At 60.0% G+C, this 57671-nt stretch carries 49 protein-coding genes, 1 tRNA gene and 2 pseudogenes (2 of these 52 only partly in view); 22 read left to right on the top strand and 30 right to left on the bottom strand.

Features of this window, described 5'->3' with window-relative positions:
• The 8 genes from trpB to aroA form a co-directional block, all read right to left on the bottom strand.
• Window positions 1-887, bottom strand: partial view of a tryptophan synthase subunit beta gene (gene trpB, locus QEZ49_RS16710; protein WP_068460669.1) — the 5' portion only. Its footprint begins 385 nt before the window's first position; 887 of the gene's 1272 nt are visible here — the first part of the coding sequence; it begins with the start codon at window positions 885-887; its stop codon lies off the left edge, out of view.
• Window positions 888-945: 58 nt separating this feature from the next.
• Window positions 946-1620 (bottom strand): phosphoribosylanthranilate isomerase, encoded by a 675-nt coding sequence (locus tag QEZ49_RS16705; RefSeq protein WP_280388476.1) that lies wholly within the window; start codon window positions 1618-1620, stop codon window positions 946-948.
• Window positions 1621-2097: 477 nt separating this feature from the next.
• Window positions 2098-2463, bottom strand: a complete 366-nt coding sequence (locus QEZ49_RS16700; RefSeq protein WP_280388475.1) for a hypothetical protein — start codon at window positions 2461-2463, stop codon at window positions 2098-2100.
• Window positions 2464-2595: 132 nt separating this feature from the next.
• Window positions 2596-2889 carry an integration host factor subunit beta gene (ihfB, locus tag QEZ49_RS16695; protein ID WP_280388474.1) on the bottom strand — a complete coding sequence of 98 codons (294 nt, stop codon included), beginning with the start codon at window positions 2887-2889 and terminating at the stop codon, window positions 2596-2598.
• A gap of 27 nt (window positions 2890-2916) precedes the next feature.
• Window positions 2917-3879, bottom strand: a complete 963-nt coding sequence (gene sppA, locus QEZ49_RS16690) for a signal peptide peptidase SppA (RefSeq protein ID WP_280388473.1) — start codon at window positions 3877-3879, stop codon at window positions 2917-2919.
• 201 nt (window positions 3880-4080) lie between these two features.
• On the bottom strand, window positions 4081-5814 hold the full coding sequence (rpsA, locus tag QEZ49_RS16685) for a 30S ribosomal protein S1 (RefSeq protein WP_280388472.1): 1734 nt from the start codon (window positions 5812-5814) through the stop codon (window positions 4081-4083).
• A 181-nt stretch (window positions 5815-5995) separates the two neighbouring features.
• Complete coding sequence (gene cmk, locus QEZ49_RS16680; protein WP_280388471.1) at window positions 5996-6631, bottom strand: (d)CMP kinase; 636 nt, start codon at window positions 6629-6631, stop codon at window positions 5996-5998.
• Window positions 6631-7980 (bottom strand): 3-phosphoshikimate 1-carboxyvinyltransferase, encoded by a 1350-nt coding sequence (gene aroA, locus QEZ49_RS16675; protein WP_280388470.1) that lies wholly within the window; start codon window positions 7978-7980, stop codon window positions 6631-6633. Before aroA ends, cmk begins: the two co-directional genes overlap by 1 nt.
• 170 nt (window positions 7981-8150) lie before the next feature.
• On the opposite strand from aroA, the gene QEZ49_RS16670 reads away from it, so the two are divergent.
• The 4 genes from QEZ49_RS16670 (at window position 8151) to QEZ49_RS16655 (ending at window position 12541) form a co-directional block, all read left to right on the top strand.
• Complete coding sequence (locus tag QEZ49_RS16670) at window positions 8151-8516, top strand: TIGR02300 family protein (protein WP_280388469.1); 366 nt, start codon at window positions 8151-8153, stop codon at window positions 8514-8516.
• Window positions 8517-8664: 148 nt separating this feature from the next.
• Window positions 8665-8740, top strand: a tRNA-Ala gene (locus QEZ49_RS16665).
• A gap of 365 nt (window positions 8741-9105) precedes the next feature.
• Window positions 9106-10671, top strand: a complete 1566-nt coding sequence (locus QEZ49_RS16660; protein ID WP_280388468.1) for a TerC family protein — start codon at window positions 9106-9108, stop codon at window positions 10669-10671.
• Window positions 10672-10867: 196 nt separating this feature from the next.
• On the top strand, window positions 10868-12541 hold the full coding sequence (locus QEZ49_RS16655; protein ID WP_280388467.1) for an outer membrane beta-barrel protein: 1674 nt from the start codon (window positions 10868-10870) through the stop codon (window positions 12539-12541).
• A 65-nt stretch (window positions 12542-12606) separates the two neighbouring features.
• Here the strand turns inward: QEZ49_RS16655 and QEZ49_RS16650 are convergent, their stop codons facing one another.
• Complete coding sequence (locus QEZ49_RS16650; protein ID WP_280388466.1) at window positions 12607-13449, bottom strand: transporter; 843 nt, start codon at window positions 13447-13449, stop codon at window positions 12607-12609.
• Between the two features lie 182 nt (window positions 13450-13631).
• On the opposite strand from QEZ49_RS16650, the gene mntR reads away from it, so the two are divergent.
• Window positions 13632-14069: a manganese-binding transcriptional regulator MntR gene (gene mntR, locus QEZ49_RS16645; RefSeq protein ID WP_280388465.1), complete on the top strand. Its 438-nt coding sequence runs from the start codon at window positions 13632-13634 to the stop codon at window positions 14067-14069.
• A 147-nt stretch (window positions 14070-14216) separates the two neighbouring features.
• On the opposite strand, the gene QEZ49_RS16640 is transcribed toward mntR, so the two are convergent.
• The 5 genes from QEZ49_RS16640 to QEZ49_RS16620 form a co-directional block, all read right to left on the bottom strand.
• Complete coding sequence (locus QEZ49_RS16640; RefSeq protein ID WP_280388464.1) at window positions 14217-14483, bottom strand: glycosyl hydrolase family 5; 267 nt, start codon at window positions 14481-14483, stop codon at window positions 14217-14219.
• Between the two features lie 220 nt (window positions 14484-14703).
• Entirely contained in the window at window positions 14704-15036 is a 333-nt protein-coding gene (locus QEZ49_RS16635) for an outer membrane beta-barrel protein (RefSeq protein WP_280388582.1), read from the bottom strand.
• Window positions 14973-15461 (bottom strand): outer membrane beta-barrel protein, encoded by a 489-nt coding sequence (locus QEZ49_RS16630; RefSeq protein WP_280388463.1) that lies wholly within the window; start codon window positions 15459-15461, stop codon window positions 14973-14975. The genes QEZ49_RS16635 and QEZ49_RS16630 overlap by 64 nt, the downstream gene beginning before the upstream one ends.
• Window positions 15462-15602: 141 nt before the next feature.
• Complete coding sequence (locus tag QEZ49_RS16625; protein WP_280388462.1) at window positions 15603-16376, bottom strand: N-acetylmuramoyl-L-alanine amidase; 774 nt, start codon at window positions 16374-16376, stop codon at window positions 15603-15605.
• Window positions 16366-17109: a TerB family tellurite resistance protein gene (locus QEZ49_RS16620; RefSeq protein WP_280388461.1), complete on the bottom strand. Its 744-nt coding sequence runs from the start codon at window positions 17107-17109 to the stop codon at window positions 16366-16368. The genes QEZ49_RS16625 and QEZ49_RS16620 overlap by 11 nt, the downstream gene beginning before the upstream one ends.
• Window positions 17110-17291: 182 nt before the next feature.
• Between QEZ49_RS16620 and QEZ49_RS16615 the strand changes: the two are divergent.
• Window positions 17292-20942 (top strand): annotated as a pseudogene (locus QEZ49_RS16615) (hydantoinase B/oxoprolinase family protein).
• A 100-nt stretch (window positions 20943-21042) separates the two neighbouring features.
• On the opposite strand, the gene QEZ49_RS16610 reads toward QEZ49_RS16615, so the two are convergent.
• The 5 genes from QEZ49_RS16610 to egtB form a co-directional block, all read right to left on the bottom strand.
• Window positions 21043-21477, bottom strand: a complete 435-nt coding sequence (locus tag QEZ49_RS16610) for a DUF2852 domain-containing protein (RefSeq protein WP_280388460.1) — start codon at window positions 21475-21477, stop codon at window positions 21043-21045.
• Window positions 21478-22166: 689 nt separating this feature from the next.
• Complete coding sequence (locus QEZ49_RS16605; protein WP_280388459.1) at window positions 22167-22466, bottom strand: hypothetical protein; 300 nt, start codon at window positions 22464-22466, stop codon at window positions 22167-22169.
• Between the two features lie 173 nt (window positions 22467-22639).
• Window positions 22640-23281 carry a TetR/AcrR family transcriptional regulator gene (locus tag QEZ49_RS16600; protein WP_280388458.1) on the bottom strand — a complete coding sequence of 214 codons (642 nt, stop codon included), beginning with the start codon at window positions 23279-23281 and terminating at the stop codon, window positions 22640-22642.
• Between the two features lie 40 nt (window positions 23282-23321).
• Window positions 23322-24446, bottom strand: coding sequence for an L-histidine N(alpha)-methyltransferase (egtD, locus tag QEZ49_RS16595; protein ID WP_280388457.1), 1125 nt, complete (start codon window positions 24444-24446; stop codon window positions 23322-23324).
• Entirely contained in the window at window positions 24443-25759 is a 1317-nt protein-coding gene (gene egtB / locus QEZ49_RS16590) for an ergothioneine biosynthesis protein EgtB (RefSeq protein ID WP_280388456.1), read from the bottom strand. Before egtB ends, egtD begins: the two co-directional genes overlap by 4 nt.
• A 264-nt stretch (window positions 25760-26023) precedes the next feature.
• On the opposite strand from egtB, the gene QEZ49_RS16585 reads away from it, so the two are divergent.
• Together QEZ49_RS16585 and QEZ49_RS16580 are read left to right on the top strand one after the other, a co-directional pair.
• Window positions 26024-26218 carry a hypothetical protein gene (locus QEZ49_RS16585; RefSeq protein ID WP_280388455.1) on the top strand — a complete coding sequence of 65 codons (195 nt, stop codon included), beginning with the start codon at window positions 26024-26026 and terminating at the stop codon, window positions 26216-26218.
• Between the two features lie 36 nt (window positions 26219-26254).
• Window positions 26255-26902: a hypothetical protein gene (locus tag QEZ49_RS16580; protein WP_280388454.1), complete on the top strand. Its 648-nt coding sequence runs from the start codon at window positions 26255-26257 to the stop codon at window positions 26900-26902.
• Window positions 26903-27322: 420 nt separating this feature from the next.
• On the opposite strand, the gene QEZ49_RS16575 is transcribed toward QEZ49_RS16580, so the two are convergent.
• Both QEZ49_RS16575 and QEZ49_RS16570 read right to left on the bottom strand, forming a co-directional pair.
• The gene (locus QEZ49_RS16575) at window positions 27323-28000 is read right to left on the bottom strand and encodes an extensin family protein (RefSeq protein WP_280388453.1); all 678 of its coding nucleotides are present in this window, start codon (window positions 27998-28000) and stop codon (window positions 27323-27325) included.
• Window positions 28001-28454: 454 nt separating this feature from the next.
• Complete coding sequence (locus tag QEZ49_RS16570) at window positions 28455-29213, bottom strand: alpha/beta hydrolase (protein ID WP_280388452.1); 759 nt, start codon at window positions 29211-29213, stop codon at window positions 28455-28457.
• A 121-nt stretch (window positions 29214-29334) separates the two neighbouring features.
• On the opposite strand from QEZ49_RS16570, the gene QEZ49_RS16565 reads away from it, so the two are divergent.
• Window positions 29335-29586, top strand: a complete 252-nt coding sequence (locus QEZ49_RS16565; RefSeq protein WP_068460711.1) for a zinc-finger domain-containing protein — start codon at window positions 29335-29337, stop codon at window positions 29584-29586.
• 76 nt (window positions 29587-29662) lie between these two features.
• Entirely contained in the window at window positions 29663-30862 is a 1200-nt protein-coding gene (locus tag QEZ49_RS16560) for an FAD-dependent monooxygenase (RefSeq protein WP_280388451.1), read from the top strand.
• On the opposite strand, the gene QEZ49_RS16555 is transcribed toward QEZ49_RS16560, so the two are convergent.
• Entirely contained in the window at window positions 30859-31590 is a 732-nt protein-coding gene (locus tag QEZ49_RS16555) for a type 1 glutamine amidotransferase (RefSeq protein WP_280388450.1), read from the bottom strand. The genes QEZ49_RS16560 and QEZ49_RS16555 overlap by 4 nt on opposite strands.
• A 184-nt stretch (window positions 31591-31774) precedes the next feature.
• Window positions 31775-32386, bottom strand: coding sequence for a response regulator transcription factor (locus tag QEZ49_RS16550; protein ID WP_280388449.1), 612 nt, complete (start codon window positions 32384-32386; stop codon window positions 31775-31777).
• Between the two features lie 313 nt (window positions 32387-32699).
• Here QEZ49_RS16550 and QEZ49_RS16545 point away from each other — a divergent pair, with 313 nt between their 5' ends.
• Window positions 32700-33959: a TIGR03862 family flavoprotein gene (locus QEZ49_RS16545; protein ID WP_280388448.1), complete on the top strand. Its 1260-nt coding sequence runs from the start codon at window positions 32700-32702 to the stop codon at window positions 33957-33959.
• A gap of 83 nt (window positions 33960-34042) precedes the next feature.
• On the opposite strand, the gene QEZ49_RS16540 is transcribed toward QEZ49_RS16545, so the two are convergent.
• The 3 genes from QEZ49_RS16540 to QEZ49_RS16530 are packed head-to-tail and all read right to left on the bottom strand — an operon-like array spanning window position 34043 to window position 36884.
• The gene (locus QEZ49_RS16540) at window positions 34043-35881 is read right to left on the bottom strand and encodes an ATP-binding cassette domain-containing protein (RefSeq protein ID WP_280388447.1); all 1839 of its coding nucleotides are present in this window, start codon (window positions 35879-35881) and stop codon (window positions 34043-34045) included.
• A gap of 4 nt (window positions 35882-35885) precedes the next feature.
• Window positions 35886-36536, bottom strand: a complete 651-nt coding sequence (locus tag QEZ49_RS16535; RefSeq protein WP_348534824.1) for a YcgN family cysteine cluster protein — start codon at window positions 36534-36536, stop codon at window positions 35886-35888.
• A 30-nt stretch (window positions 36537-36566) separates the two neighbouring features.
• Window positions 36567-36884, bottom strand: a complete 318-nt coding sequence (locus QEZ49_RS16530; RefSeq protein WP_280388446.1) for a hypothetical protein — start codon at window positions 36882-36884, stop codon at window positions 36567-36569.
• A 143-nt stretch (window positions 36885-37027) separates the two neighbouring features.
• On the opposite strand from QEZ49_RS16530, the gene QEZ49_RS16525 reads away from it, so the two are divergent.
• The 7 genes from QEZ49_RS16525 to QEZ49_RS16495 all read left to right on the top strand — a co-directional run bounded on the left by QEZ49_RS16525 (window position 37028) and on the right by QEZ49_RS16495 (window position 49530).
• A complete protein-coding gene (locus QEZ49_RS16525) occupies window positions 37028-37381 on the top strand; it encodes a hypothetical protein (RefSeq protein ID WP_280388593.1) in 354 nt (117 codons plus the stop codon).
• Between the two features lie 135 nt (window positions 37382-37516).
• The gene (locus QEZ49_RS16520; protein WP_280388445.1) at window positions 37517-38947 is read left to right on the top strand and encodes a site-specific integrase; all 1431 of its coding nucleotides are present in this window, start codon (window positions 37517-37519) and stop codon (window positions 38945-38947) included.
• Complete coding sequence (locus QEZ49_RS16515; protein ID WP_280388444.1) at window positions 38944-40737, top strand: hypothetical protein; 1794 nt, start codon at window positions 38944-38946, stop codon at window positions 40735-40737. Before QEZ49_RS16520 ends, QEZ49_RS16515 begins: the two co-directional genes overlap by 4 nt.
• Entirely contained in the window at window positions 40734-42890 is a 2157-nt protein-coding gene (locus QEZ49_RS16510) for an integrase (protein ID WP_280388443.1), read from the top strand. The genes QEZ49_RS16515 and QEZ49_RS16510 overlap by 4 nt, the downstream gene beginning before the upstream one ends.
• A gap of 214 nt (window positions 42891-43104) precedes the next feature.
• Entirely contained in the window at window positions 43105-45390 is a 2286-nt protein-coding gene (locus QEZ49_RS16505; RefSeq protein WP_280388442.1) for an AAA family ATPase, read from the top strand.
• Window positions 45387-47294 carry a UvrD-helicase domain-containing protein gene (locus QEZ49_RS16500; RefSeq protein WP_280388441.1) on the top strand — a complete coding sequence of 636 codons (1908 nt, stop codon included), beginning with the start codon at window positions 45387-45389 and terminating at the stop codon, window positions 47292-47294. The genes QEZ49_RS16505 and QEZ49_RS16500 overlap by 4 nt, the downstream gene beginning before the upstream one ends.
• Before the next feature lie 205 nt (window positions 47295-47499).
• Window positions 47500-49530, top strand: a complete 2031-nt coding sequence (locus tag QEZ49_RS16495; protein WP_280388440.1) for an ATP-binding protein — start codon at window positions 47500-47502, stop codon at window positions 49528-49530.
• Between the two features lie 101 nt (window positions 49531-49631).
• Here the strand turns inward: QEZ49_RS16495 and QEZ49_RS16490 are convergent, their stop codons facing one another.
• Window positions 49632-50189, bottom strand: coding sequence for a recombinase family protein (locus QEZ49_RS16490; protein WP_280388439.1), 558 nt, complete (start codon window positions 50187-50189; stop codon window positions 49632-49634).
• A 622-nt stretch (window positions 50190-50811) separates the two neighbouring features.
• Here QEZ49_RS16490 and QEZ49_RS16485 point away from each other — a divergent pair.
• Window positions 50812-51159: pseudogene (locus QEZ49_RS16485) on the top strand (CreA family protein); the annotation flags it as partial.
• A gap of 140 nt (window positions 51160-51299) precedes the next feature.
• Window positions 51300-51944, top strand: a complete 645-nt coding sequence (locus QEZ49_RS16480; protein WP_280388438.1) for a phosphatase PAP2 family protein — start codon at window positions 51300-51302, stop codon at window positions 51942-51944.
• A gap of 57 nt (window positions 51945-52001) precedes the next feature.
• Here QEZ49_RS16480 and rmuC read toward each other — a convergent pair whose 3' ends face one another.
• The gene (gene rmuC, locus QEZ49_RS16475) at window positions 52002-53258 is read right to left on the bottom strand and encodes a DNA recombination protein RmuC (RefSeq protein ID WP_280388437.1); all 1257 of its coding nucleotides are present in this window, start codon (window positions 53256-53258) and stop codon (window positions 52002-52004) included.
• A gap of 338 nt (window positions 53259-53596) precedes the next feature.
• Window positions 53597-54520: an AEC family transporter gene (locus QEZ49_RS16470; protein ID WP_280388436.1), complete on the bottom strand. Its 924-nt coding sequence runs from the start codon at window positions 54518-54520 to the stop codon at window positions 53597-53599.
• 271 nt (window positions 54521-54791) lie between these two features.
• On the opposite strand from QEZ49_RS16470, the gene QEZ49_RS16465 reads away from it, so the two are divergent.
• Together QEZ49_RS16465 and QEZ49_RS16460 are read left to right on the top strand one after the other, a co-directional pair.
• Window positions 54792-55940, top strand: a complete 1149-nt coding sequence (locus QEZ49_RS16465; protein WP_280388435.1) for a cupin domain-containing protein — start codon at window positions 54792-54794, stop codon at window positions 55938-55940.
• Between the two features lie 174 nt (window positions 55941-56114).
• On the top strand, window positions 56115-57575 hold the full coding sequence (locus tag QEZ49_RS16460; RefSeq protein ID WP_280388434.1) for an OprD family outer membrane porin: 1461 nt from the start codon (window positions 56115-56117) through the stop codon (window positions 57573-57575).
• A 58-nt stretch (window positions 57576-57633) separates the two neighbouring features.
• Here QEZ49_RS16460 and QEZ49_RS16455 read toward each other — a convergent pair whose 3' ends face one another.
• Window positions 57634-57671, bottom strand: the end of a protein-coding gene (locus QEZ49_RS16455; protein WP_280388433.1) for a cytochrome c peroxidase. The gene runs 1183 nt beyond the window's last position; 38 of the gene's 1221 nt are visible here — the last part of the coding sequence; the start codon falls outside the window, past its right edge; the stop codon is at window positions 57634-57636.

The raw sequence follows: 57671 nt of genomic DNA, 5'->3' as shown, positions 1-57671 counted from the left end.
TGGCCGTTCTCGACCTCGATGCCGTGGCCGCCCGCTTCCACGCCATAAATCTTGACGCTGTCGTCATCGAGGAACGGATGGAACAGGCCGATCGCGTTGGAGCCGCCGCCGATGCACGCCACCAGCGTGTCGGGCAGGCGGCCCTCGGCCGCTTGCATCTGCTCGCGCACTTCCTTGCCGATGATCGACTGAAAATCGCGCACCAGTTCCGGGTATGGATGCGGACCAGCCGCGGTGCCGATGATGTAGTAGGTGTTGTCGACGTTGGTCACCCAGTCACGCAGCGCTTCATTCATCGCGTCTTTCAGCGTACCGGCGCCGCTGGTGACCGGATTGATCTTCGCCTTCAGCATGTGCATGCGCGCGACGTTCGGCTTCTGCCGCTCAACGTCCGTTGCGCCCATGAAGATCTCGCACGGCAAACCGAAGCGCGCGCACACGGTGGCGACGGCAACGCCATGCTGCCCTGCGCCGGTCTCGGCGATGATGCGCGTCTTGCCCATGCGCTTCGCCAGCAGGATCTGGCCGAGGCAGTTATTGATCTTGTGGCTGCCGGTGTGGTTCAGCTCATCACGCTTGAAATAGATCTTCGCGCCGCCATCACCGCCGTTTGCAGCCGCGACACCGCGCAGATGCTCGGTCAGGCGCTCAGCGTAATAGAGCGGACTCGGGCGGCCGGAATAGTGCGTGTTGAGATGCGATAGCTCGGCATGGAACGCCGGATCGGCCTTGGCGTCGTTGTAAGCCTTCTCCAGATCGAGGATCAGCGGCATCAGGGTTTCAGCAACGAACCGGCCGCCAAAAATGCCGAAGTGGCCGCGCTCGTCGGGGCCGCCGCGATATGTGTTGAGCTTGGCGTCCTGCGCCTGATCTGTCGCCGTCGACATTCTCAATCCTTTGTGGTCATCCCATCGGCCGCCAATCGTCCCGGCAGCCTCCGGACCTTCAGGGGGTCTGATTAGCCGTCTTTGCCGCGCTAATAAAGCGGCGGATGCGTTCAGCGTCTTTCACGCCGGGGCTGCTTTCGACGCCCGAGGAAACATCGACTGCCCGCACGCCGGTCAAACGCACCGCTTCAGCGACGTTTTCAGGCGTTAATCCACCCGCCAGAATGCAATCTGCCAGCAGATCATTGGCATCGCGTTCGACGGCGGCCAGTGCCTGCCAGTCGAAGGCCACCCCATTGCCGCCGGGCAACGCGCCGGGTTCATCGGCGCGCGGCTTGGCATCGAACAGCAGGCGATCAACGAAACCATCATAGGCCAGCGCACCATGCACATCGTCCGGCCCGGCGACACTCACCGCCTTCATCACCGGGATGCCGAATTGCCGGCGCACATCGTTGGCGCGCTTCGGGGTTTCCTTGCCGTGCAGCTGAATGAGATGCGGCGCCACTTCGCGCGCGATGGCTTCAAGCAGCGCATCATCGGCATCGACGACCAGCGCGATCACCTGCAGGCGTGCGCGCGCCATGTCGGCAAGCATGCGTGCCGTCGCCAGATCGACATTGCGCGGGCTACGCTCGAAAAACACCAGCCCGACATAGTCAGCGCCGGCATCGAGCGTCGACTGCATCGCTTCGGCAGTGTTGATGCCGCAGATTTTGACTTCAGTCGTCATCGCTCAACTGTCACCGGACCAACTTTTTGCGGCAATGCCGCTGCGCCTGCGCATTAAATCGAACCAAGGCGCCCGCGCACTTCCATGCTGATTTATGTCGAGGCCACTTTTGTACATGGTGGCACACAGGCGCAAGCGGACAAGGCGGCAATTCCTACAAGGCCATCGCTGCCTGCATGCGCTGAAATCTCGGTGCCACCGGGCCACTGGAGCGGCGAGATTGCTGGACCAATTGCTGCGCTAACCAGTTCGATGCTGGAAGATTGGCGCCACTTGCGCAACCACGCTGGCTTCCCTCGGCCGTGCTTTCCGTGCGGCTACGATATCGTAGGTCGCAAACTCATCGCTGCACGGTGAGCGACCGCCCGTCACACATATTTGCGACGCCTGCGTGCAATTGGATCAAGCAACAGCGTTGTCGTCACGCGTTCCATCGCGCTGCCGACGCTGCCCGATCATCGATTTTCAAGCAGCTAACTAGTTTCCGGCAGCAGCCAGACGCGGGCGCGAACTCGACGCCTTGGTGGCCTGCGTTGCGGCATCGCGCTCACGCGACAGGCGATCGGCCTCAGCGTGCCAACGCGCAGCGTCGCGTCCCTTCACGCGGGCATCACGGCGCCACCGTGACTGACTGAGCCACGTCGCAGTTCCGCCGAGCACAACACCCAGCAGCAGCGAGATGAATAGAAACGCGTAGAACGGCATCGACAATGCCAGCACCGGCGTCTCAGGATTGAACGGATCCAGCACAAGCTGGACCTGATGACGATTGACCACGGCCAGCGTGACCAGAAACACGCCGACAGGAAATGCAATGAGCAGCCAGACAATCCGTCTCAGCACGTGCACAGCCTCGCAAAAGCGATGAACCTCAAAGCCGCTTCAACTCAGGCAGACGCCAAAGGCAGCAGGCATTGTCGGTCCAGATTACAAAAAGCTAGGGCGCGAACGTGATGGAAACAAGCCAGCCGCGCTCTAGTGGCTTTCCTTGCCGTTGTTCAGCCTATCGCGCAGCTCTTTACCGGTCTTGAAGAACGGCACGAATTTTTCGGCCACGTTCACCGATTTGCCGGTGCGCGGATTGCGGCCCTGACGCGCTGCGCGATGCTTCACGGTGAAGGCGCCAAAACCGCGCAGTTCCACACGGTCGCCACGCGACAGCGCCTCGACGATTTCATCGAACACAACCTTTACGATGCGCTCGACGTCCCGGTGGTAAAGATGAGGATTGGTGCTGGCAATCTTATGGATCAATTCCGACTTTATCATCGTACGCCCCGCCGCAAACATATGAATTTATTGCTTTTCTGAAGGGTGCCAAACCGAGATCAGCCCGTCAAGACCAAGTGCGGCCATGGAGCGGTCCTGGGCCAGCATTTGGCCTAAAGAGGTGTGGTTGAAAAAGCTCGCTGCGGCCACGCCAAGCGAGCTGAACAGCCCCAGCCCGGATGCGGTTTGCGTTTTCCAATCAACAACTTTCACGTCTTCCGCGAGATTATGGTTAGCCCGCAGCCAGGCCACAGCCTCATCCTCGCCGCCGATGGAATCCGCAAGCTTGAGTTGTACCGCCTCGCGACCGGTAAACACGCGACCTTGGGTAAGCCCCGGAATGTCCTGAGGTTTAATGCCCCGGCGCTGCTCGACGAGACCCAGGAACCAGTGGAAGCCCTCGTCGATCATGGAGCGGGTCACCTTCTCGCCCTCGGCATTCAGCGGCTCGAAGGGTGAAGGCACGGCTTTCAGGTCACCGCTTTTGATCTCGTTGTACTTCACGCCGATCTTGTCGAGCATCTGGCTGACTTCCGGCCACTGGATCAGCACGCCGACCGAGCCGGTGATGGTGTTGGCGCGGGTGACGATATGGTCCGCCCCAAGCCCGACGATATAACCCGCCGAAGCGGCCACGGTGCCGAACTGCGCCACCACGGGCTTTTTCTTGGCCACCTCGCGCAGCGCCTCGAACAGCGCTTCGCCGCCGGTGGTCGTACCGCCAGGGCTGTTCACATAGACCAGCAGCGCCGCCGCGTTATCGGAATCGGCGATGCGCTTCAGCAGCTTCAACTGATCGCGATCCTCGGTGATCGTGCCCGAGATATCGACCCGCGCGATCTGCTTGGGCCCGAACTGCCCCAGCTGATCGTTCCGCGCCACGAATGCAAACAGCGCCGCTACCAGCCCCACCACTGCCAACGTCCGCCACAGGGTGAGACGGCGGCGCATCCGGCGCCGGTCCAGCACTGTGTCGATCTCTGCCGTCATAGGGGTCTCCGCATACGTTCTGGCTGTTCGCCCGGGACGTTATGCAAGGATCACGGCGCGGACAAGCTATCCGCGCGATAAGCCTTGCCAAAATACGAGTGCGGCGGGAGCCTGAGCCCCCGCCGCATCGAAATTAAGAGTTGTAGCGGGCCATTGAAAGGCACCCATCGGGCGCCTCTCCTGGTCCGGAGACCTGAAGGATTACTCCTTGGTCTCTTCCTCGTCGCCCTCTTCAGACTCTTCACGCTTGCGGATCGCAGCCTTGAAGATGTCGCCCAGCGAAGCGCCCGAGTCGGACGAACCATACTGAGCCACAGCCTGCTTCTCTTCGGCGATTTCGAGCGCCTTGATCGACAGAGACAGACGGCGTGCAGCCTTGTCTGCGCTGGTGACGAAGGCGTCGATCTTGTCGCCAACGTTGAAGCGCTCAGGGCGCTGCTCGGAGCGGTCACGCGACAGGTCAGAGCGCTTGATGAACGCGGTCAGTTCGCCATCGGCGGTCTTCACCTCGATGCCGTTCTCCTGCACAGCGACAACTTCACAGGTGACGGTGTCGCCCTTCTTGTACTTGGAGACCTCGTCAACAGGATCGCCGCCGAGCTGCTTGATGCCAAGCGAGATGCGCTCCTTCTGGCTGTCCACGTCAAGCACGATGGCCTTAACGGTGTCGCCCTTCTTGTAGTCCTTGATGACTTCGTCGCCGGGCTTGGCCCAGTCGAGGTCGGACAGATGGACCATGCCGTCAACGCCACCGTCGAGGCCGATGAACAGGCCGAACTCGGTGATGTTGCGGATCGGGCCTTCAACTTCCGAACCCTTCGGATGGGCGGCCAGGAAGGTCTCCCACGGATTGTCCTGGGTCTGCTTCAGGCCAAGCGAGATACGGCGCTTGTTGGCGTCGACCTCAAGCACCTGCACGTCCACCTGCTGGCTCGTCGAAACGATCTTGCCTGGGTGGATGTTCTTCTTGGTCCAGCTCATTTCCGAGACGTGGATCAGGCCTTCAACGCCCGGCTCCAGTTCAACGAACGCACCGTAATCGGCGATGTTCGTCACCGTACCGTTGACGCGTGCGCCAACCGGATACTTGGCTTCGATGGCCAGCCACGGATCAGCCTGCAGCTGCTTCATGCCCAGCGAGATACGCTGCGTTTCCGGGTTGATGCGGATGATCTGCACCTTCACCGTGTCGCCAACGTTGAGGATCTCGGACGGGTGGTTCACACGGCGCCATGCCATGTCGGTGACGTGCAGCAGGCCGTCGATGCCGCCGAGGTCGATGAACGCACCGTAATCGGTGATGTTCTTGACCAGACCGTCGATGACCTGGCCCTCTTCCAGACGGGCGACGATGTCGGCGCGCTGTTCGGCACGCGTCTCTTCCAGCACCGAGCGGCGCGAGACGACGATGTTGCCACGGCGGCGGTCCATCTTCAGGATCTGGAAGGACTGCGGCTGATGCATCAGCGGGCCGATGTCGCGCACAGGGCGGATATCAACCTGCGAGCCCGGAAGGAACGCAACGGCGCCGTCAAGGTCGACCGTGAAGCCACCCTTGACCTTGTTGAAGATGACGCCTGTAACCTTCTCATTCTTCTCGAACTGCTTCTCAAGGCGGGTCCAGCTTTCCTCGCGGCGAGCCTTGTCGCGCGACAGGACAGCTTCACCGAGCGCATTCTCGACGCGCTCCAGGTAAACCTCGACCTCATCGCCGATCTTGAGCTCGCCCTTGCCCCCAACCGAGAACTCGCGCAGCGCCACGCGGCCTTCCGTCTTCAGACCAACGTCGATGACAGCGAGATCCTTCTCGATGCCAACGATGCGTCCCTTGACGACGCTGCCTTCAAACAGATCTTCTTTCGCGAGGCTTTCAGCCAACAGCGCCGCGAACTCGTCGTGCGTTGGGTTGAGGTCTTTGGAAACGGCTTCGGACATACGTTTAGGGCTCCTGATAAATTCTGTTGAGACGCAGCCAATGCATCTCGCGGATGACGAAACGGCCAAAGAACTCCCCCGCGCAGTGCGCGAGCGGACAGTTCTCCTGCCGGTGCTGTTTTTGATTTCCGGTCCGCTGTGATGGGCCAGTGCCCTGCCAGCTTAGAATTGGATGCCTGTTTCAGGCACCCTGCTGGCCGATCTTCCTCTTGATCAATCCGACAGCGGCGTCGAATGCCGCCTCTATATCTAAGTCTGAAGTATCGAGCAAGTCGGCGTCGTGCGCCGGACGCATTGGCGCATTATCCCGCGACGAATCCCGCTCATCCCGGCGCAGAATATCCGCCAGGATATGTTCAAAACTGACATTTTCGCCGCGCGCCAGGCATTCGCGGTGCCGCCGTCCCGCCCGCACCTCGGCCGTGGCGGTTACATAAATCTTAACGTCCGCATCCGGGCAGACCACCGTGCCAATGTCCCGCCCATCCAGCACAGCTCCACCCACCTGGGCCGCAAAATTGCGCTGATAAGAGAGCAACGCGGCGCGAACCTGAGGGATACGCGCCACGATCGACGCCAGATCACCGGCTGCGGGCGTCCTCAGATCAGGGTCGGAAAGCCCTGCAAGATCCAGTCCCCGGGCTGCCGCCAGTGCCGCCCAAGGGTCAGCGGGCCGGAATGAAGCGGCCACCACATCCCGCGCCACCGCCCGGTATAGAAGCCCGGTATCGAGGCATGGCAGCCCCCAATAGGCAGCGATACGGCGCGCCAGCGTTCCCTTGCCCGACGCAGCCGGGCCATCGATAGCGATGATCATCAGCCCTCCGCCCCTTCGCCCGAAAAGCGCGCACCCAATCCACGCATCAGCGGCATAAAGGCGGGGAAGCTAGTAGCGACCATCGTTGTGTCATCGACCGTCACAGGCTCGCGGCTGGCCAATCCCATGGTGAGGAATGCCATCGCCATCCGGTGATCGAGATGCGTTTTGACAGTGCCGCCGCCCTTCACACCATCACCGCCGGAAACGATCAGCGTATCGCCTTCAGCCACGGCATCGACGCCATTGACCACCAGGCCGGCGACGGTCGCGGCCAGTCGGTCACTTTCCTTGACCTTCAGTTCGCCCAGCCCTTCCATCACAGTCCGGCCATTCGCGAACGCCGCCACAACGGCCAAAATCGGATATTCGTCGATCATGCTTGGCGCCCGCTCGCCCGGCACGTTGATGCCCTTCAGCGGCGCGTGGCGCACGCGCATGTCGGCAACATCCTCGCCGCATTCATCGCGGTGATTGCTGAAGGTGATGTCGGCCCCCATTTCGCGCAGCGTCTCGTAAAAGCCGATGCGCGTGGGGTTCATCAGCAGCCCCTCGATCGTGATGTCAGAGCCCGGAACAATCGCAGCGGCAGCGGCCAGAAACGCAGCAGAACTGGGGTCAACCGGCACGCTGAGATCGCGCGCGGTGAGATCAGGTTCGCCCTGCACCGTGATGTAGCTCTTGCCATCCTTTTCGGTGATTTCCGGCGCGGCGCCGAAATAACGCAGCATGCGCTCGGTGTGGTCGCGCGTCGGCTCGCTCTCCACCACGGTCGTGGTTCCGGCAGCGTGCAGACCGGCCAGCAACACAGCGCTCTTCACCTGCGCTGATGGTACCGGCAGCACATATTCGATCGGCACCAGTTCGGCCGACCCGCGCGCCGTCAGCGGCAGCCGATCACGGCCGCCGTCAACTTCAAGGCCCATCTGCGCCAGCGGCGTCAGCACCCGCCCCATCGGCCGGCTGCTGAGCGAAGGGTCGCCCACCATCTCCACGGTGACGGCATTGCCGGCGATAATACCCAGCATCAGCCGCGCACCGGTACCCGAGTTGCCGAAATCCAGCGGACCTTCAGGCTGGCTCAGCCCGCCGATGCCGCGCCCCGTCACGTGCCACTCATCGCCCACCTGCTCAATCGGCGCGCCCAACGCCTGCAGCGCTTTGGCAGTGTTGATCACATCCTCCGATTCCAGCAGACCGCGGATGCGCGTGACGCCACGGGCCAGCGCGCCGAACATAAGCGCGCGGTGGGAAATCGACTTGTCGCCCGGCACTTTTACCAAGCCCTTGAACGGGCCAGCGGCATGCGCGGTAAGTGGACGCGGCGAGAAAGAGGCGTGGGATGTCACAGCGGGCGGCGCTCCGGAAAGGGTGAAAAAGCACATCGGCTCGCCGCGATAGAGCCGCCCGCCGGCCTTTGTGTCAACGCTATCCGCCCGTCCGGCTCGGATTGCTTTTGACAACCGGGTAGGGGTGTGGCATGCCGCGAAAAAATCCCCCCAGACAAAGGTTGGCTCCAATGGCGACCAATAAAGAACGCGGGACCAAGCGCACCTGCCAGAACGGCGACTGTAGCGCCCGCTTTTACGACCTCAATCGCAGCCCGATTGTCTGCCCGATCTGCAGCTCCAAGTATACGATTGCCCATGCGACAGGTCCGATCTCCAGCGTGGTGGCCGAAGAAAAGCGCAAGGTGAAGAAGCCCGAGTTTGAGGCCGATGCCGAGAATGAGGCCGAGGACGATCTGGTGGATGTCGATGCAGACGACGCCGATGAGGCGGTCGATGACGCCGCTGACGAGACCTTCCTCGAAGAAGAAGAGGAAGACGGTGGCGACGTTACCGGCATCATCGGCAGCGCAGTCGACGGAGAAGAGGAGTCCTGAGGGCTCCTCTGCGACGAAATCTCACTGAATTCGCCGCAAATTCACGCGATACTCACACGGCGCCAAATAGTCTCTTGCAAGTTTCTGACAGAGGCCCTAGAGAAGCGCCCTCGAACGGGAAACACTCTTTCCCGTTCTCCCATGGTAAGGGGCCATAGCTCAGCTGGGAGAGCGCTTGCATGGCATGCAAGAGGTCAGCGGTTCGATCCCGCTTGGCTCCACCAATTTTTCTCTTATAGCTCACGCGCCTGAAGGCGCTCCGCTTGGGCGGCGCATGCGCCGGGTCGCGTTGGTCCCTGAGCCCTGCGGGCTAAAGGCCGGCTTTAAGAGATCCCTCCACACGAATTTTGCGCGCAACTCGAACGCGCTCCGCTTAGACGGGCTCGCGCCGGATCGCCTTGCGATCTGAGCCCTGCGGCCTGTAACTCGATAAGCCCTACGCCCGGACAAATAAGCGCGGGCTATCGCTACATCGATGCCGCCCATCCACAGAGTGCCGCTCAAAGAATTTCTCGACATTGCGCTTCGCAGCGTTCAGGAATCACTTCCCCGTTGAGATCAGAAGGCGGCGGCACCCCAAGGCCGTCGAATGGATGTGTTTTTCGAATGGATGCTCGACCCTGCCGCCTGGGCAGGCCTTGCTACGCTCGTATTGCTCGAAATCATCCTTGGAATAGATAACCTCGTCTTCATTGCCATCCTCGCCGACAAGCTGCCGCCTGAGCAGCGCGAGCGTGCACGCGTTATCGGCCTATCCCTGGCTCTGGTGATGCGCCTTATCCTGCTCGGATCGGTCGCGTGGATCGTCACGCTCACCTATCCGCTGTTCACGGTGCTCGGCGCGGAAATTTCCTGGCGCGATATCATTCTGATACTCGGCGGCACGTTCCTCCTGTTCAAGGGCACGATGGAACTGCACGAGCGGCTTGAGGGCGGACACGCCGAAAAGGTCAGCGCCGGCCAGTACGCCATCTTCTGGCACGTCATCGCGCAGATCGTCGTGCTCGACGCGGTGTTCTCGATCGACAGCGTCATTACCGCCGTCGGCATGGTCGACGAGATCGCCGTGATGGTGATCGCCGTCACGATCGCCATCGGCGTGATGATGCTGGCCAGCGGTCCGCTGACGCGCTTCGTCAACCGTCATCCCACCGTGGTGATCCTCTGCCTCGGCTTCCTGCTGATGATCGGCTTCAGCCTGATCGTCGAAGGCTTCGGCATTCACATTCCGAAGGGTTATCTCTACGCCGCGATCGGCTTCTCGATCCTCATTGAGGCCGCCAATCAGGTTGGGCGCCGCAACGTCGTGAAGCGCGTGACGACGAGCGACCTGCGCGTGCGCACTGCGCAGGCTGTGGTGCGCATTCTGCGCGGTGGCGGTGATTCACAGGCATCGGAAGAAGTTGCCGCCATCATTTCCACGGCCGGTGACGAGACGGTGTTCAGCTCGGAAGAGCGTGTGATGATTGAGCGCGTGCTCACCGTTGCGCAGCGGCCGGTACGATCCATCATGGTTCCGCGCGTCGATGTGATCTGGCTGGACGCAAACGACAGCCCTGACACCATCCTCGCCGAGATCAAGCAGAGCGATCGCTCGAAATTCCCGGTCTGCCGTGAGGATGTGGATACCATCGTCGGAGTCGTGCACTCCAAGGATCTGCTGCTACAGGTGGCGAAAGATCCCAATGCGTTTGACCTCGCTGCCGTAACCAAGGAGCCGCTCTACGTCTCGGAAGACATGCCCGTGCTGAAGCTGCTGGAGCACTTCAAGACTTCGCCGGTGCACATGGCGATCCTGGTTGACGAGTACGGCACGTTCGAGGGCATCGTTACCCCGGCCGACATTCTGGCGATGATCGCCGGCGGGCTGCCGGACGCGATTGGCAACGAAGTGGCCAAGATGCGCCAGCGTCCCGACGGTGCCTGGGTTCTCGATGGCCGTCTTTCCATCGACGACGCCGAGCGCACGCTGGACGTGGTCGGCATGCAGGCGGAAGCGGAGGACTACACCACGCTTGGCGGCTTCGTGCTGGCAAAGGTCGGCACCATCCCGGAAGTGGGCGAAAGCTTCATCTGGGAAGGCTGGCGCTTCGAGGTTCTGGAGCTTGAAGGCCATCGCATTGGCTCGGTGCTGGCCAAGCGGGAGCCATCTTAGGCGAGTGTGCAACGCTCGCCTTTTCGATCCGCCGGCTAGCCGTTCTTATTCCGGCTAGCAATTCGCTTCATGGTCAACTCGCCTGACGTTGGCCATGGGCGTCAGTGGGCAGTGAATCGCCGAAGCACTATCCCAAATTTCGGACGTCACCCGAATCGCGCCATACGTGCAGGGAGCGAATTTGGGAAAAACGCCTATGGCGCCGAGACGTGTTGCACGCTGGATCGCATTCACCCTCGCCGCATGTTCGACGGCTGCCCATGCCGGCGAGATATCCGCGCAAGCTTCCGGTATCTACGCCGACTGGAGCGGCCTCTATGTCGGTGCGCACTTCGGCGGCGCGCTTGCGCTGACCAAAATCGATGACCCGTTTGGACCTTCCATCTACGGCGACACGGTGCGCACGATGGGACAGATCGGCGGTGGACAGGTTGGATATAATTGGCAGTTCGGCCGCACGGTGCTGGGCGTAGAGGCCGAGGCAAGCTGGGCCAACGCCTACGGAACCGACACCTGCTTTGCTTTTTCGGGCAACTACATCAGCGCCAACTGCGGCGTAGACATCAACGCCATGGGCTCGTTCACCGGCCGTGCAGGCTGGCTGATCGATAACGACGGCCGCACACTGCTTTACGGCAAGGCCGGACTTGCATGGCAAAATGCCAGCGTCACATCGGCAACCAGCGGCGGCACCGCGCTGCCTTCCACATCCACAACCGATTATCTCTGGGGCCTGGCGCTCGGCGTCGGCGCCGAACGGATGCTGGGCGAGCGCTGGAGCGTGCGCGCTGAATACGACTACCGCCACTTTAGCGACGGCGGCATGCAAACACCGGTAGGTATTTTCCAGCCCGTGCCCAGCCCAGATCCCAACGCGGTGGTGCAGGTGCCTTCGCGCGCAGCCGATTTTTCGCAGCAAACGCACCTCATCAAGTTCGGCTTGAATTATCGCTTCGGCGAGGCGCAGCAGCAAACCCGATCCGTGGCGGCGCCAGCCTTTTCGCCCCCTGGCATCCCCGGTGTGCGCATCGAGATCGGTGCGCGTTACGTGTACGGCTGGGGACGTTTTCAAAAGGATCTCGGAGACGTCCTCGGGGTTTCCTCACCCGCATCACGGCTGACCTATGGCGGTATGAAAACCAACGGTGCGGAATTGCTCGGCCGCGTGGATCTTGCCAATGGCATCGTGGCGAAAGGTTTCATTGGCTGGGGAGACGGCACCGGCAGCCTCTACGATGAGGATTGGGCCATCCCCGTTGCTGTGTTCGCACCGTATTCGAACACGTGGTCCAAAGTTGATGACCGCATCAGCTATGGCACCGTCGATGTGGGTTACAATGTCTGGCGCGATGACGGCTCGCGGGTAACGCCATTCGTCGGCTATGGGCATTTTCATCAGCAGATGGCAGCCCGCGGCTGCGTGCAGGTCGCCAACCCGCAAGCGGTCTGCCGAAATCCATTTCCGCTTTCAATCCTCGGTATCACCGAAGACGACACCTGGCAGGTCCTCCGCGTCGGCGTAGCGGCGGACATGGAAATTTTGCCCGCCGTCACTCTTTCGCTCGACGCCGCTTATCTACCGTTCGTGCGTTTTAATGGCACCGACAATCACGTCCGGCGTTCACTCATTTCGCCCGAATGGGGCGGCGGCACCGGCACGCAGATCGACCTGATGCTGAACTATGCCGTCACCGAGCAGTTCAGCGTTGGCGTCGGTGGGCGCTACTGGTCGATGTGGGCCCGCGATGGCAGGGCCAACTTCGGTGGCGGCGGCGACATCGTTCCGATACGTCACGCCGTGGAGCAGGCCGCGTTTCTGGCACAGGGTTCGTACGCGTTCGACTGGTCTGGGCCATCCACCCTCGATTGAGAACGCCCAGACCATTGACGAATGCGATCCGTCCGCGGCCTGTCAGCCGCAACGCGACCGACGTTTCAGAAGCGCTGCGATACGCCGATAAACGGATTGAAACGATCCGCCGTATCCGTGACTCTAACGTTTATGCCGGCATCGAGCTGCAGATTGCCGTTTATCGCATACGTGAGACCGGTGGCGAGCACGAGCGCCGTGCCGCCGGGTGTGAGGGCGCCAAAGCTCGCAGCGATTTCGTAGTAGGTGCCGATCTTCTCGGTCCATTCATACGACAACGCCGCGGTGGTGACATACCCGGCTTCGTATTTGCCGCTGATGTCTCCGCGCACCCAGGATACGCCGCCGTTGATGCCAAGACCGAAATTGTTCGGCAGCTCGATAGCCAGCGGAACGATGAGACCGCCCTCGACGTGCTCCGGGCTGATGCCGTTGTTATCGTTCGTCGGCAGCGTGATGTAAGGCAGCAGCGCCAGCGCCGATCCGATTTCGGATGCGTTGTCGTTGCCCCACAGATTGACCTTGCCGCGAATATCGACGCCGCCAACACCGGATGCGCGCTCAGTTGGTAGCCCCGGCTGCCGATAATGGGTTTTGCCGTGCGGCTGCCAGACGAAGTTTATCTCGGCGCTGTTGGTGAGGCCGATGCGCACGTTGGTGGTGAAGAACTCGTAGGCATCCACCTCGCCGCCAAACTCATCGGCATGCGAGCGGCCGAACCCAAAAACATTGGTTTCGATCTGAACGTGTCCGGCATCGACCGTGAACGGGCTTTCCGTCATGTCCGGCCGATCGGTTGTCATGTCACGCATCAAGCGCGTCGGCGTCGGATTGAAAAGGTTGTAGCCGCCTTTGTCGTCAGCGACGGCCACCGCGCTGCTGCCCGCGCCCGCAACTGCAACTACCAAACAAAACGCTGCTTTCTTCATTGTCGCTCGTCCCCCGTTGATTCAGCCGGAAATTCTGGCTGACTTAGTTCGCCATGTGGTACAAATTTAGCTTCTGCTAACTTTTAGTTAGCTGCGACTAACTTTGATGTCAACGGAGGCTTGAGGTAGGATCGCGTCGAGGGGCAGCGGATGGAGACGAGATGGACACCGCCAGGGGCCGGGCGCGCGATGCCCAGCGCCGCGCTGAGCAATTCAGGCGCGTGCGCGATGCGCATCAGACGGAGGTCGCGGAGGATTACGTGGAGCTCGTCGCGGATCTCATTGAGGAGACCGGCGAGGCAAGGGTCGTGGATTTATCCGAGCGGCTAGGTGTCACCAAAGCGACGGTGAACAACACCATCCAGCGCCTGCAGCGCGACGGACTGGTGACCAGCCAGCCCTATCGTTCGATATTTCTTACCGAAAAAGGCCGTGCGCTGGCTGAGACGTCGCGCGAGCGGCATCACACCGTGCGTGATTTCCTGCTCGCATTGGGGGTCGATGCCGATACCGCCGAAGCCGACCTCGAGGGCATCGAGCACCATGTGAGCGAGCCAACGCTGGAAGCGTTCCGCAAATTTCTGCGCAAGTCAGGCTGACCGAAAGCGACAGCCGCCGAGCCGCGCTTGATACAAGCGCAGCGTTGCCAGCAACGCTTAAAAATACAACGGGCGACCGCGAATCTGAGGGCCTGACTGGCTCCCATCGCGATCGCCCGTTGCGTTGTTCCTGCCGGAACCGAGATATCAACAGCCGTGGCGCCACATGCAGCGGGCAAAGCGCGGCGAGCCCATGCCCCAGCGACGATCGCAACGGTTGGTCCAGCGCACGCAGCGCGGGCTGATCTGCGGCACCACTACGTATTCAGCGGGAGCCGGCGCGTAATATTCCGGGGCCTGCGCATAGTATTCCGGCGGCGGCGCGCGTCCGAAGTCGGCGGCGGTTGCCACCGTGCCGGCAGACATGACACCAATAACAGCGGCTGCGGCTGCGAGCGTGAGGGAACGCTGCATAGACTACTTCTCCTGATTTCATTTCCAACGGCACGATGGCGCATCGCACCTGGCGCACACATCGCTTCCCACCTGAGAACGCGCTGAGCGGCATACCGTTTCAATAATGCACCCGGGTAAACGATGCCTAACCCACGCTGGTGGATTGGTGCCGCGCGCGCCAGTTGCGCGGGCAGTGCCACTCAGGTTGCATAGGGCTTTCTGGTTGCAGCAGCGGACGTCAGAAGCGGTAGTTGATGCTGGCGGAGACGGTATCGAGCTTCACGTTCACCTTGTGTGAGCCCGAGTAGACCGCACATACGCCCGGCCAGCCGCTGCACTCGCCGAAACTCCGCACGCGATGCGAGCCCAGATCTACATGCAGATACTGCAGTTTGAGCGACCAGCGCTCGGAAAGAGCCTGTTCAAACCCTCCGCCCAGCGCCCAGCCCCATGACGTTTTCTGAAAAGCGGCCTGTTGATCGAACGACCCAAATCCCGCCGGCAGAACTAGCTGTGAGATGTTCTGCGAAAATTCATGTCTGCCAACGGCAAGGCCTCCGGTGACATAGATGAGGCTGCGATCGAACGCCCAGCCAATACGGCCGCGAAACGTGCAGCGGTATCGATGCGATAAGGCTGGGGAACAGGTAGGCCCGGAACATTGAAGCCGGTACGGCTGTCGTCCACGTTGAGGAAGCTCACATCGGCTTCAACGCCATAGACCAAATCGGACTGCTGAAGATTGTAACCTAGCGCCACACCGCCGAACACATTCTCACCGTTCAGGCCGCCATTCAGCAGCGGCAGCAGCGCGTCCCGATCAACCTGCTCCGAGGGGACATTCCAGAAATTTGTCAGTTCGGTAGACACGCCGGTGTCCACCCAGGCAGCACCGACGGAAGCACCTACATAAGCCCCGCTCCAGTCATAACTCTGAGCGTGGGCAGAAACGCCGCTGGTCAGCAGTGCACATGAAAGCAGCGTCGCAATGCGCATCGTCAATCGCCCCAAAGAATATATGCAACCGAGGATAGGACATCCCTAGCCGATTCGTGTGCCCTTGCGGACACGGTCCGCTAACATTCAGCGAACGGTGGAATCTGAAATCAATTTACAGGGGAGCAGTGGCGACGAGCGTCAGGCGATGACCGGTTCAGGTAGCGCGTCGACGAGGCGGCGCAACGTGTCGAGCGTGCCCGCATCGATCTGGCCATCGGTGCGCGCGGGACGGAAGTGCATCTGGAAAGAGCGGATCAACACTTTCGGCCAATCGTCACGACCCGGATTGTCGACGCCATAGCCATACGCGCGCAGCAGCACCAGCGCTTCCGCCAGCATTGAAGCGTCGTCACCGCTGGATGACGGCGTGCTTAAATCCGTTGACGGCGTCACCCAATGGCCGACGCCAGCCCGCGCCAGATACGCCCAGTCGAACTTCTCGCCCGGATCAATCTTGCGGCCGGGGGCGATGTCGGAATGGCCCAGGAAACGCTGCGGCACAATGCGATTGCGGCTGGCGATATCCCGACACAGCGCCGCCACAGCATGCATTTGCGGCGGCGGAAAATCGGGATAGCCGCGTTCGTGGCCGGGGTTCTGAATCTCGATGCCGATGGACATCGAATTGACATCGCATTCGCCATACCAGCGGGACGCCCCGGCATGCCAGGCGCGGGCATGCTCCGCCACCATCTGCGTGATGATGCCCGCTTCATCGACGACGTAGTGACACGACACACCGCTTTCGGGATTTGCCAGCCAGCCGATTGCGCCCTCCGCGGAAGTCATGCCCGTGTAGTGCAGGATAACCATGCTCGGCGGCCAGCCGTTGCGGCGCTGCTCGAAGTTGGACGATGCACGCACCGCGTGCACCAAAGCGGAATCCGGCTCAAGTTTCGTCTCAAGCTTCATTCAGTCGACCCAACCTCTGCCGCTCCGTCGCCCGTTCAGCCTTGATCTGATCATACGCGGCATTGATTGCGGCCAGCCGGCGCGTGGCCGCGCAACGCAATTCGGGCGGAACGCCGGTCACAGCCAGCTTGTCGGGATGATGCTCGCGCACCAGCTCACGGTGGCGCAGCTTTAGCTCTTCATCGGACAACGAGGGCATGACGCCCAGGATCTGATACGGGCTGCACGGGTCATTGATGAAACCGGCGCGAATGGAAAGAAACTCCGCCCGGCTGAGGCCGAACTTCTCCGCCACGATCTGCAGGAAGCGATCTTCATCGGGATGCAGGATGCCATCGGCCGCCGCGACATGGAACAGGCACTCAAGCAGCGCATTCAGCATTTCCGGCTCGTCGGCCAGCAGCGACGCAATCTTGCTGGCGTACACTTCAAAGCCGGCGATGTCCTGGGCCGCGAGATCATACAGACGGCGGAAGTTCTCCTCTTCGCCCTTAGGGATGTCGAACACGCGCTCAAACGCGCGCTCCTCAATCGGCAGCGCAACGCCATCCGCCTTCGCCATCTTCGCGGCCAGCGTAGTCACCGCAATCGTGAATGCGACGGTGCGATAACCCGGCGTGCGGTGCGCAGCCAGCTCGCGGCGCAGCCGTTCCCACCACGCGCCGATGGCGTCCAGCACCGAGGTGCGGCCCGTGTCAAAACCAATCGCGTGCGATATCGCTTTCCAAGGCATGGCATTTCCTTATCGGCATTCGCACGCCACTTGAAGTGCGCCGATGTCGTTGCGGCGGCAGCTAAGGTGAACGTGCGGCATTTAGCGGAAGTTTACGTGGTCAAAGCCCCGTGATCGTGCACGGTTGACGCACCCCTGCGCGGCCGATAGCTCAGACAGGAACACAACCGGATGGAAGGCGCATGGCGGGGCAAATAGGCGGCGGCAAGTGGCATTTCTTCATCGACCGTGGTGGTACATTCACGGACGTGGTCGCCCGCTCACCTGATGGCAACCTTAAGGCGCTGAAGTTGCTGTCCGAGAACCCCGAAGCTTACGAAGACGCCGCGCTTGAAGCGATCCGGCGCTTTCTTGACGTCGCGTCCGGCGCGCCGCTGCCCACCCAGCGCATCGGCGCAGTGAAGATGGGCACCACCGTGGCGACCAACGCGCTGCTGGAACGCAAAGGCGATGCAACGGCGCTGGTGATCACACGCGGTCTGGCCGACCAGCTGGAAATCGGCACGCAGGCGCGGCCCGACATTTTCGCCCGCCAGATCGTAAAGCCTGAGATGCTCTACTGCCGCGTTGTCGAAGCCGACGAGCGCGTGCGGGCTGATGGCGCGGTCGAGCGTCCGCTCGACATTGCAGCGCTGCGCCACTCGCTGGCGCAAGCAAATGCTGACGGTATCGACTCCGTCGCCATCGTGCTCATGCACGCCTATGCGCATCCGGCGCACGAGCAGCAGGCCGCCGCGCTGGCGCGTGAAATTGGCTTCGGCCAGGTTTCCGTCAGCCACGAAATTGCGCCGCTCATAAAGATTGTGCCGCGCGGCGACACGACGGTGGCGGATGCCTACCTTTCGCCGGTTCTGCGGCGCTACGTCGATCGCGTTGCGGGGGCCCTCACTGGCGAAAACGCCGACGCCCTCAACGATGCGCCGCGCGTTTTGTTCATGGCCTCTTCCGGCGGACTGAAGGCCGCTGAAACCTTTCGCGGTCGAGACGCCATTCTTTCCGGTCCCGCTGGCGGCGTCGTTGGCATGGCGGAAACCGGACGCCGTGCCAGCTTCGAAAAGCTGATCGGCTTCGACATGGGCGGCACATCCACGGACGTCGCGCACTTTGCCGGTGACTATGAGCGCACATTCGAAACCCAGATCGCCGGTGTGCGTCTTTCGGTGCCGATGCTGCGCGTGCATACGGTGGCGGCGGGCGGCGGATCGATCATCACGTTTGATGGCATGCGGTTTCGCGTCGGGCCGGAAAGCGCAGGCGCCAACCCCGGCCCGAAGTGCTATCGGCGCGGCGGTCCGCTGACCGTTACGGACGCCAACGTGATGTTGGGCAAACTCAACCCGCAGTTCTTTCCCGCCATCTTCGGCCCCGACAGCGATCAGCCGCTTGAAACGGACGCCGTGCGCACAGCCTTCAGCGAACTGGCGCATGAGGTGGGCGATGGACGCAGCGCCGAGGAGATCGCCGACGGCGCGATCCGCATCGCCGTCGAGAACATGGCCAATGCAATCAAGAAGATCTCAGTGGAGCGCGGTTACGATGTAACGGAGTACGCGCTTAACTGCTTCGGATCGGCGGGTGGGCAGCATGCATGTCTGATCGCGGACACACTCGGCATCGACACGGTGCTGATCCATCCACTATCGGGCCTGCTTTCCGCATACGGCATGGGATTGGCACCGCAGCGGGCCAGTCGCGAACAGTCTATCGAGGCGCCGCTTAACAGCGAGACCATGCATCGGCTGGAAACCCTCGCCTACGAACTCGGCAGCGCGGCAACAGAAGAACTGCTTGATGAAGGTGTCGAGCACGATGCCATAGTCATCGAGAGTTTTGTCCACCTGCGCTATCAGGGCACCGATACCGCGCTGGCCGTACCGCTCTCCGAACCCGGCTTCATGCTCCGCGATTTCGAGGCCATCCATCGCCAGCGCTTCGGGTTCGTATCGCCGGAGAAGCCGATTTTCGTCGCAGCAATCGAAGTGGCTGCAACCGGCACCGATGAGACCATGGCGGTCGCACCGTCTGTTTCAGGTGACATCGGCTTGAAGCCGGGAACAGATCGCCGCGCGCCTCAGCTGCGAGAGACAACGCGTTTTTATTCGCGCGCGCAGTGGCACGACGCTCCGGTTTACATGCGCGGTGATCTTGCTCCCGGACACACAATCGATGGCCCGGCGTTGGTGATCGAGCCGAACCAGACCGTGGTTGTAGAGGCGGGCTGGAGTCCGTGGGTCAGCGGCGACAACGATATCGTGCTGACGCGCATCGAGCCGCGCCGCCGCGAAATGCTGAGCGACAAGGCCGATCCGATCCTGCTTGAGGTGTTCAACAATCTGTTCATGGCCATCGCCGAGCAGATGGGCGTGAGCGCTACAGTAACACCGCGCTAGTCGGTGAACATCAAGGAGCGGCTGGATTTCTCGTGCGCGGTGTTCGACGCCAATGGCGCGTTGGTGGCCAACGCGCCGCATCTGCCGGTGCATCTGGGCTCGATGGATCGCTCGGTTGAAACCATTATCCGCGCGCGCTCCGGCGAGATGCGCCCCGGCGATGCCTATATGCTCAACGCGCCCTATAATGGCGGCACGCATCTGCCCGACATTACCGTCATCACGCCGGTGTTCGATGAGACCGGCACGCGCGTGGTGTTCTACGTCGCCAGTCGCGGTCACCATGAGGATATCGGCGGCCTGACGCCGGGATCGATGACGCCGCGCGCCACCACCATCGAGGAAGAGGGCGTACTGATCGACAACTTCCATCTGGTCGATCGCGGGCGGTTCCTGGAGAACGAAACACGCGCGCTGCTGTCCGGCGGTAAATATCCCGCGCGCAGACCGGACAAAAATATCGCCGATCTGAAGGCGCAGATCGCCGCCAATGCAAAGGGTGAGGCGGAGCTGCGGCGGATGGTGAAGCACTTCGGCCTTGATGTCGTGAGCGCCTACATGCGCCATGTGCAGGACAACGCCGAAGAAGCGGTGCGCCGGCTGTTGGCGAAGCTGGACGATGGCCACTACCGCGTCGAGACCGATCAAGGAACAGCGGTGGAAGTGCGCATTACCGTGGACCGCGAAAACCGCAGCGCCAAGGTGGATTTCAATGGCACAAGCGCGCAGCAGCCCAACAATTTCAACGCGCCTGAACCGGTGACGCGCGCGGCTGTGCTCTACACCTTCCGCGTGATGGTGGACGAACCGATACCGATGAACGCGGGATGCTTGAAGCCCATCGAGATCACTATTCCCGAAGGCTCGATGCTGCGGCCAACCTATCCAGCTGCAGTTGTCGCGGGCAACGTCGAGACGAGCCAGATCGTAACCAACGCGCTGTTCGGCGCGCTGAACGCACTCGGCTCATCGCAAGGCACGATGAACAACCTGACGTTCGGCAATGACCGCGTGCAGTATTATGAAACGCTGTGCTCGGGCGCGCCTGCGGGGCCGGGCTTCGACGGCGCAGCTGCAGTCCACGTCCACATGACCAACACGCGGCTGACCGATCCGGAAATTCTGGAGCTGCGCTATCCCGTGCTGCTGGAGGAGTTTTCCATTCGGCGCGGGTCAGGCGGCAAAGGCCAATGGCACAGCGGCGACGGCACCCGGCGCGTCATCCGCTTTCTGGAGCGGATGCATTGCGCGATCCTTTCCGGCTATCGCACCGTGCATCCGTTCGGACTTAATGGCGGCGGACCGGGTGAGACCGGCAGCAACGCGGTACGTCGCGGCGATGGCAGCGTGGAAGACATCGGCGGTTGCGCTGAAACCTTGCTGGAGCCGGGCGAAGCCATCATCATTTCAACGCCGACCGGAGGTGGTTTCGGCACACCATGACGGAGCGATCCGCCACTGCGCATGTGTTGCGCGGGTTCCCAAAAACAAAAAGCCAGGGCACGCGCCCTGGCTTCGATGTTAGGCGCGATGGTCGATCCCGTCAGGCGGTTGCGACCGGGCCCTCACCTGCGCTCCCGGAAGCGGGACGCGCGCGCCGTTCGGACATGAACTGATCGAACTCGGCCTTGTCCTTCGCCTTGCGCAGCCGCTCCAGAAACTCCTGAAACTCGCGCTGCTCATCCTGCAGGCGGCGGATCGTTTCCTCGCGATACTCATCGAACGCGGCGTTGCCACTCGAAGGGAAGCCGCGCAGTTCCTGGCCCCAGCGCTCAACAGTGCGGTCCCAGCGATCGCCGTTGCCGCGCCGCCAGCGGCCGAAGCCGCTCATCCGTCCACCACATCCCATGCGTCCACTCCAGTATAGGTAGGCGAGAATTGCGAGACCCACGGGCCAGAACACGATGAAGCCAACGACCATGGCTCCAATCCATGCCGGTTTGCCGTAGTCGTCGAGCGTCGCAACAAGCCCATTCATAGCAGGTCACTCCGTATGTGAATGTTTATCACATTCACATACGTGGCATCGGCGGGGGCGGCCGTCAAGAGGGGATAGGGGAAAATCCGAACGCTGATCGCACAGCAGCTTTCTTTAACGTGGCGGGCGATTGAGCGGCGCCCGCACGCCAAGATCGCGAGTGATCACGGCTCTCCAGCCGCCACGCATCAGCGCAAACGGCCTGCATTTCGTGAGCTACCGCTCTTCGCGCAGACGCAAAAAAGCGATCGGTGCTCAGCTAAGATGTAGGTAGATTTTTCGCGAAATGAAGGCGATGCGCGCGGCATATACGGACGCGCACTCAGCCAGTCGGTTGCCGCGATGTAGCGGCAGATAGCCGATCAGGCCGCACAGCGCGCACCGTCGCGCTTCTCAGAGCGCGGCGGGGAAACCTGAAGCTGGATCCTGAGCAGAACTGTCAATGGTCACACCGCCCAGAGAATGGACTGGCCACGACATCTGCCAGTTACCACACCCAGCTCACTCGCCGGATAAGACATCCATCCGGATCGTGGCTCAGCGCGCGTGACTTAGAATGATCAACCTAGCGGCATCATGCGACCGACGGGAGAAACGTCGTGAGGGCTAATCTCGCCCGTCGGATGCATGAGATCTCGATAATCGGATCAGTACCGCACGACGAACGTTGCAACGTTCGCCTCAATGCGTCAGCGCTTCTTTGCCGGAACGCGCTTCTTCACAGCCTTCTTGGCTGCACCCTTCTTCGCCGCAGCAGTCGTCTTTGCTGCTACCGCCTTCGCCTTCACAGGCTTGGCCTTGATCGGCTTGGAAGCAACCTTGCGCACGGCCTTCTTCTTGGCCGGCTCTTTCTTCGGAGCATCCGCTGCCTGTGTGAGAGCTGAAGCGGCAAGCTTCTTGATCTCGTTGTGAGTGAGAGTACCGGGAGCCTTGATGCCCTTCGCTGCAATACGCGCAACTGCCGGTGAGGTCTTCTCGTTCGCTGCCATTTTGAAACCCGTCTTTGCTAACTACATGCGCACCACTACTCGCGCGCGATGCCGCCTCACGTATACATCGGTTTCAACGTTGATGCATTAAGCGTTTGCATGCTGTGTGCAAACTCATCGTGCGCATCACACACAACGCACGATGAATGCGCAATCGCACACCGCGCGACGCGCTACTTGTCCGACGTGACGCCCAGACCATCGAGATAGATCAGCACCGCTGCTTCAAGCAGATCTTCCGCCGACATCGGGATCGGACGACGTGCAGCATCGCCACGACTGAACAGCGCAGCGATGCCGTGACTGAGCGACCAGATATGCAGCGCCATCATCAGCGACGGCGGACGCTTTGCCGGCGGCAACGTTGCAGCCAATGCATCGCAGGCCTGACGCAGAACGGCGAATGCGCGCTCACCCGCCTCTCGCACTTCCGGATAATCGCCCATGGGCAAACCGGATTCGAACATCGCCGAAAACTGCGCCGGCTCCTTGGCTGCAAAGTCCAGATAGGCCCGCCCGACACGCTCAAAGGCTGCTCTGGGCGTTGGCTTGCCGTCATTCCAGGCTTGCGCCAGTGCATCGGCAAACGCATCGAAGCCACGGCGAGCGATGTCAGCCAGAAGTGCGTCGCGATCGCGATAATGGCGGTAGGGAGCTGCGGGACTAACCCCGGCCGCACGCGCGGCATCGGCGAACGTGAAGCCCGCCGGCCCCTTCTTGGAGATCAATTCAAGTGCCGCAGCGATCAATGCTTCACGCAGATTCCCGTGGTGGTATCCGCGCCGCGCGCCGGGGCCGCCCTTTTGCCATGCCATGACGCGCTTGTAGCTCAATTCGCAAGGCGACGGCTATCTTTCACGCGTCAGCAACGAGCACATGGACGCTGAACAGGTGCTCTGCATCGGTCCACACCACCTGAGGCCGCCAGCCTGCCTCACCGGCAAGCGTATGGAAGCCGTCTATCTCGTACTTGTGTGAGTGCTCCGTATGGATTTGCTCTCCGGCATCGAAATGGAAGCGGCGCCCGCCGACGTCCACCCATTGCTCCCGCAGACTGACGAGATGCATATCGATCCTGCCGTTGCGCATATCGTAGGTGGCCGAATGCTTGAACTGATCGAGCTTGAAATTGGCGTCCAGTTCACGATTGGCACGCGCCAGCAGATTCAGATTGAAAGCCGCTGTCACACCATCGGCGTCGTCATAAGCGGCAAGGAGACGTCGAACGTTCTTCTTCAGGTCCGCTCCGATAATCAGGTGCGCGTCTGGACCCAATGTCCGGCGCATGCTGGCCAGCAGCGCAACAGCATCGACGGGACGCAAGTTCCCAATCGTCGAGCCAGGAAAAAAGCCAAACAGTGGCCTTGTAGAAAATTCCGGCGGTATGGCTATCGGTTGCGCGAAATCAGCTTCGATCGGCATGACGCGCAACGCTGGGAACCGTTCAGCGATGCGTGCCTTTGCGTCCTGCAAGGCAGTCGCGCTGATATCAATCGGAACGTAAGCGTGCAAATTCTCCATCCGCTCCAGCAAAAGTTCGGTCTTGGTGCTGGAGCCGGACCCGAATTCAACCAGCACCGCGCCATCCGGAACGATCGCCGCGATCTCCTCCGCCTGATGCCGTAAAATTTCTGTCTCGGTGCGGGTTGGATAATACTCCGGCAGCGTCGTTATCTTCTCGAATAGAGCGCTGCCCGCCGCATCATATAAAAATCGGCTCGGAATGGATTTTTGCGGCGCGGACAGTCCGGCAATCAACGCCTCAGAAAAATCCGAACCGGCAGCAGGGTCAGCACGGCCACTGGAACTGCAAAAGGTTGGGCGCGATCCGCTATGACCGCCGTTCCTTATGCTGTCGCGCTCGCGATCCGAGGTGAACCAGGCGCCAAAAAAACTCTGCTCCGGTAACGACGGCACCCGCCTCTCTCGACTGAAATCCGAAGAGCGTCTTGCCGCTGATTTCTTGTTCGCCTCACTCATGCAACATCCTCCGCCAGACGAACCCCCGTGAACTGCCATCTCTGGTGCGGATAAAAGAAGTTCCGGTATGTCCGCCGAATGTGCCCCGGCGGCGTCACGCAAGAACCGCCGCGCAGAACGTTTTGACTGACCATGAACTTGCCGTTGTATTCGCCGAGCGCACCCGGAGCCGCGCGATAGCCCGGATAGGGAAGATAGGCACTCGACGTCCACTCCCACACGTCCCCAAACATCTGAGTGAGTTCGCCTTCAGCTCCCACAGGGGCAGGTTGCGGACGCATGTGTCCGGTGCCGAGATCGTTGCCCGCCATGCCGACACCGGTGCTTGCAACTTCCCATTCAAACTCGGTCGGCAGCCGCTTGCCCGCCCAGTTCGCGAAGGCATTGGCTTCGTAATAACTGACGTGCGCAACCGGCGCCGCCAGCCTCACCGGCACCAGACCTTCAAGCGTCATCTGATGCCAATCGCCATCGCGCTGCCGCCAATATCCCGGCGCGTCCCACCCGTTGACGTTGATCGCGCTCCAGCCATCGGCAAGCCAGAGCAGCGGATCGCGATAGCCGCCATCGTCCATGAATGCCAGCCATTCAGCGTTCGTCACGCAACGGTGAGCAAGGCGGAAGGGTTGCAGAAGCGCATCGTGACGCGGCCCTTCATTGTCGTAACAGAAGCCTGCACCGGAAAATCCAACCGGAAAAATACCGCCTGGAAACTCAATGAAAGCTGCGCCATCGCCGTGATGGGTCTGATCGCGACACGGCGCCGGCGTACGATATGCCGGATGCAATGGCTGAGCGTCGAAAAGGCAAAGCACGTCCGTGAGCAGCAACTCCTGATGCTGTTGCTCGTGGTTGATTCCAAGTTCGACGATAGCCGCCGGCCCATCCAATCGATCATTGATAAAACCACTGACGAACATTCGCTCCAGCGCTTCATCGACATGAGCGCGATAGCCGCGCACCTCATCCACCGACGGCCGCGTCAGCAATCCACGACGATTGCGAGCCTGACGCTTGCCGTGACTCTCGTAATACGAGTTGAAGCAATAGGCGAAGTCCGGTGAATATTCGCGATAGCCCGGACAATGCGGCTTCAGCAGAAATGTCTCATAGAACCAGGTCGTGTGCGCCAGATGCCACTTCGTCGGGCTGGCGTCGTCCATGGGCTGAACGACCTGATCTTCATCGCTCAGCGGCGCCGCCAGCAGTTGCGACAGTCGCCGGCTAGACTTCAGCCTGTGCAATAGTCGCAGACGGTCGGAAAGTTCTTCGGTGACGGGAGCGGCAGAATGATCGACGGCAGAAGGAAACACGGAAACCTCGGCTTTATATCCACGGGCCGCACCGGCTAATCGCGATGCCTTAATGCCCTAACGATTTGCAGCCGCATCGGTTTCTCCATTGCTCCGATTTCATCGACGCACTTGATGGACGAACCACCAAACACCGACGGAACGCTGAAATATTTCGATCCTTCGATTTTTAGACAACGGCAACACGCATCCTTCAGGCTGCAGAGGTTAGACATCGCTATTGCCGGTTTTATTGTCTCGGCCGGAAGCTAAGGAGTTCAGGCGATGGCGGATCGTGAACTGGAAGTCGGGGCCATCGTGCAGCTGACGGGCCTTGAAATCGGTCTCATGATCGCCGATGCCTCGTATCGGATCGAACAGCTTCTCCAGGCTGAGGAAGGCTCGCCGCTCTATCGGGTGCGCCGCGATGACGAGCCTTTCGACCGTATCGTTTCTGAACGCGACATCCGTGATTTTTAACCGGTCATTTTCGCTACATAACAAGGTCAAGCACCGATGCGCGTCCTGCCAATCATCCTAGCTGCGATCGTCTCCACCGTGTCATTGAGCGGCGTGGTCTATGCCGAGCCGAAAGCGGCTGAGCCGCTCGCGGTGGAATTCGATGGGCAGCACTACACGCTGAACTTCGAAGATCAGGCAGCGCTGCCCGATGGCTCGATGGGCAATGCTCTGGCTGAATTCACCCTCAAGGGTGAAACCGTCGAGAACTGGTCGAAACTGTTTGCTTTCTATGCCTATCCGCAGATGGGCACTGACCCTGCAGCAGCTGTTGAAGCCGTAGGCAAAGTGGTGAAGGAAACAAATCCAGACGCGAACTATGCCATCGACGTCAGCAATGAAAAGGAAGCCATCATCGATTTTCTCACCTGGGCTGAAGGCAGCGAGGTGATGGAGTTCAACGTATTCCGTTATACTCCCGCCGATGACGGCCCGGGCCTGATCGCCATGCAGTATGCCCAGCACATCAACATCGACGATATGGATGTTGAAGCCATGCGCGCGTTGCGTGAGCGGGCCGTGCGCGAGATGGCTGCAATGGATATGGATGCTGCCCAGGACTATTTCGCCGCCAAGCGCGAGCAGATGTCTGCCAAGGCCGAGGATGGCGACGCCCCATCATTCGCCGAGCGCGATCAGCAGTGAGCGACTGAACACCTAAAACTCAGAGCATCGGCGCGATCACGGCACCTGAGGCAAGCCTGACGGCTTCCAATCTATGCTGTCTGGTATTTTCGCGGGGCAAGCGGCGCAGTATAATCCAGGCTTGCTGTCGGGATATCGCACATGCACCGCGCCCCCTTATGCCTGATCGTCTTCGTATCGCTTGTTATCGCGCACACCGCTCTCGCCGCCCGGCATCCGGCGCCGCCCAGCGCCAGCCGGTTGCAGCCGGACATCGTATGCTTGGACCCGAGCGCTGAGTTCCCCGTCGCCTGCGATGAGGACGACGATTAGAGTGCTTTCGGAAAAGTGGGAACCGGTTTTCCGACAAGAAGCACGACAAAAACGAACATCTAGAGCTGGTCCGCGCTTCGACAAAACGCTGAAAGGCTCTGAGCCCAGCTACTTGCAGACCGTGCGCAAGCCATCCTTGCCGCGCCGCGCCAGATCGACATGGAAATGGTCGTGATGGTTGCGGTCGTAGTTCGGGCTAAGCACCGTCGTGAAATGATGGCACGCACCAGCGCGCACCTCGCGCAGAAAAGCCTGATCGCGCTTGTCACCGCGCCAGCCTTTTTTCACCGAGACCGTCTTGCCGTTCGCCAGCACAAATCCGGAAACATCCAGCGCGTTGGCGTGGCCGTGCTCGGAAAGCACCGCTCCGAACGCGTGATTGATCGGGCGGCAGGAATAGGAGCCAGCGATGCGCAGCTCCGTCAGCGGCGAGTTGTAATAGCGCAATGCCGCCGGCTCGATCACCTCCCGCACCCACAGGTTCACCTGCGGGATCATCGGGCATCTCAGATACGCCACTGGCTTCAGCGTAACGTTGCCATTGCGCACGGCCGCCAGTTCGAAGGGCTGCTCCGCACCGCAGGCACTCGGCCCGCCGAGCGAAAGCTTGGTCTTGATGTAGGGGCTTTCACGCACAACACCGGCCGCAAGGCAGGCGCGCTCTTCTGACGAACGCCATGGTTCGTCCTTGGCGATGAATGATTGCGTGGCACTGCCACCGCAGCCGGAGAGCAGCCACGGGAAGCAAAGAATGCCAAAGAGGACGCAGATACGGACAGATGGCATGATGCGAGACGCTAACCGCAGTAACCCTAATGGACTGTAAACCTGCCATCTTTCCCGGGACGAAGATGATCAGGCCAATCCGGCGGCAGTGCGACTCAAAAACGGCGCAACCCAGATATCGTCGCGCAAAACAACCACACAGCAGAGTTTTCCACAGCGCAAATGTCGCGATCGCAATGGAAGCACAAGACCGCCCGCCACTATCTTGATATGACTGGATTGTCTGGAGCTTCCGGACCCTCGGCGGCGGCCAATTCGTTGTGCGTATGTGCTGCGTTCGAGTGTGTATTGCGTCTTGGCCCCGGCTTTTTGGTCGGCTGCTATGTCCCTGACAACCCCGCGTTTGTCTTTTGGGATGTAAGCGCCGATTGGCCGGGGCCTCGTATTTCAGGGGCAGTGTTTCTTAAGGCCCCCGCGAGCGCCGCGCCTGCTGCCAACGGCCGCGCCCCGTTTGTCAGCCCGCATCCACGGCGGCGAAGAAATCAAGCACTGCAGCTTTGAATTTGCGATCGCCCACGGCCTTCATGTGATCGCGGTTGGCAAGCGTTACGGCCTTGGCACCCGGTATCAGCGCCGCCAATTCGTCTGCAGAGCCGCCGATCACATCGCGGTCCCCAACCACGACCAGCACCGGACACCTCAGCATTGCCACCGCATCCGCCGTCAGCGGCGCGCGCGCGGAACGGATACAGGTGGCCAACGCATTGAGATCGCTTCCGGTTTGCTCGGCGAACGAACGGAACGTCCGCGCGGTGGGGTTGGTCACGTCATCAATACTGGCGGCCTCCAGCGCATGGGCGATCGGCCCGGTGCCAGCCAATCCGCGCACCATGTTGATGCCCAGTCCGCCGAACACCAAGCTGCGCACGCGATCGGGATGCGCCAGCCCGAGAAACGCCGAGATGCGCGCGCCCATCGAATAGCCGAGCACGTGGGCGCGCTCGACGCCCAGGTGATCCAGCAGCCTGCACGCGTCCTCCGCCATGAGCGGGGCGCCGTAATCTTCCAGCCGATAGAGCTTCTCGCTGCGGCCGTGCCCGCGATTGTCATAGGCAATGACGCGGTATCCAGCCTCGGTCAGCGCCCTGACCCAACCAGTATCGATCCAGTTGGTGACAATGTTCGATGCGAACCCGTGAATCAGCAGAACCGGCTCGCCTTCCCCTTGATCAAGAAAGGCAATCTCGGTGCCATCGGAGCTGAACGTGCGCACGGGGCTGGATCCTTTCTGCGGGCGGGAGCATTGCTTAAAACGCGACCGCCGTACCCCTATCATTTGACTTTCCATGCGGCTATGGTCCGCCGATACGGATCAGATAATGCAGGGTAATTCGATGGCTTCGAGCCCCGTTCCCCATCTCGCCAACGACGATGGCGTTGAGAAAATTTTCGTCGGCGTGCGCGAGTTGAACTGCATGGGCGCGCGGCCGCCGTTCGATCATCCGCATGTCTTTCTCGACATGGGCAGCGACGGGCAGATCCTGTGCCCCTACTGCTCGACGCTCTATCTGTACGATCCGCGTCTGGCCGCCGATGAGACGGACCCGCCGGGCTGCCTGACCTCGCCGGTTGAAGAAGCTGCTTGACACGCGCGGCCTGCACGTGGTGGTGGCATCGTGCACCGCCACCGACTAACACGGCCGCGACCTGCCCAATCGAGCCATGATCGACCCAGCCGCCAGCCACCTTGCGAATGCCCCAGCACTCATTCTCGGGGGTGGCATCGCCGGGCTGGCGAGCGCGCTTGCACTGGCGCAGCAGGGCATCGCTTCACACATCCTGGAAAAGCGCACCAGCTACAGTGAAGAGGGCGCCGGCATCCAGATCGGCCCCAACGGAACGCGCATACTGCAGCAGCTTGGCGTAGCTGAACGGCTCCAGCCATTGGTTGGCACACCGGAAGCACTAAGCGTTCGCGATGGGCGCTCCGGTGCGCAGCTTGCCCTGCTGCCACTGGGAGATTGGATCGCGCAACGTCATGGCGCCCCCTATTGGACCGCGCACCGCCACGACATTCACACCGCTCTACTGACTGCGGCGCAAGCCGATCCGCGCATCACCATCACGCTGGGCGACACCGCCGCGTCGATCACTCCCAACGATACAGGAGTGAGTGTTGCAACAACCGGCGGCAGAAGCGCAAACGGCTTCACCCTCATTGCAGCAGATGGCATCGGCTCGACGGTACGCACCTCGCTGTTTGACGGCGCGCAGCCGACTCCATACGGCAAAAGCGCCGCGCGCAGCGTCATTCCCATGGACGCTGCACCGGAACCGTTACGGCGTCAAATTGTAACGATCTGGCTGCTGCCGGATGCGCATGTCGTGCACTATCCGGTTTCCGGAGGCCGCGAACTGGCCATGGTGGTCGTGCTGAACGATACGCACCTGAGCGAAAGCTGGAACCAGCCGGTTGCAGCCGGAGAAATAAAGCAGGCACTGAGAACCTCAGCCTCAATGCTGCGCGAACTCATCAAGCCCGTACACGACTGGAAGCGCTGGACGCTGCGCACACTGCCCGTGCCGGCTCAACTCTCGATCGGCAACATCGCGCTGGCCGGAGACGCCGCCCATCCGATGCTGCCGTTTTTTGCTCAGGGCGGCGTTATGGCGCTGGAAGACGCGGCAGTTCTCGCCGCAACGCTCGGATCAAGGCAGGGGCCAACTGGCAAGCTGTTGGCGGACTATGCCAGCAGCCGTCGCGCGCGCGTAGCCCGCGTCGTTGCCGCGTCACAGCGCAATGGCCGCATCTATCATCTCGGCGGCGCCGCAGCGTTGGCACGCAATGCCGTGCTGCGCATCTCGCGCCCTCAGCATTTGATGCGGCAATACGATTGGCTGTACGGCTGGCGCGCGGCTTAATCCTGCATCTGCTCGATGGCGACATGCATGAAGTTATCGTAGACGCGCCGCGAGTTTTCCAGAATATCGGCAAAGGACTCTGAAACGCGTCGCTGTACGCCAACTGCGTAATTGGCCGGATATTGCCGCGCCAGCGCAGCTCTGCTTGCGTCCGGATCTGCCCATTCATGGATCGACTGCTCACTCGCTTCGATGTGATACTGCAGCCCGAAGGCTGCCGATCCATAGCTCATAGCCGCCACGCGGCATTGCGGACTGGAAGCAAGACAGGTCGCACCAACGGGCAAGCGCTTCACCTCGGCGCAATGCCATTGAACACCGCGAAACACCGGCTCCACGCCTTCAAACAGGCGATGGCACATACCCTCATCGGACAACGATATTTCCGCCAGATCAAACTCGCATGCGGACGCGGGGCCAACCTCTCCGCCCAAACTATCCGCAAGCAGTTGATGCCCCAGGCAGACACCGAAATACGGGCGATCCAGATTTTTCACCCAATGGCGGATGGCTGCCTTTTCTTCGCGCAACCAGGGGTAAGCGTCTTCTTCCCAGACATCCATCGTGCCGCCGAGGACGATCATGATGTTGAATTGATCGAGATCAGGAATCTGATCGCCTGCATAAAATTTTATGATGGTGGGCTCAGCGCCGTCGGCCTTCAGATGACCGGCGATTGTCCCCGCGCTGCAGCTAGGCGAATGCTGAAAAATAATAACGCGGGGCATTGCGAGCGTGCCGATCCATTTTTCTGATTTTTGCGAAACGATTATGGTGCATGCTGACGAATTGCAAGCACAGAAGTGCGTGTTTGGGGAAAAAGCCGCAGCGGCACTGACGCACATCGCATCAGTCGCGCAGCGCGCGAACCGCCGAGCAAAACCAACCCATCCAACGGATGTGGGAGCTCGACTATTTCATTTCCATAGATACACGGATGAGATCCGCGGTACGGCCAACCCCGAGCTTATTCTTAATAATGGAACAGGTGTTAGCTACGGTTTTGTAGGCAATTCCAATGGTCTGCGCGATCTCTGCAAGACTGTTGCCCTCACCCAGAAGCCGCAGAATTTCAATCTCGCGCATGGTCAATTGCTGCAGAGGATCTTCCGCAGAAAGCTGCGTAAAAGCCAGCGCGCTCGCAATTTCACGCTCAACATAGCGACCGCCTTCGCCAACCCGCGTCACCGCAGTGATAAGCTCATCAGCTCCCGCACTTTTACTGACGTAACCCCGTGCCCCGAGACGCAATGCCCGTGCCGCGTACAACGGCTCGGCGTGCATGGAAAACACCACAACCCGCGCCCTGTCGTCCTCGGCCATGAGGCGACGCAGAAGTTCAAGGCCACCGATGCCTGCAAGATTCAGATCCAGGACGATCAGGTCAGGTGCCAACGCGCGAAACGACGCCAGCGCCTCTTCTCCGGACGAAGCCTCGTGCAATTCCATCTCGCCGAGGTCGGCAAGCAACCTGCGAACGCCCTCTCGCACCACGATATGATCGTCGACAAGTAGAATCTTCATACCGTGGGGCCCCGAGCGTGGTGATCCGTGCCAAGTGAAATTATGGCTTCGCAGGAGCCACCGGGCATCAAGCCGGATCTGATACCTTCATTCCAACTTATCGCGCGGCGCTGCCGCCGCCTAGGGAAGCCGTGACCGGCGCAGAGGAAGCATTTCCAAAACCAAAGAGAAAGTCGTTCCGCGCCTAACACGGCACAAATGCCATGCCGTTCCATGGCGACTTAGGCGTGAGTGGATTTTCCCTTCAGCATTCCAAAGACATAGCTATTAGGTTAGGTGTGGTCGAAACACCCCAACCGTTTTAGGAAACATCGTGCAGACAGGTAGCATCGGCACTGCAATCGTCATCGGTGGCGGCCCGGCTGGATTGATGGCAGCCGAAGTGCTGGCCAAGGCCGGAACCAGTGTCGCTGTTTATGACCGTATGCCTTCGCTGGCACGGAAGTTTCTGATGGCCGGTCGCGGGGGCTTGAACCTAACGCACAGTGAAGACCTGCCCCGTTTCCTGACCCGCTACAGCGCCAGCGAGAAACAGCTCCGACCGATGATCGAAGCTTTACCGCCGGACGCGGTGCGGCTCTGGTGCGAGGAGCTTGGCCAACAAACATTTGTCGGCTCCAGCGGCCGCGTTTTCCCGCAGGCAATGAAGGCTTCACCGCTGTTGCGGGCATGGATCGCGCGCCTGACAGCGACCGGCGTCTCCTTCCACATGCGGCACAGCTGGTGTGGCTGGACTGATGACGGCGCCTTGCTGTTTGAAGGGCCGGACGGCCAACAAGCCATCAAGGCTGACGCCACCATATTGGCGCTTGGCGGGGCGAGCTGGCCGCGTCTTGGCTCAACCGGGGACTGGGTTGCACCGCTCGAAAACACGGGAACGGAAGTGGCGCCGCTATTGCCGGCGAACTGCGGATTTCTGGCGGAATGGTCGGATGTTTTCAAAGCCCGCTGCGAAGGCAAGCCGCTGAAACGCATCGCGGTAACGTTCAATGCCGAAACTATACGCGGCGAAGCGCTGATAACCGCGCGAGGCATTGAAGGCGGCGCGATCTATGCGCTCTCTGCTGACATCCGCCATTACATTCTGGCGAAGGGCTCGGCACTGATTTACCTCGACCTCAGGCCGGACATTGCTCTGGATGATCTGACTGCACGCCTCGCCAGGCCGCGCGGAAAGCAATCGCTGGCGACATTTCTGCGCAAGGTGGCAACGCTTTCACCGGTTGAAATTTCTCTGCTGCATGAATGCGCATCCCGGCCGCTGTCTGAGCTCGATGCGCAAGCGCTGGCTGAACTCATCAAGCAACTGCCGCTGCGGCTTACCGGTGTGGCTCCGCTTGCAACCGCCATTTCAAGTGCGGGTGGCGTGAAGTGGAGCGAGGTCGACCAGTGCCTGATGCTGAAGCGCAAGCCGGGCGTATTCGTTGCCGGTGAGATGCTGGACTGGGAGGCGCCAACGGGCGGCTATCTGCTGCAAGCGTGCTTCGCCACCGGCGCATGGGCAGCCCAAGGCGCACTGGATTGGTTGCAACAGCGCAGCAATGCGATTGCGACGTCGCAACATATAACATGAACGGCGTTGACGGAGGGATGCTGGGTGGAGACATTAGCGACAGGCTACCTGACTAGGCCGCTCGACCCGCCAGCTTAACCCCGTCAATCGCCTTCAATTTCCTCGCGCAGCATTTCCAGCTCCAGCCACTGGTCTTCAGCGCTGGCAAGCTCTGCTTCAACCGCAGCGAGGCGGGCGGACTTGTCCGCGAACGCATTCGGATCGCGCGTATAAAGTTTTGGATCAGCCAGCGTCATACCGAGCTGCTTGGCCTCTTCCTGCAGCACTGCCATCCGTTTCGGCAGCGTTTCCAGCGCGTGCTTTTCCTTGAAGCTCAGCTTGCGTTTCGACGCCGGAGCGAACGCGGCCTGCTTGGCAGCTTTCTCCGCCGCTGCATCCGACGCGCCTGCACTTTTCGCTGTCTTTGACTTAGCCGTCGCCCGACCGGAAAGATCGCTGCCGCGCTGTCCGAGCATGTCGGAATAACCGCCCTCGTACTCGCTCCACTGGCCGTTGCCTTCCGGCACGATCACCGAATGCACGACGCGATCGAGAAAATCGCGATCATGGCTGATGAGAACGACGGTGCCGGAATAATCCGCCAACATCTCCTCCAACACATCGAGTGTTTCGAGATCGAGATCGTTGGTCGGTTCGTCGAGAACCAGCAGGTTTGAAGGCTTGGCCAGCGCGCGCGCCAGCATGATACGTCCGCGTTCGCCACCGGACAGCACGCGCAACGGCGTGCGCGCCTGCTCCGGCTGGAACAGAAAATCTTTCATGTAGCTGACGACGTGCTTCGTCTTGCCGCCGACTGACACCTGATCGCCACGCCCGCGCGTCAACGCTTCGGCCAGCGTCCAGTTCGGATCGAGGCTGTCACGATCCTGCTCAAGCGACGCCATCTCGATGCCGGCGCCCATGCGCACTTCACCGCTGTCCGGCGCCAGTTCGCCAATCAACATGCTGACCATCGTCGTCTTGCCGGAGCCGTTGGGCCCAACGATGCCAATGCGATCGCCGCGCATGATGCGAGTTGAAAAGCCTTCAATGATCGAGCGTTCGCCATAGCGTTTGCTGATATTCTTGGCTTCGAATACGAGCGCGCCCGATTTATCCGCCTGCGCCGCATCGATAACCGCCTTGCCCGTAGCGCGGCGATGGTCTCGCCGCTGCTGGCGCAAATCCGCCAACTCAGCCATCCGGCGCACGTTGCGTTTACGGCGCCCGGTTACGCCGTAGCGAACCCAGTGCTCCTCTCGCACGATCTTGCGGTCGAGCTTATGTTGCTGAACCTCTTCTTCAGCGAGCTGCTGATCGCGCCAGGCTTCGAAATCCTTGAAGCCAACCTCAACCCGGCGTGCCTGACCGCGATCCAGCCACAGCGTTGCACGCGAAAGCGATTCAAGAAACCGTCGGTCATGGCTGATGATAACCAGCGCACCGCGCTGGCTGGCGAGCGTGCCCTCCAGCCATTCGATGGTTGGCATGTCGAGATGGTTGGTGGGCTCGTCCAGCAGCAGGATATCGGGCTGCGGCGCCAGCACCCGCGCCAACGCTACACGGCGCGCTTCGCCGCCGGAAAGATTTGCCGGGTCTTCATCTCCGGTCATGCCCAGCTGTTGCAGCAAATAGCGCGCCTGATGGACATCATCGTTCGCCGTCAGTCCCGCCTCGACATAGGAGAGCGTCGTCGCATGGCCGGCGAAATCGGGCTCCTGCGGCAGATAGCGGATGACCGCGCCGGGCTGGATGAAACGCTCGCCATGGTCCGGCTCAACCAGACCAGCGATGATCTTCAGCAACGTGGATTTGCCGGAGCCGTTACGCCCGACAAGGCACACGCGCTCTCCGGCCGAAACGGAAAGCTCCACACCATCCAGCAGCGGATGACCGCCGAAGGTGAGCGCGATGTCGCTGAGCTGCAGAAGCGGTGGCGCCATTTTTTTAATTTCGTCTCGTTGATGAGGGAACGGCTGATCGGCGGCGGAAGCGCCACCCATGCGGGCGCCATAGCACAGAAGCCGGCACACGATCACGCTTCTTCGGTTCTTTCTCACCGGCGGCCGGCTCCCCGGAGAGGAGTCGCCGGTGCGAGACAAGATTCAAGTGGCCTGGCCAATGTATGTAGCGGGCGATGTCGGCCGCCTTCACGCCCTTCTCGCTGCGGATCCAGCCCTGCCCCGATATGCCTGCGCTGTGAACCGTTTCCGGATCGCCGGAAAGCAGCGGGTGCCACCATTCCAGCGGGCGGCCTTCAGACAGCGCGCGGTAGGCGCACGAGTATGGCAACCACGGCAGCGCATCGATCATGTCCGGCGTGATGCGGATGCAGTCTGGCACCTTCTTCTTGCGATTCTCATAGTCCTTGCAGGAGCAGCTGTGCGTATCCAGCAGCTTGCAGGCCAGACGAGTGAGATAAATGTCGCCGGTGTCTTCGTCCTCGACCTTCAGCAGGCAGCACAGCCCGCAGCGGTCGCACAGCATCTCCCATTCCCCGCGCGACATCTCATCAAGATTCTTCACCTCCCAGAACGGACGAGATCCGGGAGCCTCTTGATTTTGCTTCGATTTGCGCGCTTTGCGGGGTGTGGTCATCCCGGGCTTTTAGCACATCAGGGCGCGCCGTCACCCACCTGCGGCATTGGTGATGCGTACGAGACCGAAGGCGCGCAGCAACAGATAGCACCCGAGCACGGCCGCAAGCGAAAAGCCGGCGACGATGACAGCATGGAAGAACACCACGCTCCTTCCCATCGAATCCCTTGCAAAAAAAGCCGTCATTGCCAGTACCGCAGGATAGATCAGCGACGCCGCCACGCAGGCCGACACCGTGATCGGCCGCCCCCACGCGACCCAAGCCGCCAGCGCCAACCCACAGATCGCCGCTGGAACCGCCCCGATAAAGTATGAAATCTGCAGCCATCCAAAACCGGTGTTCAGCACGTCCGTGACGGTTCGCGAGCCGTCGTAAAAATTGGTCGACCACCGGAAGCTCCCAACAGCACCAAGCCGACCAGGCCACCGATGAGGCGGCCCTAGCCCGCAGACTACCGCAAAAACTTTCGCCGCGACGCTGATCGGTTGCCGTGCCAATTGCGTTCTCCAAAATTGCTAAAAAATCGTCTGCGGTTAACTGGCCGCAGGCGTGGCAGGTCGCCGATGATGCCTGCGGAGCATTGCAGCCTGCCGCCGCTATCGCCATCTGCAATCGTCGATCCACCGGCGTCAATCGGGAGAATATCGGAATGCGCGCCCTTGCCCTCTGCCTTGGTCTGATAACGCTAACGGCGGCGGCTGCTCTGGCGAAGGATCCGGACCTCATTTTCAAGAAAACAACCGTCTGGCAGTTCTTTTCACCCGACCACAAGCTGGCCACCTATGCCATCGATGATCCCGATGTCTTATCTGGACAGTCTGGCAAAGGATTATCTGGACAATGAATATAGACTCGCGCTGTTAGTTTGATCCAGTTGTCGTAGTTGCCGCATTGGAAGAAGACCTCCCGCGCGCGGGAGTCTTCTTCCAATGCGAAGGGGCAATTTCCCAAGTGCATGCGTCGAGAGTGGATCTCGTCCATGATTACTTTGCTGGAACACCGTGCCTTACCGGCCGTGGAGGGTGTGGCGTCGGGCTGGAGCCGCCAAGGGCAAGCCCCAAGTATTCGCCGGGACGGCGACACCTACGACGCCAACCTCGATCGCTTCTTGGCGGATCTGCCGCTCAACGGAGTGCGCTCCCACCACAGCGTGCGCAGCTACGCTTACGATCTGCTTGTATGGGTTCGGTTTCTCGATGAGGCTCGAAGCAAGACCGTTTGGCAAGCCACGCGTGCCGACGTTGATAGCTATCATCGTGCCCGTCGCCAAGACGACGCTGCAAACCGTATTTCGGCCTCTTCGTGGAATCGTGCAGTTGCGGCCCTCGACAAACTCTACCGGTGGGCGGTCGAAGAAAGCGTAATTGCACAAAGCCCATTCACATATCGCGATGTGTGGCGCCGGATACAGCCCGGCCAAGGCCGTACGATCACTATTGCCCGCAACCAAGCATACGAACGTGCCGCGAGACGATCCGACGTAAAATTCATCACTATCGAAGATTACCGCCGGTTCCGTGATGTCGGGCTGCGCGGGTTGGCGGTTGATGGTGGGGAGCGGCATGGCGCGCGCGATCGCAATGGCAGCCGCAACGCATTGTTTGCCGATCTGCTCATTTCGACTGGGCTGCGGCTCGAGGAAGCCTCGTCATTCCTTGCGTGCGAGGTCGAGGAGGCGATCAAAACGACAGCCAACGGCGATAAGCAGGTCGCGGTCCGTCTTCCTGCTGCACTCACTAAGGGTGACAAGGGCCGCACCATCCGCATTCCGGCTTCGTTGCTCTCACGGCTTCGCAGCTACCTAGAGGTTGAGCGGGCGAACGGCGTAGCGAAGTTCCAGGCACGTGACGGCTCGCAACGCATGCGCGGCCCAATCATGGCCTACATCAACGACGGCACGATCGAAGTTATGTCGAGAAATGGGAATCGTAAACCGCTGCGACTGGAGACTGTGACCCCCGAAGAACGGCGGCGGCTCGTGCTCTGCGAGCACAGCGGCAAACCCATTGAGCCCGCCGCACTATGGCTCAGCGAGATAGGCATACCGATCGCGCCCAACAGCTGGGAGGCAATATTTGCTCGCGCTTCGCGGCGTTGCCAGGACGCGGACCTCGCCTTCGAAGTTAGTCCGCACCAGCTACGTCATAGCTTCGCCGTACACATGCTTGCCTTGCTCATTCGGCAGCGGTTCGGCGATACCTCGAACGACAACGAACTATCGGGTGTCGCTTACCGTCGGCTGCTGGGCGACCCCCTGCAGCAGGTTCAGAGACTGCTCGGTCATTCAAGTGTAGCCACCACCTACCTCTACCTTGACCATCTCGCGGGGTGCCAGGACACAGTCGATACCGCCGTCGAGGAGTTACTTTCCGGGATCACGTCGCCATCAGTCGTGAGAGTCGCAGCATGAGTGGGAAGAAGGATCGCCCACGTCGTGGTCGGCGTGTCTCGTTCATGTCTGCGGGCGCTAAACCATCTGAAAAGCGAACGCCTTCCATTACAGGTCTCCGGTTCACCGTCGATACGGCACACGGTGGTGCCGCCTTCGTCGACCTCGTTGAGGTCAGGCAACGCAGGTTGGCACTAGCGTTCGGTGCGGCGCTAAGGGAGTTGGCACCGACGGTAGTGCGCAAGACCGTCGCTAGTCGCGCCCAGGCGCTGAAGCGCTTCTTCAGATTTCTCGACGAGGAAGCCAAAGTCGAGGGCCCAGAGCACCTGCGCGCCGAGCACATCGACGGCTTCGAGAGCTGGCTCGAAGCGCAAGGCACCAAAGCTCGCCATTGCGTTCTCGCTCACGTGATCAGCGTTCTGCGCTCAGTGGACGCAGGTCTGCCTGGAGTCGTCGATGAGAAACTGCAGCAACGTCTGCGCTACACGAGCGCACGCCCCTTGGCTCGCTCGACGCCGCGCGATGCCTATAGCAGGTACGTTGCCAAACAGCTTCGCGATGCCGCACGCGCCGACGTCCTGGCCATTGCGCAACGGATTAAGTCGCCTCCCCCCATCGAGCACTCAGACAGCATTTTGCGCGAGTGCTTAGAGACGATCAACGCTGTGATTGAGACAGAGGGCACAGTGCACTTCGATTATTCGAAGGTCAAAAATTTCCGCGTCCGTTCGTGGCGGCTTGGCATGGAAGTAGGCCGGCCAAGTCGAAATCTTCACGCCCGGCACTATCTACTCGTCGATGATCTCATCCCATTTTTCGTCCTACTGAGCCTGGAAACGGGACTGGAGCCCGAGTGCATCAAGGCCCTGCGTGTCGACTGTCTGCGCAATCCGGCGGCAGGGACGGTCGAAATCGAATACTGCAAGCGGCGCGCGCGTGGATCAGAGTGGAAGCGGTTGCGTGTCCGCGACGGTGCCTCGTCGACCGCGGGCGGGATCATTCGAATGATTATCGAACTCACCGCGGCTGCGCGGAAGCACAAGCCGAGTGAGAATCTGTGGGTCTACTTCAATCTTGGCCGTCTCCTCGGTGATTTCCCCGGCAGTTTCCGGAAGCTCAAGCACAACTGGGTCGCAAGACATGGCATCATCGACGACGATGGGAAACCATTGCACCTGCTTCTCACTCATCTTCGCAAAACCCACAAGTCGCTCTGGTACACCAAGACCCAGGGTGATCTCGGCCGTTTCGCCGTCGGTCACACCCCCGAGATCGCCGCGCGCCACTATGCTGATCTGCCATCGCTGCGCCATCTGCACGAGCGAGCGGTTGCCGACGGCTTGAGCGACGCGCTGACTTCGGCACTCGAGCCTGTCCTGTTGACGCCCGAAAACGAAGCTGCCGCCCGGAAGGACCCGGCCTCGCTCCAGCTGCCTTTGTCCATCACCGAAGCGCGCGGCGTGCTGAACGGGAAGCAAGATGTCTGGCTTGCCAGTTGTGTCGGCTTCCACAAGAGCCCGTTCGCCGCGGAAGGCGAACCGTGTCCCGAACCGTTCTGGGGGTGCCTCGAGTGCCACAACGCCGTCATTACGGCGCGAAAGCTTCCGGCCATCATCGCATTCCTGGATTTCATCGTCGCGCGCCGCGCCGACACTGCCGATGCCGATTGGTGGCCGAAGTTCGGTCGCGCCTGGTCGCGCATCACCGAGCAGGTGCTCCCAGCCTTCTCCGAGGCGGTCGTCGCCGATGCGCGTGAGAAAGCAAGGCGGCTAGAGCATCAGCCTTATCTGCCCATGGAAGCACACACATGACGCAAGTCTCCACGCCTATCTCAGCAGCGTTCCGGCATCCGCTCGATGGTAAGCCGGTCTTGCGGAGTGCGCCGCTGCGGAGCGGCTACAGGCGATCAGCGTTGCCCCGCTTCGAAGACGGCACGTGGGATTTGTCGCCGGCCGTGTTTCGCGAGAACGCGAGCTCCCATAAGTTCACAGTACACTTCGACGACATCGAGGATGCTGCCGTCGAGCAGACGCTTAGGGAATTTCTCTATGCTCGGCTTAACTTCGATGTTCCAGGCTTTCAGATGCGGCTGCCGCCGGTCAGTATCCGTCGGACATTCAACAACGCTCGGCCCTTTCTCGAATTTGTTGCTGACATCACAGGCTCGTGCAAACTCGCAGGCGTCAATCAAGGCCTTCTTGATACCTATCTGGCTCACCTAATCACCCAAGGTCGGGAACGCCGGTCGAGCGCTCCCCTTTTGCAGGTCGTTTATGATCTCCATCACTTTCGCGAGTACATGCCCTCCGGCGGGCTCAAGCTGCTGCCATGGAACGGCCGCTCGATCTATACGCTCACAGGCGCAAAGAGTATTCCTGGCGAGAATAAGACGCCGCGCCTGCCGGAGGAGATTATCTCTCCACTACTCAAGTGGTCGCTTAAATACATCACCATCTTCTCTGCCGACATCCTTGCCGCTCGTGGCGAGCTCGAGGCTCTGAACGAGCGGCAGAAGCAGCTATTCTCGAAGGACGAGGGATCCTCTGCGGCAGTACGCCGACAGCGCTGGCGCAAGCGATTGATCGCCTACATCGGCCACCTTCGGGCCAACGGCCGTAGCATGCCGATCTGGACAACTACCCCTAACGGTTCCATCCGCACCGATCCCGCGACTAAAACAACGACTCCGCCAGTCAATTATACTCTTATCTATCAGCACATCGGGATCGATCAGAACAATCTTGTCGACTGTGCGCATTTTCGCCAAGCGACGAAGCAGCAAATCATAGAGGCCGTTGCCGAACTCGGTGTCGAGGCCGGCGGTATGGATACGCCCATTTCGCACGACCCGGACACGGGGCTTTCTTGGCGGCCACGCTTTGATTCAACCACAGTGCTTGCTGAAGAGAAGATGCTGCAGGCCGCCTGCTACATAGTCTGCGCCTATCTCAGCGGCATGCGCGATGCCGAGGTGCAGGCCATGCGCTCGGGCTGCGTTCGGGTCCAACGGAGCGAAGACGGCATCATCGAACGCTACCAAGTGAAAAGCAAAATCTACAAGCGCCGCGATAGCCGCGGCCAGCCCGAGACTTGGACGACGATCGAACCAGTGGCCAAGGCGATCCACGTTCTCGAACAACTCACTGAGCGCGTTCGAGAGCGCCGCGGCGGCAATACGCTTTGGCGCGTCCTCCACGAGAGGCGAGGCACAAAGGACCACATCGGGGCCGAGATCGTACGCCGTCTCAACATGTTCCGAGACCACCTGAACGCGCAGTTGAGCACGCCCTCCGCGCCTGCCATTCCGCCCGGCCGAGACGGCAAGCCCTGGCATATCACCACACGACAATTCCGGCGTACTGTCGCTTGGCACATTGCCAATCGACCGTTCGGTACCGTCGCCGGCATGATCCAATACAAGCATGCCAGCATCGCCGCCTATGAAGGCTACGCTGGGTCGAGCCCCTCCGGCTTCCGCGACGAGGTGGAGCGCGAGCGTGGTCTCGGACAGCTCGACGACGTACTATCCTATTTCGACCGTCACCGTAGCGGCGAAGTGCTGATGGGTCCGGCCGCGGCGCGCATCTCGAGGGAATTGCAGCACACCGCCGACAAGCTCGATCCGCTACCCGGCCATATTGCCGATCCCACACGCGTCCGCTCGATGCTAGCACACATAGCGAAAACGCTGTTCGTCGGCGTCATGAATGACTGCTTTTTCGATCCAGCGACGGCGTTATGTCTCAATGGCAAGACAGAAGCAGCGACGCCCTCGATGGCCCAGTGTAGTCCAGATCGTTGTCCCAACTCCTGTATCACGAGCCGTCACCGACCGCTGTGGGCCAAGGCGATTACCGATGGCGAGGATCTGCTCAAGACCAAGCGACTGTCGCCGTTGCAGCGGGACGCAATCCAAAGGGATTTGGGCCGCTACCGCAAAGTACTCACAAGAAAATCTGATTGACCTGACATTCGCCAAGCAAACTCGTCCGGCGCGCTGGAGCTGATCATCAATACGTTCGCAGCAGATGAGATCCAGTGGGGACGCACGGGCAATCCGGCGGCCCGATATCTATAGACGTAATCAGTCGCGTTCGCCCGTGTCTTCCCCAGTGCGGCCCGGGACAGATTTGCTCCGTTGTGGTATAAACTCTCCATCATCAGACGAGGGCGATACCGTGCGCATTGAATTCGTAGAGATAGCAAATTTTCGGAAGCTGCTTTCAACGCGAGTGGGTCTGTCGGCGGGAAAAACCGTGTTCGTCGGCGCCAACAACAGCGGAAAAACAACAGCAATAACGGCGCTGCGATATTTCCTTGTCGATCGCGAACGATCCAGCTTTTGCTTCAACGATTTCACGCTTGCCCATTGGCCGACGATCAACGCAATGGGTGCCGCGTGGGAAGCTGCGCACACAGCAAATCAGGACCTTCCAGTACCAGGATGGGACCCTGTGTTGCCGTTCCTGGATGTGTGGCTCCACGTTGCTGAAAACGAAGTCCACTACGTCCAGAAAATTCTTCCTACCCTTGACTGGGATGGAGGCCGCCTTGGCGTGCGAATGCGATTGGAGCCGAAAGATGCGGCTCAACTTCAACAAGAGTACGTGACTGCGCGTGCTCAAGCGCTAGCGTTGCAAACAGCCGGCGCTGCCTTAGCAGCCGAGCAAGGTCGAGATGCAGCGGATTTCCAGCTGGCGATTTGGCCACAGAATCTTGTCGAATTCCTACAGCGCCGCTTGACGTCGTTTTTCAAGGTTGAGGCTTATGTCCTCGATCCTGCTGCCTGCGTTGATCCTGAGCATGGAAAGGCTAGACCACAGGCCCTCAATGACAGCGACCCCGTTGATGGCGACCCATTTCAGGGGCTCATTCGCATTGACGAGATTAGTGCCCAGCGAGGATTTGGGGCCGCTGGGGAAGAAAATGACGATGGCGAATTACTCACCGTCAGTGACTCGCGAAAGCTATCGGCCCAGCTTCGTCAATACTACGCCCGCCACCTCGATCCATATGAAAACCCAGATGCACAAGACCTCCTTGCGCTCAAGGCTATCGAGGAGGCACAGAAGGCCTTCAACTTGCGTCTAAGTGACGGGTTCAAGAGTCCCCTCAAAGAGATGCACAAGCTTGGCTACCCTGGCGTCACAGACCCAAAGTTGAACATATCTACGCGTCTCAGGCCGGTTGAGGGGCTCAACCACGAGGCTGCGGTGCAATTTGTGATACCGATCCAAAATGGCGGTGCCAGCACGGATCTCTACCTGCCGGAGGATTCGAACGGGCTCGGGTACCAAAATCTCATCTCTATGGTGTTCCGCCTCATGGCGTTTCGCGACAGCTGGATGCGGGTTGGCAAGGCCAAACACAAGGCTTCGGACGACACGATCATTCCCCCACTGCACTTGGTGTTGATTGAAGAGCCCGAAGTGCATTTGCATACCCAGGTCCAGCAGGTCTTCATACGACAAGCCCACAAGATCCTACGCAATCACCCCGATCTTGGCGACAGCCCCAACTTTGTCACGCAGATGGTGGTAAGCACGCACTCCAGCCATATCGCTCACGAGTGCGAGTTCGACGCACTCCGTTATTTCCGTCGCTTACCAGGTGACGCAGACGCGATACCTACGTCGTGCGTGGTCAATCTCGAGAGTGCATTTGGCGCAGACGCAGATACCAAACGGTTTGTGACCAGATATCTGCGTGTCACCCACTGCGATCTCTTCTTTGCAGATGCGGCCGTCCTTATCGAAGGGCCAGCTGAGCGCATTCTCGTGCCCCATTTCGTGAACTCTCACCCAGAATTTGCGAAGCTCTCGGAGAGCTACATCACTTGGCTTGAAATCGGAGGCAGTCACGCCCACAAGCTGAGGAGCCTCATTGAAAAGATCGGGCTCACTACACTCGTCATTACTGACCTCGATTCGTGCAACGCTGCCGGTGCCAGTGCGCCCCCGGTCCGCGGGACTGACTGCACCACCCGGAACGCCACGTTGCGAACATGGTGGCCGATCATCAATGAGCTGGACCCTCTGCTAGACAAACCCGAGGCGGAGAAGGTCAAAAGCTATGTAGACGAGGGTTTTTCCGTGCGCGTGGCGTACCAGTCACCCCACCAAGCAACGTTCAAAGGCCAAACCTCTGAGGCGCTTACCTACACGCTCGAGGACGCGGTCGTTATGGCAAATCTCGTGCTCTTCGAGACGCTGCCTGGAACGGGTCTCATTGCGAAATTCCGAAGCGCTATTACCGATAGCGCAGATCTGAATGCGTTGGGTGCCGCGCTCAAAGCTGCGCTGGCAGGCGGAGGCAAGGCTGAGTTTGCGCTTGATCTGCTCGAACTTGAGAACCCGCGTTCCCTAAACCCGCCCACCTACATTGCAGCTGGCTTACTTTGGCTGGCCGGGCAGCTCGAACAGCGCCAGGTCGAACTCGGTCTTGCTGAGGAGGTGGCAGCGTGAAGACTCCTGAAAACGCGCCGCTGAACGTCAAAGTTGATGATCATGTAGAGGATGAGCTGGTTCGATTTTTGAACTTGGAGAACCCAACCAGCTTTTTCCTCTTTGCCGGAGCTGGTTCAGGCAAGACGCGTACCCTGGTAAACGCTTTGAAATATTTGGCGAGCGCCTACCGCGATGTTCTCCGCCTGCGCGGTCGCCAAGTTGCGGTCATCACCTATACGAATGCTGCCTGCGATGAGATCACCCGCCGCACCGAGTATGATCCGCTTTTCGTTGTGCGCACCATTCATAGCTTTGCGTGGATGCAAATACAGGGCTTGAACACGGACATTCGGGTGTGGTTGAAAGACAATCTCAAGCGCGAAATCTCTGAGCTTCACGCCGAGGAGGCCAAGGGTCGTGCCGGTACGAAGGCATCCGCCGCTCGCCAAGCCCAACTCGAGTCCAAGCAGCGGCGGCTGGCCCGGCTGCCTGAGTTCAAAGTCTTCACCTACAATCCCAATGGCGACAACCGGGAACGGAACGCGCTCAACCACAGCGAGGTAATAAAGATCTTCTCGAGCTTTCTGCTCACCAAGCCGCTAATGCAGCGCATGTTCGTCGAGAGGTATCCGTTTCTCCTGATTGACGAGAGCCAGGACACAAGTCGCGTGCTCATCGACGCCTTGTTCGTGGTTCAAAAGGCTCACGCGAATCGGTTTTGCCTAGGTCTCATTGGCGATACCATGCAGCGTATCTATCCCGATGGAAAAGAACGGATCGAGACTGAGATACCAGCGGGGTGGGGCATACCTGAGAAAAAACTAAATCACCGCTGCCCTAAACGTATTGTTCGACTCATCAACCAGATCCGTGGCGGCGCAGACGCCCACAAACAGGAGCCGCGCGACGACCGCCCTGAAGGTTGGGTAAGGTTTTTTGTATTCCCAACTGCGGTACCGGACAAACCAGCGATGGAACAGCTTGTCCGTGTCTATATGGCGAATCTTACGGGAGATCAGGATTGGTCCGATGCCTCAAAGTGCAAGATTCTCACTCTTGAGCATCATATGGCGGCGCGCAGGATGGGCTTCCTGCAGATGTTCGAGGCTTTGGCTTCCGTAGATGAGTACAGAACCGCCTTTCTTGACGGAAGTTTTGCTCCGACCCGCTTCTTCACCCACAACGTACTTCCCCTCGTCACGGCGCAACAGAAGGGTGACAAGTTCGCAGCGACCAAGATCGTACGCGAAGGCTCTCCGCTGCTGAGTAAGGATACGTTGAAAGGTCGGGACAAGCCGATCGACCAACTTCGGATAGCCCAGACCGCAATCGACAGCCTCATGGGCCTATGGGCCAGTAACGAACCTTCGTGTGGTGCCATAGCTGCGAACATCGCCAGGACCAACCTATTTGCCGTTCCTGATGGCCTGAAGGCCGCCCTAGCTGCTAAGGCTGCGCCTGCAGAAACCCGATCCGATGAGGCGGCCGATCCGGTAACTGATCAGGTTGCGGCACTCATTGCCTTCCTTGATTGCCCATTCTCCCAAATCGCGCCCTATGCTGCATATGTGGCTCATGAAGCACCCTTTGACACTCACCAGGGGGTGAAAGGCCTAGAGTTTGAGCGCGTTATGGTCCTTATGGACGACGAGGAGTCTAGGGGTTTCTTGTTCGACTATGAAAAGCTGTTAGGCGCCAAAGCCCAATCTGCTGCGGATGTTAAGAACGCCCAAGGCGGCAAGGAAACGTCGCTCGACCGTACTCGGCGCCTCTTCTACGTAACGTGCAGTCGCGCTCGCTCGAGCTTGGCGCTCGTTGCTTATTCTGCTGCCCCCGCTGCAGTACGTGCGCACGTCATCGCGAGCAATTGGTTCGCTGCCGACGAGGTAATTACCGACCTAACGGACCACGGCCGCGTCTAGCGCTGATCATCAATTCAGACCGTACCCATGGAAAGCGTAGTAGCGATGCTGGACCACGCCCGGCGGCGCCGTGGCTTGGGCTAATCGTGTATTTCTGCGCTGACGCCTGTGAATTAGGTGGAGAACTGGCAGAAAGAACTAGCGCCGCTCCCAACTCTAATCGTGAGGTTCTTCGAGCAGCACTCGGATGGGAGTCGATGAGCGCATGGCGGATCTTCGAAGCGACATCGTTGGGCGCGTGAACCGGTTACCCGTCAAGCCTTCGGAGAAGGGCGCTCTTCTGCCCCTCATGGAGGCCATCAGTAACAGTATCCATTCCGTGACGGAGCAATACGGACCAGCCACCGCAAAAAAGGGGCACATCACCGTAACCGTTGCGCGAGCCGATGATCAGGACGACCATCCTGTTCACGGCTTCGATATCGAGGACAACGGCGCGGGCTTCACGCCCGCCAATTACCTTTCTTTCCTCACTCCAGACTCGCGCTTCAAAGAAAAGAAGGGCGGCAAGGGGGTCGGCCGACTCGCATGGCTGAAAGTCTTTAAACAGATCACTGTCGACAGCACCTTCCGCGACAAACAAAAGCTGATGCAGCGCGAGTTCAGTTTCCAACTGACTGAAGTCGATCAGGTGCCCGACAAGCCTCCTCGCGACGCCACCGGGCAACGGCAGCGCACTATCATCTCATTCAGGGGTTTCACCTCAGACTTCGACCGCCGCTGCCCCGCCAAGGGGGAAACGATCGCTCACCGGATCATATCCCACTTCGTGCCCCTCTTCGTCACCGGCAACGCCCCCAAAATCACACTCATCGACGGAGAAGATACCCTCAACGTTGAGAGCATGTTTGCCGAAGCAATCGTCGACCAAACAACCACGACGGTTCAGGTGGACGATGACGGCACGATCCACACTCTCGAACTCTGGAACCTCAAGTGCAAGAAAGTTGCGCGTTTCCATAGCGGCGGGCACAATTTCGCGTTCCTCTCCGCCAACACCCGATCGGTCGTAGAGTACACTCTCGATGAACAACTCGGGCTCAGAACACTTGATGGCGAGTACGTGTATCTTGGCTGCGTATCCGGCGATTATCTCGATCGCCATGTTAATGCAGAGCGCTCGGCCTTCGCGTTCGACGGGAAAGAACTCGATGTCATCAAGAAAGCAGTGGCACGCGGCGCCCGCGAATATCTTACCGAGTACGTGAGGGCCTCCCTTGATCACAAGGCACACGTTGCCCGCGAAATTATCGCCGAGAACCCGCAGTTTTTGTATGTCGAGCCGCAGATCAGCTCCTTCACCGAGGCTCTTCAGCCGAATTGCATCAAGAAAGAGGACATTTTCGTCGAGCTCGCACGCAATCGGTTCCGCCGGCAGAAAAAATTCGCCGATGTGGGCAAGGAGATCGCAACCAAGCGAACCATCGGAGCGGCCTTGGATGAAAAAATATCTCAGTATCAGGAATATATCCGGGACGAGAAAAAGGGTGCACTTGCCGAGTACGTCGTGAGGCGTAAAGCTGTGCTCGACCTGTTCGAGACCTTTCTCGAGTACGAGGATGCCGATTCCGAAAGGTACAAGAAAGAAGAGGCCATCCATCAACTCATCTGTCCGATGCGAGTTGATTCACACGCGCTGGAAATTGACGACCACAATCTATGGATGCTCGACGACCGGCTGGCATTTTCGCACTACTTCTCCTCCGACCTGGAGGTGCGGAAGTTCTGTGAAGTAGCGTCCACCGAGCGGCCAGATCTCGCTTTCTTCTTCAGCACCTGTGTCGCTTGGCGCGAAGCGGAAGGCACCGACACCGTCGTCATCGTCGAGTTCAAGCGGCCGATGCGCGAGGATTACTCGAAGGGCAAAGATCCAGTTCAACAGGTCCTGCACTACGTTAAGACGCTGAAGTCGGCAAAGGGCCTGAAGGACGTCCGCGGCAAAGCCATTCGCGGCATAAATGATGGTACCGCTTTCCATTGCTACATTGTCTGCGACATTACAGACGAGCTGGAAGAGCGCATCATCGGCCGCCTGCAAAAAACGCCAGATGGCGAAGGGTATTTCGGCTATCAGCAGAACCCCAATGCGTACATAGAGCTCCTGCCTTACGGAAAGCTCTTGCGCGATGCGCGCAAGCGGAATGTCGTGTTCTTCGACAAGCTTGGAATTACCAATGTCGTTGGAGAGGACGCAGGACACACAAATGCGTGGCGATTGAGAGAGGCGGTATCGTAGCTTGGCTCGCACTTCGTGCCCCGACCTGTCGTCTAAAGAAGTACGGATCCCGCGTGGAGCCGTCGAAGACGCGAGCCCTATACGCGACGCTCGATCTACCGTTACGTCACTCTTGTCCTCAAAGCCCTTGCCAGCGTCGGGCGAGGAACCTGCATACGCCGGGCAAGATCGGACATGTTGACTCCATCCTCCAACAGAGCTGTGCGCGCCTCTTCGATCTCCTCCAGGCTTAACCGCCGCGGTCGCCCGAGTTTGGCGCCACGGACGCGCGCTGCGGCCATACCCGCCCGCGTTCGCTCGCTAATAAGCGCGCGTTCGAACTCGGCCAGTGCGCCCATAACATGGAACAGGAGACGGCCGCCCGCAGTCCCTGTATCTATAGCCTCGGACAAACTCCGAAATGCGATGCCCCGCTTCTCAAGCTTCGCAATCAGGCTAATTAAGTGGGATAAGCTTCGCCCGAGGCGGTCGAGTTTCCATGTGACCAGAGTGTCGCCCTTCCGCAAGACCGCAAGCGCATCATCGAGCGCCGGCCTGTTTGCCCTGGCTCCGGAAGCATAGTCCGTAAACACGCGACCGCACCCTGCGCGCGCCAGTGCGTCAAACTGTAGATCTGGATTTTGCTCATCAGTAGAGACCCGGGCGTATCCGATCATCATTCCATCACCAAGCGCCGGGTACCAAACGCGTGAAAGCACCCAAGGCAGGTGTAGTGAGTATCAAAAGGGTCCCTTTTCGTTCGTGTGCCACCTCACAGCGGTCGAGCGTCTTGGCGGCGGCACGTGAACTCACGTTATCGGACAGCAGACACCGCGCAATCAAGTTGCACAAAAAGGGACCTTTTTAGTTCAGGCTGGTGCGGGGGATTGTGTGTCCAAGGCGTACTCAACGTTCCTAACGTCTATCGAAGTGGCCCAGCTTATGGGGCTTCCTCATTCCACTCTTCAAGAAATGCGGCTGCAGAGCAGAGGTCCAAACTACTTCAAACTCGGAGGGGCCCGGGGGAAAGTCGTTTACGACCTGGCCGAAGTAGAAGCTTGGCTAAGGGCAAACGGCCAGCCCCTCTGAGAAAGGGAGTGAGGCCTTGCCCGCCTCGATCTCATCAAGCCAGCACCCGCTACACTGCAACGCCTAACGTCGACCCGACGCTCATCTTCCGATGACTGAAAGACCACAGCCTTGTCTCCGACCATCCCGCCTTGCTGATCTTCGCCCGGAAACGGGCGAAGAGAGGAAGAGGGGATGATTCGGGGGCAGGGCTGACTGTCAGGATAACGCCCAGAGGGCGTCACCTGCTACTTCACCGTGCCGGAAAAGGGCGGCTGGAGTGGATGGCTGGGGCTCGCCGAGGAGCTGCCGAAGGCGTCACTGGCGTGCCAGCAGGTTGGGCCGATCAAGTTCACGGGCAAGCTGAAGCAGGGCGATGAGGCCTTCAGCCAGCGGCGCTCGCTGATCTTCAAGCGCATGCAGATCGTCCGCGGCTGCGATGCCGGGCGCAACGTGCTGGTCTATCTCGCCTACACCGACCGCCCGATCGAAGGTAGCCCGGAAAGCGCGACCGCCGCGGTGCCGATCAGCCCGTGGGGCACCGCAGAGCCAGTGAAGTGCAGCGACTGGATCAAGGAATAGCGCTGCACCAACTTGGATGGGTACATCGCTTTTCTCGTCGCCCGCATTTTTACTGCTTCGACGGCACTGTCTATGCGCACGCTGATCTGTAGTGCATAGACGTGCTCAGAGAGCATCGGCACCGCATGCGGGGAAGCGAAGTGACGCAAATTAAGCAGCAGCCACTTGCGAAACGCAGCGCGCTTGCTGGCGCCCGCATGGGGTTCAACATTTTCTTTGTGCTGGCCGTCGCCATTTTCATCGGCTTGACCGAAGAGTTTGACCGCACCGGCCTGCTTGCCGTGCAGAGCTGGGCGACGCCGGGCCTGACGGAGCTGACACACACGCTCAACCACATCGGATCAGCGCCGGTGATCTATGGCATGGCCGCTGTTGTTGCGCTCGCGCTGCTCCTGCTCAGTCACAGGCTTCTGGCGATCAATCTGGCGTTGCTGATGGGCGCTGCGTTTCTCGCTAACCTGTTCGTAAAGCACCTGATGGCGCGGCCGCGCCCCCTGCCAGTATTTGGTGAAGCGCCCGAAAGCTTCAGCTTTCCCAGCGGTCACGCGCTAATGGCGGCATGTTTCTTCGGCTTCATCGGCATGCTCGTCACGGCGCGAATGCCCGATGCCTGGATGCGCGCGGTGGTGCTGACGCCGTTCATCGCGTTAATTGCGGGCATCGGCCTGGCGCGGATTTATCAGGGCGTCCATTACCCCACTGACGTGATCGGCGGCTTCGTGCTGGCTATTGCGTTGCTGTTGACGTTCGGCCCGCGCGACCCTGATCGCATGCGTCCGGCTTGAACATCGCTGTCGGCTAATTTGCGCCCGCTCGTCAGTCAGGTGCGCTCGGTCATTCAATCAATGATTGCCGGTCGAAGTATCCGTCGCCGACACAACCGTCGCCGCCTGCGCCTGCAGCTCCGGCATTGCCGAACCATTGCTGCCGCTGCCTTCCATACCCTCCAGATCGAGCGATGACAGTCTCTCCCGACGGCCAAGAATTTTGGCTGTCGCCGCAGTCACCCTGTCGAGAGATTTACGCGACAGCGAGAAGTGCCGCTCCAGATCCGACACCCGCTCCACCAGTTGCCCCACATCCGCCAGCAGCAGGCCGACCTCGCGCTGGATTACATCGGCGTGGTCTCGCATCTTGGCATCCTTCAGCAACGCCTGCACCGTTTGAACGGCCAGCATAAGCGTATTTGGCGCAACGATCATGATGCGCGAGCGATGCGCCCCCTGTACGAGATCAGGAAACTTTTCGAACAGCTCGGCGCAGATGGATTCCGATGGCACGAACATGAGCGCCGTTTCCTGCGTCTCGCCCGGGATCAGATATTTCTCGGAAATCGCCGCGATGTGCCGCCCAACAGCCTCGCGGATGGCGGCATAGGCCCGGCGCTTCTGCTCGGCAGATTGCGCCACGCGCAACGCCTCGAACCCCTCCAGCGGAAATTTGGAATCGACCACCAGCGCTTCCGCATTCGGCAACCGGATGACGCAATCAGGGCGTTTGCCGTTGGAGAGCGTCGGCTGGAAATCGTAGGCGCGGGCTGGCAGCGCATCACGCACGATCGTTTCCATGCGCATCTGACCGAACGCACCGCGCGCCTGCTTGTTCGCCAGCACGCTTTGCAGCGACACGACCTCGCTTGAGAGATCGGCAAGACTACGGTTCGCCTGATCGATAAGCGCCAGACGCTCGTTCAGAGTTGAAAGGCTTTCGGATGTACGACGCCCGGCTTCGTTGAGGTTGTCGCCCAGCCGCGCAGAAGTCACATCCAGCGTTTGTGCGAGATGGCGCGCCATACCATCCAGACGATCATTCAGGGCGCGCACCTGCTCCGCGTTCTGTTGTGCAGTGAACTCGGCTATCGCGGACAGGCGGCCCTTTAGTTCGGCAAACTCCACCTGGGCGGCTTCCTGCGCGGCAGCATGAGCCGCGTCGGTTCGGGCCCGATTGCTGCGTTCCATGGCGCGCAGCAGCAGCACCAATGCGCCAAACGCGATCACGCCGCCAATTGCATAAAATGCAATCTGCGGCACATCGGCCAGGGCGTTTTCCAGCGCCTGCCGAACCTCATTGATATCGATGCTTTGCAGTCTTTCGAGCATTGGCCAGCAAATACCTGATTCGCTGGAGCAAATTCGGGCAGCCGATTAAACCGGCCATTTGCCAAGTACGCGATTGGTCCCGTCCAACACGGGCACAGCGGCAAGCACCGCCCCTAAAAATTGGAACGCTCATGCCTGCGCGACGTTGTTGGTGGACGAAGCCGATCCCCCCGCGGCTTCATCCCGGTTGGTCGATGGGCGCCCTCCCTCGACAGCCGAGCCCCGGACCTTTGGTCCGGGGCGTTTTCCGTATGCAAGCTTGCACCGGCAGCGTCTGCGAAAAACAAAACGGCCCGAAAGCGTTTGCCTTCGAGCCGCGTTGCATAGCTGTCAAATCGTCAGTTGGCCGCGAGATATCGCACCAGTGCAATCCATGCCGGCGCTGCGATAGCGAACATGAACGACGTGACAATCAGGGTCGAAGAGGCAAGGCCGACATACGTCTGATATCGGCCAGCCAGCACGATGCCGGTAAACGCGGGCGGCAGTGTCGCCAGCAGCACAAGCTCTTCAAGCTTGATGCCGGAAATGCCCAGCCACATCGCACCGCCCAACATGCAGGCCGGCACGAAGACCAGTTTCACGATCGTGTTCCAGATCACTTCCAGATTGAGATGGAACTTGTGCGCTGACAAAACCAACCCGGCAGCAAACACCGCAACACCTGATGTTGCATGTCCGATCAATTCGAGCGGCGGATCGGCCAGAGGCGGAAAGCGCAGGCCCATCGCGACGATGATGACTGCAATCAACGGTGCCAGCACGACCGGCTGCTTCAATGCGTTGATGAGCGAACTGACCGGATTGGTTCCGCCCGGCGCGACGAAGAATACTGCCAGCGGCACCTGCAGCACGTTCACCACCAGCGCCACGATTGCAACGCTCAACGCGGCCTGACCGCCGAACAGTGGCGACAACACCGCCATACCCAGGAAGCCAACCGTCGGTGCGGCCGCACTCAAGCCCGCGATGCCCGATTCCTGCTTGTTGTGCTTGAACCCGAACATCGCCACCAGAAACGAGATGACATACCAGCCAACCAGAACGACCGTTGATACGAGCAACGATCGCGTGTCTGAGAACAGCTCCTCACGCGTTGAATTGGCGATCGACACAAACAGCGTTGCAGGCAACGCGTAGTTCAGCACTAAGTGATTGAAACCCGCTGCTTGAACCTGTGAAAACGAATTGCGCTTGCCTGAGAAATAACCCAACGCCAGAACGAAAAATATTGATGCAATATCCTGGATAATCGCAGTCATTCCGCACCCGTCCTGTTTGCGCCCGCAGTACCACAGCGTCGGATTACGGCTGCAACAATGCGCATCGTCAACGCAGTGAACGGATTATCCTGAGTGAGGCATAACCTTAAGAAGCAACATGCGCGAAATAGAAGCTCTAAATTGAAATGGCGAAATTCACGCGGCCGTTAGAGCTGAACAGGCATTATCCCAAGCGTAAAAAATTCAACGGGATGTACTCAGCACGCACAGCTGGGGGCGTTGTTCTGTTCTCTGTTCAGGAGCTTCATTCATGCAAGAGCGTGTTCCAAATACCAGTCCGCCAGAGCCGATCGAGGGTAAGCGCGGCGCCACAGTGGCAGGCCCGCGCAACGTAGAGCTTGAGCTTATGGCGCCGGATCTGTTTGCTCCGCCGCCGACAGATTCCGGCTCGCTTCCGAATATGCATTTTCCATTCGCGTTCGCGCATAACCGTCTTGAGGAAGGCGGATGGGCTCGCGAAATCACGGCACGGGAGCTGCCTGCGCTCACGTCCATGGCCATCGTCAACATGCGCCTTGGGCCCGGCGTCGTGCGCGAATTGCACTGGCACAAGGAAGCCGAGTGGGCCTACATCACGGCTGGAAAGGCGCGCCTCACCGTCGTTGACGCAGATAGACACGCGTATGTGGATGACCTCGAACCCGGCGACGTATGGCTCATTCCTTCCGGTGTTCCCCACTCCATCCAGGGATTGGAAGAAGGCACCGAGTTCGTTCTGGTGTTTGACGACGCCCAGTTTTCCGAAAACCAGACTCTGCTGATCACCGAGTTCCTGGCCCACATGCCGCGCGAGGTTGTATCCAAAAACTTCGGGCTGCCGGAAGCCGACTTCGACAGTCTGCCGAAGCAGCAGAAGTATATCTTCCCGTTGCCGGTGCCGCCGCCGCTTGATGTTGTGCGCAAACAGTTGACTGAGGTGCCTGCACCGCAACCGTATGTGTTCCACGCCTCAAAGGTCCCGGCGACAAAGTTCGAAGGCGGGTCGACCAAAATCATCGACGTGCGGCACTTTCCCGAAACCACGCTCTCGGCGTTGATTATCGACCTTGAGCCCGGTGCGCTGCGTGAAATTCATTGGCATCCCGACGCCGACGAGCTGCAGTATTACACCAAGGGCAAGGGCCGCATGACGGTGTTCGACGCAACGTCAAACGCTCGCACTTTCGATTTCCAGGCGGGCGATGTCGGATGCGTTCCCAAAACGCTGGGCCACTACATCGAGAATACGGGCAATGAGCCGTTGCAGGTCATCAACGTGTTCAACACGAAGGACTACCGCGACATCTCGCTGAACCAGTGGATGGCACTTACACCGCCGGAAATGGTCAAGGGCACGCTGAACCTCAACGAGAAGGTTATGGGTGCGCTACGCCGCTCGTATCAGCCGGTCGTGAAGTAATCCTTCAGCCTGCAAACAATAGTGGAATGGCGGTGCCAGCATTGACACCGCCATTTTTGTTTCAGCCGCTCCCGTTGCCGCGCATCTCGCTGCAAGCAGCCGTTGCCGAATTCTGGGTGGTTTGATACCGCCGAGGTATTCTGAATCACATTCTGATTCGAGGTGACGGGCACGATGCAGTCACTATCCGGTTCAAACAGCGCCGCTCTGCGCATCAAGGCTTTGCTTCTGGCCACGGCCGCGCTTCACTTGGCAACCTCTCCTCTGCGTGCCGATGAAGACGACTCCGCCCAGCGTATCCCGTCAAGCGCGCGCGATCTTTACAGCCCATCGCAAAGATCATTCGAGCCGCAGGCTGCACTTCCCGGCGGACCGCATCAAAACCCGCGCGGCACAGGTGGCGATGCAGACGACGACAGCCATTCGCATCCGGTGTTGCTGCAAAACCTGAAACAGCGGCTGCAGTATTCCGACCCTTTCTTCCGCGACATGGTTGTCGACCTTTACGCGCGCACCCATTACTTGCGGCAGGACAATGCCAACCTGTCACGCCAGCAGGCATGGGCCGGCGGCGGAGCAGTTTCACTGCGGACCGGGTTTTATCGCGACTTCCTGCAATTTGAAATTGTTGGCGCTACTTCGCAGCCACTCTACGCGCCTTCCGGCGAAGGCGGCACGCTGTTGCTGACTGAGCAGCAGGCCGAAGTCAGTGCACTGTCGGTTGCAAACGCCAGAATGCGATTTCTGGGACAAGAACTCACAACCGGTCGGCAGCTTCTGAAGACGCCATATGTCAATCCATATGACACGCGCATGATCCCAAACACGGTGGAAGGCGTCGTGCTTACACGGCAGCGCGATGAGTTGAGTTGGCTTGATTATGGCGGCGGCTATCTGTGGGGCTTCAAAGCGCGCGATTCCAGCTATTTCGTTTCGTTCTCGAACGAACTTGGCATCCACGAGGACCGGGGCATGTTGTTCGGTGGCCTCAAGCTGACCCCCGTCGATGGCCTAACCATAGGTGGCTTCAACTATCTCATTCCGGACGTACTCAACACGGCATTTGTTGAGGCCGACTGGCTGCTGCCCGCAATCATGCATGATATCGATTTCCGACTCAGCGTGAATTACACGAACCAGCAATCGGTCGGCTCCAAGCTGATACGCGGCGGTGACTTCTCCGCGTCACAGGTTTCCGCGCGGGCGGCGGCAAGCTACGCTAACGCAACCGGCTATGTTGCCATTTCAAGCAACGGCAAAAGCGATGACCTTGTGAATCCGTTCGGCAGCTTTCCTGCCTATACCAACATGGACCAGATGCACTTCAACGAAGCTGGCCAAACAGCGATTGTCGGCGGCATCTCATACGACTTTTCGGAACTTGTCGCCGATGGGCTGAAGTTTGCCGTTCTGTACGGCAATGCGTACGGAATAATTGATCCGGCAACCGGAGCACCGCGTTCCGATCAGCGCGAACTCGACATCAAGCTTGAGTATCTGCCGAAGTCCGGTCCATTCGCCGACACGCATCTGATGTTCATATATTCCGATGTGCAGTTCCCCGAGAACCGGCCGGGCGAACGCCGACAGCAGCAGTTCCACGGCGCGCTGACCTATCTGCTGCCCACCCTCTGATCGAGAGCCCCCAGCGCGCGAGCCTCGCAGCTCGCACGCCGGGCTTGGTGTTATCTGACTACTGCCCCATCTCCGGCATCAGGTGCTCGTAACGCT

It is taken from the genome of Hyphomicrobium sp. D-2 (assembly GCF_029872155.1).
Classification (GTDB): domain Bacteria; phylum Pseudomonadota; class Alphaproteobacteria; order Rhizobiales; family Hyphomicrobiaceae; genus Hyphomicrobium_A.
The sequence above is the reverse complement of the archived record's forward strand: the minus strand, read 5'-3'. Positions and strand labels throughout refer to the sequence as shown.

Bases quoted from the DNA above. Each gene is read 5' to 3' on its own strand.
- QEZ49_RS16560 (WP_280388451.1), top strand. From the start codon at position 29,663: ATGATCGACCCAGCCGCCAGCCACCTTGCGAATGCCCCAGCACTCATT.
- QEZ49_RS16495 (WP_280388440.1), top strand. From the start codon at position 47,500: ATGGCGGATCTTCGAAGCGACATCGTTGGGCGCGTGAACCGGTTACCC.
- cmk (WP_280388471.1), bottom strand. From the start codon at position 6,631: ATGATCATCGCTATCGATGGCCCGGCTGCGTCGGGCAAGGGAACGCTG.
- QEZ49_RS16655 (WP_280388467.1), top strand. From the start codon at position 10,868: ATGGCGCCGAGACGTGTTGCACGCTGGATCGCATTCACCCTCGCCGCA.
- QEZ49_RS16535 (WP_348534824.1), bottom strand. From the start codon at position 36,536: ATGACCACACCCCGCAAAGCGCGCAAATCGAAGCAAAATCAAGAGGCT.
- QEZ49_RS16460 (WP_280388434.1), top strand. From the start codon at position 56,115: ATGCAGTCACTATCCGGTTCAAACAGCGCCGCTCTGCGCATCAAGGCT.
- rpsA (WP_280388472.1), bottom strand. From the start codon at position 5,814: ATGTCCGAAGCCGTTTCCAAAGACCTCAACCCAACGCACGACGAGTTC.
- QEZ49_RS16490 (WP_280388439.1), bottom strand. From the start codon at position 50,189: ATGATGATCGGATACGCCCGGGTCTCTACTGATGAGCAAAATCCAGAT.
- QEZ49_RS16515 (WP_280388444.1), top strand. From the start codon at position 38,944: ATGAGTGGGAAGAAGGATCGCCCACGTCGTGGTCGGCGTGTCTCGTTC.
- QEZ49_RS16520 (WP_280388445.1), top strand. From the start codon at position 37,517: ATGATTACTTTGCTGGAACACCGTGCCTTACCGGCCGTGGAGGGTGTG.
- QEZ49_RS16580 (WP_280388454.1), top strand. From the start codon at position 26,255: ATGCGCGTCCTGCCAATCATCCTAGCTGCGATCGTCTCCACCGTGTCA.
- QEZ49_RS16565 (WP_068460711.1), top strand. From the start codon at position 29,335: ATGGCTTCGAGCCCCGTTCCCCATCTCGCCAACGACGATGGCGTTGAG.
- QEZ49_RS16670 (WP_280388469.1), top strand. From the start codon at position 8,151: ATGGCGACCAATAAAGAACGCGGGACCAAGCGCACCTGCCAGAACGGC.
- sppA (WP_280388473.1), bottom strand. From the start codon at position 3,879: ATGACGGCAGAGATCGACACAGTGCTGGACCGGCGCCGGATGCGCCGC.
- QEZ49_RS16555 (WP_280388450.1), bottom strand. From the start codon at position 31,590: ATGCCCCGCGTTATTATTTTTCAGCATTCGCCTAGCTGCAGCGCGGGG.
- QEZ49_RS16625 (WP_280388462.1), bottom strand. From the start codon at position 16,376: ATGAAGCTTGAGACGAAACTTGAGCCGGATTCCGCTTTGGTGCACGCG.
- mntR (WP_280388465.1), top strand. From the start codon at position 13,632: ATGGACACCGCCAGGGGCCGGGCGCGCGATGCCCAGCGCCGCGCTGAG.
- QEZ49_RS16705 (WP_280388476.1), bottom strand. From the start codon at position 1,620: ATGACGACTGAAGTCAAAATCTGCGGCATCAACACTGCCGAAGCGATG.
- QEZ49_RS16465 (WP_280388435.1), top strand. From the start codon at position 54,792: ATGCAAGAGCGTGTTCCAAATACCAGTCCGCCAGAGCCGATCGAGGGT.
- QEZ49_RS16585 (WP_280388455.1), top strand. From the start codon at position 26,024: ATGGCGGATCGTGAACTGGAAGTCGGGGCCATCGTGCAGCTGACGGGC.
- QEZ49_RS16470 (WP_280388436.1), bottom strand. From the start codon at position 54,520: ATGACTGCGATTATCCAGGATATTGCATCAATATTTTTCGTTCTGGCG.
- QEZ49_RS16605 (WP_280388459.1), bottom strand. From the start codon at position 22,466: ATGGCAGCGAACGAGAAGACCTCACCGGCAGTTGCGCGTATTGCAGCG.
- QEZ49_RS16610 (WP_280388460.1), bottom strand. From the start codon at position 21,477: ATGAATGGGCTTGTTGCGACGCTCGACGACTACGGCAAACCGGCATGG.
- QEZ49_RS16660 (WP_280388468.1), top strand. From the start codon at position 9,106: ATGGATGTGTTTTTCGAATGGATGCTCGACCCTGCCGCCTGGGCAGGC.
- QEZ49_RS16620 (WP_280388461.1), bottom strand. From the start codon at position 17,109: ATGCCTTGGAAAGCGATATCGCACGCGATTGGTTTTGACACGGGCCGC.
- QEZ49_RS16550 (WP_280388449.1), bottom strand. From the start codon at position 32,386: ATGAAGATTCTACTTGTCGACGATCATATCGTGGTGCGAGAGGGCGTT.
- QEZ49_RS16575 (WP_280388453.1), bottom strand. From the start codon at position 28,000: ATGCCATCTGTCCGTATCTGCGTCCTCTTTGGCATTCTTTGCTTCCCG.
- QEZ49_RS16510 (WP_280388443.1), top strand. From the start codon at position 40,734: ATGACGCAAGTCTCCACGCCTATCTCAGCAGCGTTCCGGCATCCGCTC.
- QEZ49_RS16630 (WP_280388463.1), bottom strand. From the start codon at position 15,461: ATGCGCATTGCGACGCTGCTTTCATGTGCACTGCTGACCAGCGGCGTT.
- QEZ49_RS16540 (WP_280388447.1), bottom strand. From the start codon at position 35,881: ATGGCGCCACCGCTTCTGCAGCTCAGCGACATCGCGCTCACCTTCGGC.
- rmuC (WP_280388437.1), bottom strand. From the start codon at position 53,258: ATGCTCGAAAGACTGCAAAGCATCGATATCAATGAGGTTCGGCAGGCG.
- QEZ49_RS16640 (WP_280388464.1), bottom strand. From the start codon at position 14,483: ATGCAGCGTTCCCTCACGCTCGCAGCCGCAGCCGCTGTTATTGGTGTC.
- egtD (WP_280388457.1), bottom strand. From the start codon at position 24,446: ATGAGTGAGGCGAACAAGAAATCAGCGGCAAGACGCTCTTCGGATTTC.
- ihfB (WP_280388474.1), bottom strand. From the start codon at position 2,889: ATGATAAAGTCGGAATTGATCCATAAGATTGCCAGCACCAATCCTCAT.
- QEZ49_RS16600 (WP_280388458.1), bottom strand. From the start codon at position 23,281: ATGGCATGGCAAAAGGGCGGCCCCGGCGCGCGGCGCGGATACCACCAC.